Source organism: Streptomyces sp. NPDC059524, from assembly GCF_042749255.1.
In the GTDB taxonomy this organism is placed as follows: domain Bacteria; phylum Actinomycetota; class Actinomycetes; order Streptomycetales; family Streptomycetaceae; genus Streptomyces; species Streptomyces xanthii.
Window position 1 is genome coordinate 1 of sequence record NZ_JBHYTK010000010.1, and the last position, 56440, is coordinate 56440.

Genomic DNA, 56440 nt, shown 5'->3' on the forward strand with positions numbered 1-56440 from the left:
GAGCAGTGCTCGCCGGGGCTCACCCCTTTGTTCGTTGCGCGGGCGTCTCAGGCCTCTTTGTTAGGTGCGCGGGCGTCTCAGGCCTCGCGGCGGTGGCGTGCGCCGCCGCTCTTGCGTTCGGCGGACCGCGGCTCGGCGCCGGTGCCGGCGGCCTCCATCTCGGCCTTGCGCGCGGCCTCGGCCTCCTCGGCCGCCTCCATCTCCGCGAACACGTCGATGGGCGCGGGCGCCTTGGCGAGGAAGACCCAGGTGAGCCATACGGCGAGCAGGAACGGCGGGATCTTCAGGGCGACGAGCACCCAGCCGAACTGCGTGGTGTCCGCCCACCAGTAGAGCGGGAAGAGGATCGCGCACTTGGCGAGCAGGATCAGGCCCCAGGCCCAACTGGCCTTGGCGTAGGCCTTCTTGCGGCCGGGGTTACGCGTGCGCCACGACAGGTTCTCCTTGAACACCGGTCCGAGGATGAGCCCGATGAGCGGCACCCCGCAGATCGTGGTGATCATGTACGCGAGGGAGAGGCCCAGCGTGTAGAGCATGCCGGGGAGGTAGAAGTCCTTGGCGTTGCCCGTCATCATCGCGAAGGCGACACCGAAGGCGACGCCGAAGACGCCGCTGAAGGCGTGCTTGACGGTGTCCCGCATGACCAGTCGCACGACGACGAGCGCCAGGGACACCGCGACGGCCGCGATGGCCGACATGCGCAGGTCCTTGTTGATCGTGAAGATGGTCACGAAGAGGAGGCCGGGGGCGACGGTCTCCACCATGCCCCGCACGCCGCCGAAGGCCTCGAAGAGCGCGGCCTCGGTCACCGCCTTGGAGTCGGCGGTCTCGGCATCGGCATCGACTCCGAGTTCACGATCGGTCGGCTTGTCGAGCGACGTCACCGGCTACTCCCGTCCGAGCGGTCTGAGTTCGTACTTCGGGTTGAAGAGCACCCTACGGCCATGGCTCATCGAGACCCGCCCGGAAGCGATGAGCTTGCGGCCCGGCTCGATCCCGACGATCGAGCGGCGCCCCAGCCACACCACGTCCAGCGCGGCCGAGCCGTCGAACAACTCCGCCTCGAGAGCGGGGACTCCGGCGCGTGGCCGCAGGGTCACCGTGCGCAACGTACCAGTTACGGTGACCATCTGTCGGTCCTGGCAGTGGTCGATCCGCGTGCAGCCCGTGGTCTGCGAGTCCTCGCGCAGCTCCTCCGACTCCAGGTCCTCCTGGGAGGTGGACAGTCGGTCGAGCATGCGACGGAACCGGCCGGCCGGCTTCTCGGACGCCCTGTCGGAACGGGGAACAGCACTCATGAAAGGAAGCCTACCCGGGCCCGCGGACAGGCGGGAAAGGGCCGCTTCCCGGTGAGACCCACCTCTCCCCACGCCGGTGCGGCCTACTTCTCGAAGCGGTAGCCCATGCCCGGCTCGGTGATGAAGTGCCGCGGATGCGAGGGGTCCGTCTCCAGCTTGCGGCGCAGCTGCGCCATGTAGACGCGCAGATAGTTGGTCTCGGTGCCGTAGGAGGGGCCCCACACCTCCTGGAGGAGCTGCTTCTGGCTCACCAGGCGCCCGGTGTTGCGCACGAGCACCTCCAGCAGGTGCCATTCGGTGGGCGTGAGCCGGACGTCGCGTCCGTCGCGGTGGACCTTCTTGGCCGCCATGTCCACCGTGAAGTCCTCGGTCTCGACGATGCCCTCGTCCTCGCCGCCACCGGTGGGTTCGGCCCGTCGCACGGCCGCGCGGAGCCGGGCGAGGAGCTCGTCCATGCCGAAGGGCTTGGTGACGTAGTCGTCCGCGCCGGCGTCGAGGGCCTCCACCTTCTCGTCGGAGGAGTGCCGCGCGGACAGGACCAGGATCGGTACCCGGGTCCAGCCGCGCAGTCCCTTGATCACCTCGACGCCGTCCATGTCGGGCAGGCCCAGGTCGAGGACGACCACGTCGGGGTGGCGGGCGGCGGCGAGCTGGAGCGCCTGGGCTCCGTCGCCCGCCGCGTCCACCTCGTACTTGCGCGCCTTCAGGTTGATGACGAGGGCGCGGACGATCTGCGGCTCGTCGTCGACCACGAGCACCCGGGTCATGCGTGCCTGCCTCTCTGCGTCGCTGCTCCCGGTGCGGCGGCCGCCGCCCGGGGGGTGCGGGGCGCCGCCCGCAGGGTGAGGACCATGGTGAGGCCGCCGCCCGGAGTGTCCTCCGCGGTCAGTGTGCCGCCCATGGCCTCGGCGAACCCGCGCGCCACGGCGAGCCCGAGGCCCACACCGGCGCCGCGCGGAGCGTCACCGTAGCGCTGGAACGGGGCGAAGATGCGGTCCTTGGCCTCGTCCGGGACGCCGGGCCCGCGGTCGACGACGCGCAGCTCCACGCGGTCGCCGAGGGCACTGGCGGAGACGAGGACGGGTTCGTCGTGCGGGCTGTACTTGACGGCGTTCTCGACGACGTTGGCGACGGCGCGCTCCAGGAGGCCCTTGTCGACGGTCACCATGGGCAGCGTCTCGGGCACGTCCAGCTGCACGCTGGCCTCCGGGTCGGGTACGCCGACCAGGGCCATCGGGACCACCTCGTCGAGGTCGATCTCCCTGATCAACGGGTTGATCGTGCCGGTCTGGAGCCTTGACATGTCGAGGAGGTTGCCGACGAGGTGATCGAGGCGGTCCGCGCCCTCCTCGATGCCGGCGAGGAGTTCGGCCCGGTCCTCGGGCGACCAGTCGACGTCCTCGGAGCGCAGGGAGGAGACGGACGCCTTGATACCGGCGAGCGGGGTGCGCAGGTCGTGGCTGACGGCGGCGAGGAGGGCGGTGCGGATGCGGTTGCCCTCGGCGAGGGTGCGGGCGCGGTCGGCCTCGGACTGCAGGCGCTGGCGGTCGAGCACGACGGCGGCCTGAGCGGCGAACGCGGCGAGCACGCGGCGGTCCTCGGCGGGCAGCACCCGGCCGGAGAGGGCGAGCACCATGTCGTAGCCGCCGCCGACGGGCATGTCGACGTCGGCGTCCTCGGGCCGGTCGGGCGGGTGGGGTCCGACGCTGCCCGCGACGGTCCAGGGCTCGGTGTCGCCGGCGCGCTCCATGAGGGCGACGGACTCCATGGCGAAGGTCTCGCGGACCCGCTCCAGGAGCGCTTCGAGGCTGGTCTCGCCGCGCAGCACGCTGCCCGCGAGGAAGGACAGGATCTCGGACTCGGCGCGCAGCCGGGAGGCCTGGTGGGTGCGGCGGGCGGCCAGGTCGACGACGGAGGCGACGGACACGGCGACGCCCACGAAGATCGCGATGGCGACGATGTTCTTGGGGTCGGCGACGGTGAACAGGTGTTTGGGCGGGGTGAAGAAGTAGTTCAGGAGCAGGGAGCCGAACGCGGCCGAGGCCAGCGCCGGCAGCAGTCCGCCCACGAGGGCCGCCGCCACGGTCAGGGCCAGGAACAGCAGCATGTCGTTGGCGAGGCCGAGGTCGGCGTCGACGTGGGTGAGGGCGAGCGCGAGCAGCGCCGGGCCGCCGACGCCGATCAGCCAGCCCCACACGATCCGGGAGCGGCCGAGCCGGGCGCCGCGGGCGACGGGCAGTCCGCGGCCCTTGGCGACCTCCTCGTGCGTGACGATGTGGACGTCGAGGTCGGGCCCGGACTCGCGCGCGACGGTGGCGCCGACGCCGGGTCCGAACATGTACTGCCAGGTCTTGCGGCGCGAGGAGCCGAGGACGATCTGGGTGGCGTTGACGCCGCGCGCGAACTCCAGGAGCGCGGCGGGGATGTCGTCTCCGACGACGTGGTGGAAGGTGCCGCCGAGGTCCTCGACGAGGGTGCGCTGGACGGCGAGTTCCTTGGGCGAGGCCGCGGTCAGGCCGTCGCTGCGCGCGATGTAGACGGCGAGGACCTCGCCGCCGGCGCCCTTCTCGGCGAGCCGCGCGGCGCGCCGGATGAGGGTGCGGCCCTCGGGTCCGCCGGTGAGGCCGACGACGATGCGCTCGCGGGCCTGCCAGGTGGAGCGGATGTTGTGCTCGCCGCGGTACTCCTGGAGGTACTCGTCGGCGCGGTCGGCGACCCACAGGAGGGCCAGTTCGCGCAGCGCGGTGAGGTTGCCGGGGCGGAAGTAGTTGGACAGGGCCGCGTCGACCTTGTCGGGCTGGTAGATGTTCCCGTGCGCCATGCGGCGGCGCAGCGCCTGGGGCGACATGTCGACGAGTTCGATCTGGTCGGCGCGGCGGACGAACTCGTCGGGGACGGTCTCCTGCTGCCGTACGCCTGTGATGGATTCGACGACGTCGCCGAGTGATTCCAGGTGCTGGATGTTGACGGTCGAGATGACGTCGATGCCGGCGGCGAGCAGTTCCTCGACGTCCTGCCAGCGCTTGGCGTGGCGCGACCCGGGCACGTTCGTGTGCGCGAGCTCGTCGACGAGGGCGACGGCGGGGGCGCGGCGCAGCACGGCGTCGACGTCCATCTCGGGGAAGACGGCGCCGCGGTAGGTGATCTCCTGGCGCGGGATCCGTTCGAGGCCGTGCAGCATCACCTCGGTGCGGGGCCGGTCGTGGTGCTCGACGAAGGCGACGACGCAGTCGGTGCCGCGCTCGACCCGGCGGTGCGCCTCGGACAGCATGGCGTAGGTCTTGCCGACGCCCGGTGCGGAACCGAGGTAGATCCGGAGCTTGCCGCGTCCCATGGCCTCATCGTCTTCCTGTCACCGCCGCTCACGGTGTCGCAGAGTCGACCCTACGGCCAGGAATTCTCGCAAATGGGACGGAGGCCTGGTGAACGGGCCTCTTTGACAGAACTCTGATGCGGTGCGCGGGGTGCGTCAGGCGCGTCCGTGCTCGACGATCTCGCCGTCGCTGAGCTCCAGGACGCGGTCGGCGAGGTCGAGGAGCGTGGCGTCGTGCGTGGCGACGAGCGCGGTGACGTTCTCGCTGCGGACGACGGCGCGCAGGAGTTCCATGACGGCGAGCCCGGTCTGCGCGTCGAGCTGTCCGGTGGGCTCGTCGGCGATGAGCAGGGCGGGGGTGTTGGCGAGGGCGCGGGCGATGGCGACGCGCTGGCGCTGGCCGCCGGAGAGCTCGCCGGGCCGCTGTTTGGCGTGCCCGTCGAGGCCGACGAGGGAGAGCAGCAGGTCGACGCGCTCCTCGCGCTCGCGCGGGTCGGCGCCGCGCATCCGCAGGGGGATGCCGACGTTCTCGGCGGCGGTGAGGATCGGGATGAGTCCGAAGGACTGGAAGATGAAGCCGATGCGGTCGCGGCGCAACTCCAGGAGGCCGTTCTCGCCGAGGCCGGAGAGTTCGAGGCCGTCGACGACGATGCGTCCGCTGTCCGGCTGGTCGAGGCCGCCGACGAGGTTGAGCAGGGTCGTCTTGCCGGATCCGGAGCGTCCCTTGAGCGCGACGAGTTCGCCGCGGGGGATCTCGAAGGAGACGCCGCGCAGGGCGTGGACGGCGGCGGCGCCGGATCCGTAGGAGCGGTGCAGGTTCTCGACGACGACCATCGGGCCCTGTGGGTCCTTCTCCAGGACGGTGGTTCTCGCCTCGGCGCTCTCGCTCATCGGTACCGCTCCCCCGTACGTACGTTCCCGGCCGGGCGCCAGTATGGCCGCTGGGCGCCCGGCCGGGCAATGGTCGAGACCAGCTCGGACCGGTCATGGCCGGCGGGTTCCGACAGGTCCGGCGGGTCAGGCGGGGTTCTCCGCGTGGGTGAGGGTCTCCCAGGCGACGAACAGGTTGTTGGAGCCCGCGGGCCGCTGCTGTTCGGTGAGCTTCTGGGTGTTGGTCATGGCGGTGCCCAGGCGGGTGTGCAGGGCGTTGTAGCCGATCTCGGTGACGGGCCCGAGGCCGCGCTTCACGGTGCCGCCGCACAGCCAGCTCGGCGGCGTCTCACCGAGCTCGTAGCGGGACTGGAAGCCGAGCGCCTGGCGCAGCCGCTCGCCGATGTCCGTGCCGTACAGGTCCTGGCCCTGGATACGGCTGGTCTCGGCGATGTGGGAGATGGACGCGATGCCGTATCCGGTGTGGGTGAAGTCGCGGCAGGTCTCCTGCGTCAACCCGGTCACGAAGGTGGACTGGCCTTGCCAATACTTGACGATCTTCTCCTTGGTGTCGAGATGTTGACTCGGCACCGTCTTGGGCAGTGCACCGTCCGAGGCCAGGTACACATACGCGGGCGTGCGTGTACGGAAGGTGGCCATCGCCTTGTCGTACGAGGCCTTGTCCTCCAGGAAGACGGAGATGCCGACGGCGGCCTCCGTCATCGTGAGCTCCCAGTTGCCGTTGGAGTTGGAGCCGTTGATCACCTCGGGCAGGTAGACGTCGCGCAGCATGGTCCTGAAGCGGCCCTCGTTCGCCCAGCCGCCGGTGTACGTGTACTTGATGATCTCGGCGGCCTTGGGCCAGGAGGAGCCGGCCCAGCCGGTCTGCAGCGGGGCGTTGCTGTTGGTGTGGTCCTGGAGGGTGGCGGACCAGGCGTCCATGAGCGCGATCGACTTCTTCGCGTAGCGCTCGTCGCGGGTGAAGTACCAGGCGAGCGCGTCGGTGTACGCGGCGATGGCGTCCTCACGCTCGTCCGTGCAGCCGTAGTTGGGGTCGGAGTAGGAGCCGCACTCGACGATCGCCCGGGGCTTGGGCGTGCGGTTCAGGTCGGCGTACTTGCTGGCCTTCATCTGGTCGAAGGCGCTCTTCCAGGGCTGGGCACCGGCGTCGATCTTGGCCTTGGCGAAGTCCAGCTGCCCCTGGGAGACGGTGACGCCGGGGTGGGCGAACGCGGCGGGGGCGGCGTCGGCGCGGTCGGCGCCGGGCCAGGCGAGGGCTCCGGCGACCAGCGCGGTGACGGAGGCGACGGAGGTGAGGAGGGAGGCAAGCAGGGTGGTGCGCGGTCTTCCGTGACGAGCCTGCATGGTGGGGGCCATCCGTTCTCGTATGTGAACGTGGGGCGCCGATGTGAACCACGGCGCTGGCCGGTGACCCTAGGTACGGACCAGCATCCCGTCAAGTGCTCGGGAAGGGACGGCAGTTGAGGCCCCTGCCCCTCCAGCCTCCGACCTTCGGTCCATGGCCCCTGGGCGGACACGAAAACGGCCGGGGCCGCACACCCTCTCGGGATGTGCGGCCCCGGCCTCGTGCCTGTGCGGGTACCCGCGCGCCGATCGCGTCAGCGGACCTCGGTGATCTCCGGGCCACGGGCCAGCTGACCCATGCCGCCGGAGAAGCGCGAGCCCTCCTGGGTATCCTGCGCGGCCCCCTCGGCGACCATCTGCGCGTCGTCGGGGAGCTTGAGGACGATCGGGTCGCGCGGGGCCATCGGGCCGTCACCGCGCACGACGACGGTGTCCTTGAAGATCTGCTCCAGCAGGCCGGCAGCCTGCGGCTGCACCGCGCCCTGGCCGGAGATGACACCGCGCAGGAACCAGCGCGGGCCGTCCACGCCGACGAAGCGCACGACCTGGAAGCCGCCCGTGCCGTCGGGCAGCTGCACAGGCACCTGAGCCCGCAGCTCCCAGCCGAGCGGACCCTCGACCTCGTCGATCACACCACCCTGCTGAGTGATGCCACCGGCGATCTCCTCGCGGACCTCGCCCCAGATGCCCTCCTTCTTGGGGGCGGCGAAGGCCTGCAGCTGGACCGCGCTGTCCTGGAGGACCACGGTCGCGGCGACGATCGCGTCGCCCGCGACCTCCACCCGCAGCTCCATGCCCTCCACGCCGGGGACGAAGAGCCCGCCGAGATCGACGCGGCCCTCACCGGGCTCGCGGACCTCGGAGGAGTCCCAGGGACCGTCGGGACGCGGCTCGGGCTCGAGCCGCACACGCTCCTGCTCCCCGTCGACCCCGGTGTCGACGCCGTCGACCTGCTCGGCCTCGCCCGCCGCGTCCACTGCGTCTTCAGCGGAGCCGTTCTTCTTGCGACGTCCGAACACGTCACTGTCCTTCCCGGTCGGATACGACCGAAGCGTATCGATTCCCACCCTTTTGACCGCCTGTGCCCTCATGGGCGCCGGTGGAGCCGCCCACAGAGGCGTGTCCGCCGGTGGACCCGAATCCCCCCTCGGCCCGCACCGAGTCGGGAAGCTGCGCCACCTCGTGGAAGCGCACCCTCTCGACCTGCTGGACGACCAGTTGGGCAATCCGGTCGAAGCGCTCGAACCGCACGCTCTCGCGCGGGTCGAGATTCACCACGATCACCTTGATCTCTCCACGGTACCCGGCATCCACCGTCCCTGGGGCATTCACCAGGGCGACACCGCAGCGTGCGGCGAGACCGGACCGTGGGTGCACGAAGGCCGCGTACCCCTCGGGCAGGGCGATGGAAACACCCGTCGGCAGGACGGCCCGCTCGCCGGGGGCGAGCTCGCACGCCTCGGTGGTGCGCAGGTCCGCGCCGGCGTCTCCGGGGTGCGCGTACGCGGGCAGCGGTACGTCGGGGTCGACGCGCGTGATGAGCACGTCGAGGGGCTGGTGCGTCACGGGTTCACCTCGAAGGCACGGGCACGCCGGATCTGGTCCGGGTCGCTCATGGCCGCCTGGATCTCTTCCTCGCGGCCGTTCTCGATGAAGTGGTCGACCTTGACCTCGATGAAGAGGGCGTCGGCCCGGACCGCGACGGGCCCGTCGGGGCCGCCGATCCGGCCGGTCGCGGTCGAGTAGATCTTGCGGCCCGCGATGGCGGTGATCTCGGCGGACAGGTGCAGCACGGTGTCCACGGGCACCGGACGCACGTAGTCCGTCTCGAGACGGCCGGTCACGGCGATGGTCTGGATCAGCCAGTTCAGCGAGCCGAGCGTCTCGTCGAGCGCGGTCGCGAGCAGCCCGCCGTGGGCGAGCCCGGGCGCTCCCTGGTGCGCGGGGCGCACGGTGAACTCGGCGGTGACGTTGACGCCGTCACCGGCCCGCGCCGCCAGATGCAGCCCGTGCGGCTGCTCGCCGCCGCAGCCGAAACAGTGCCCGTAGTGCGCGCCGATGAGCGAGCCGGGGGCGGGGGCGTCGGGGTGCCGCACCGGCGCTATGGCGTCGGCGGGGGGCGTCAGAGCTGCTGAAGTACCACTCACAGGCGCAGACCTTACCCGCGCGTCCAGTGCGTTCACGCATCGTGCCAAGCTTGAGCGCATGGAGCTCTCGACGACGCCTTACGAAGAACGCCTCACCGCCCCGCGCGCGTGGTGGCTCGTCACGTTCCTGGCGGGCGTCGCGTGCGGCCTGACGCTGCTGCCCTTCGGCACGCTGCCGCTGCTCGGCGGCTTCGTCGGCGGCCTGCTCTTCGCGGCCGTGATCACCAGCTCGTACGGCTCCGTGCGGGTCCGCGTCGTGGGTGACGCGCTGATCGCGGGCGACGCGAAGATCCCGCTGGCGGCGCTGGGTGACGTGGAGGTCCTGGACGCGGAGGAGGCGCGCGCCTGGCGCACGTACAAGTCCGATCCGCGCGCCTTCATGCTGCTGCGCAGCTACGTGCCGACGGCGGTGCGTGCGGAGGTCACCGATCCGACCGATCCGACGCCGTACGTCTATGTGTCGACCCGGGAGCCCGAGGCGCTGGCGAAGGCGCTGCGCCGGGGCTGACGCGCGAGGGCCGCGGGCCGGGTGGCCGGACGGGCCGGGCGGGTGCCCGGACTCAGTCCTCGATCTCCAGGGCGTCCTTCGGGACGTCCAGGGCCGGCAGCTCGGGCAGGGCGTCCCAGGGCACCTGGAGGCGCCTGAGGTCCTTGCGCACGCGCTCGGCGAGCTTCTTGGTGTCCCGGCGGTTCATGACCGCGCCGACGGCCGCGCCGACCATGAACGGCGTCAGGCTCGGCAGGTTCCGCACCATGCGCTTCATGATCTGCTGGCGGAGCTCGCGCTTCATCTGGCCGCCGAGCGCCGCGTTGATCGTCATCGGTTTGGACACGTCGATGCCGCGCTCCTCCGTCCAGGAGGTCAGATAGGCGCTGGTGCGCTCTTTCAGACCGCCGGGCGGGCGCAGTCCGTAGACCTCGTGGAGCTCGGCGATGAGCTTGAGCTCGATCGCGGCGACTCCGGTGATCTCGGCAGCGAGCTCGGTCGGCATCGCGGGCGGTACGGGCAGCATGGCGGCGGCGCCGACTCCCGCGCCCACGGTGGACGAGGCGTTGGCCGCGCCCATGACGAGCTTGTCCGCGAGCTTCTCGGGGCCGAGGCCCGGGAACTGCCGGCGGAGCGTGGCCAGGTCCCGGACGGGGACCCGTGGCGCGTTGTCGATGATCCGGTCGGCGATGTAGCCGATACCGGCCTTGGCGGCGGCACCGCTTCTGACGATCCCCGTACGCGCGGCGCTGCCGCTCTTGGAGATGCCTGTCCGTGCGGCGCTGCCGCTTCTGCGTATGCCGTCCCTCACGGCCGCCGTACGGCTTCTGGCGGGCGGCTCCTCGGGCCGGGTCACGGCGCTGTGACCCGCTGAGCGCAGGTCCACCGTGCCGGTGGCCGTCGGGGCGCCCGCCGTCTGCCGGTCGTCCGCTGATTCGAGCGAGGCGTCTTCGAAGGGTGAAGAGCCTCGCTCGTCTTCGCGCACGGCCTCGGACGGGCCTTGTGCCGTCCCCGGGTCGTCCTTCTTCCGGGTCAGGCGCTTCCAGGGCGGGGTCGAGCCGGTCATGCCCGACCCTGCCTCAGTCGCAGTCGCGGCAGATCGGCTGACCGTTCTTCTCCCGCGCGAGCTGGCTGCGGTGGTGCACCAGGAAGCAGCTCATGCAGGTGAACTCGTCCTGCTGCTTGGGCAGGACGCGGACGGCCAGCTCCTCGTTCGAGAGGTCGGCGCCCGGAAGCTCCAGGCCCTCGGCCGCCTCGAACTCGTCCACGTCGACGTTCGACGCGGACTTGTCGTTCCGCCGGGACTTCAGTTCTTCGATGCTGTCCTCGTTGAGGTCGTCATCGGTCTTACGTGGGGTGTCGTAATCCGTTGCCATGTCGCTCTCCCCCTCTGGGTGTATGCGGTGTCTCAGCGCACGTAACGCATGAGAGGCCGGACTTGTGCCCGACCTGAGGCGGAGATTTTGCCTCACATCAAGGTCTGTTACTCAATCGACACCCAACCGGACTCCTCTTGAGTGATCGGCTTGGGTGGCGAACGGGACCGTACACGGTCCGATCAACGCACCGCACAGGCGCCATCCCGTGTACTTCCCGTGATCAGGGCGCCCGAAAACCCGGATTTTCCCGGCTTTCCGAAGGCCCGTGCGCTCACAGAGCGTGGATGGCCGGAAATTCGCCCATGTGATCGATCACACACGGACTCCCCGGGTGCAGGTCCCGAAAATTCCGCTAAAAGCGAACTCCTCCAGCGCGTCGGCGGAAGCATGTCAGATCCACAGGCGCGCCGCACATCGAACGCCTCTAGATCGGCAGGGTGACGCGCATCACGAGCCCACCCCCCTCGCGGGGTGTGGCGGTGATCCGGCCGCCGTGCGCCCGGGCCACGGACCGGGCGATGGACAGACCGAGGCCCACTCCCTTGTCGCTGCCGGTGCGCTCGGTGCGCAGCCGTCGGAACGGCTCGAAGAGGTTGTCGATCTCGTAGGCGGGGACCACGGGGCCCGTGTTGGCCACGACGAGGACCGCCTGGCCGTGCTGGGCCTCGGTGTCGACCTGGACCCAGCCGCCCTCGCGGACGTTGTACCGGATCGCGTTCTGCACCAGGTTCAGCGCGATGCGCTCCAGGAGTACGCCGTTGCCCTGGACGACCGCCTCCTTGCGCTCCCCGCGGATCTCCACACCCTTCTCGTCGGCCTCGGCCCGGGCCTGGTCGATCGCCTGCGAGGCGACCTCCGCCAGGTCCACGGGCTTGCGCTCGACGATCTGGTTGTCGCTGCGGGCGAGCAGGAGCAGGCCCTCCACGAGCTGCTCACTGCGCTCGTTGGTCGCGAGGAGTGTCTTGCCGAGCTGCTGGAGCTCCACGGGGGCGCCGGGATCGGAGAGGTGGACCTCCAGGAGGGTGCGGTTGATCGCCAGGGGCGTGCGCAGCTCGTGCGACGCGTTCCCCACGAAGCGCTGCTGGGCCGTGAAGGCCCGCTCCAGGCGGTCGAGCATCTCGTCGAAGGTGTCGGACAGCTCCTTGAGCTCGTCGTCCGGGCCGTCCAGCTCGATGCGGCGCGACAGGTCCGTGCCGGCCACGCGGCGCGCGGTGCGCGTGATGCGGCCCAGCGGGGACAGCACACGGCCCGCCATCGCGTACCCGAAGGCGAACGCGATGACCGCGAGGCCGAGCAGCGCCATGAGGGAGCGGCTCAGCAGGACGTCCAGCGCGTGGTTGCGCTGCTGGGCGACGCAGTCGTTCAGCGCGCTGTTCAGCTCGCTGGCCGGGAGCTTGGTGCCGTCCGGAATGTTGCAGACGCTGCTGGAGACCGTGCCTTCGACGATCTTGAAGGGGAGCTCGCTGCCCACGTTCAGGGCCTGGGCGGCGAGCAGGTAGATGATCGAGAGGAGCAGGATGCCCGCGATCAGGAACATGCCGCCGTAGAGCAGCGTGAGCCTTATGCGGATCGTGGGCCGGAGCCAGGGGAAGGGCGGTTCGTCCTTCGCCCCTGGCTTCCAGGTCGGTTTCGGGGGCGCCGAGGGGGGCGCGGGGGTGGCGGCCATGGAGAACTCAGATCCGGTAGCCCGAGCCGGGCACGGTGACGATGACGGCGGGCTCGCCGAGCTTGCGGCGCAGGGTCATGACGGTGACGCGCACGACGTTCGTGAACGGGTCCGTGTTCTCGTCCCAGGCCTTCTCGAGGAGCTGCTCCGCCGAGACGACGGCGCCCTCGCTGCGCAGCAGGACCTCCAGGACGGCGAACTCCTTGGGCGCGAGCTGGACCTCCTTGCCGTCGCGGAAGACCTCCCGGCGGTTCGGGTCGAGCTTGATGCCGGCGCGCTCCAGGACGGGCGGCAGGGGCACGCTCGTGCGGCGGCCGAGCGCCCGCACGCGGGCCGTCAGCTCGCTGAACGCGAAGGGCTTGGGGAGGTAGTCGTCGGCGCCCAGCTCCAGGCCCTCCACGCGGTCGCTGACGTCGCCGGAGGCGGTGAGCATCAGGATGCGGGTGGGCATGCCCAGCTCGACGATCTTGCGGGCGACGTCGTCGCCGTGCACGAGCGGGAGGTCGCGGTCGAGGACGACCACGTCGTAGTCGTTGACGCCGATGCGCTCCAGGGCGGCCGCACCGTCGTACACGACGTCGACGGCCATGGCCTCCCGGCGCAGTCCGGTGGCCACCGCATCGGCGAGCAGCTGCTCGTCCTCGACGACGAGTACGCGCACGTCGCTTGTCCTTCCTCTGGTCACCTGCGGGCAGCGCTCGGGCGCACACGGGCAGGTTCGGTCACGGGGTGTGAGTCACCATCCTGCCCCTTTCGGCCATAAACCGGCTGTAAGGCGGTGTGAGGCCCCGGGAATGCCGGTTTTTCTCGTGGGGTTGAGGTTTCCGCGGGAGGAAGCACGGGGAGGACGGGTTTACACCCGCGATCACGCTTTGTATGTGGCATGCCACGAGCCGCTTCCCGTAAGGCGTTTCGGGACGTGATCGCCCCTTCCACCGGGCACACCCCCGTGCCACCGACCCACGACCCAGGACGAGGGGGCGCAACCATGGACGCATTCACCGCAGGACTTCTGCAGCGCATAAGGGCGGCCGAGACCGACCTGACGCGGGCGCGCGAGACCGGCGACGACTTCCTTGCCGAGGTCGAGCAGGGCGAGCTGGACGACCTGCGTCGTCTCGCCGCCGAGCACGGCGTGGAGATCCACGCCTGAGCGTCAGCGCTTCGCAGTGAACGCAGTGAGCACGCGTGAGGGCCCCGGCGCCTGGTTCGATCCAGGCGGGCGCCGGGGCCCTCACGCGTGTCCTGGGCCGGTGGCTCAGTCGTGCCAGGCGCCGAGCGCTTCCAGCCAGGCCTGGAGCGGCTCGAACAGGCCGGGCGGCGCGGCGATCGCGAGCTCGGGCGACACGGGGACGCCGGGACGCCCGCCGGTGAGCGCGCCCGCCTCGCGCGCGATGAGCTCTCCTGCGGCGTAGTCCCAGGGGTTCAGTCCGCGCTCGTAGTACGCGTCGAGCCGGCCCGTGGCGACGTCGCACAGGTCGATGGCCGCGGAGCCGCCGCGCCGGATGTCGCGCACGCGCGGGATCAACTGGCGTACGACGTCGGCCTGGTGGACGCGGCGTGACTCCAGGTAGCCGAAGCCGGTGCCGACCAGGGCCTGCTCGAAGGGGGGCGCCACGCGCGCGTGGGCGGGGCGGTCGTTCACGTACGCGCCCTCGCCGAGGACCGCGCGGTAGGTCTCGCCGCGCAGGGGTGCGGCGACGACGCCGACGACGGTCTCGCCGTCCTTGCGGGCGGCGATGGAGACGGACCAATCGGGGCGCCCGTACAGGTAGTTGACTGTTCCGTCGATGGGGTCGATCACCCATTCGACGCCGGTGGTGCCCTGGGTGGCGGCGCCCTCCTCGCCGAGCACCCCGTCGTCGGGGCGGCGCTCGGCCAGGTAGTCCGTGATCAGCTTCTCGGACGCGATGTCCATCTCGGTGACGACGTCGACGGCGCTGGTCTTGGTGGCGGCGACGCCGAGGTCGGCGGGCCGGCCCTCGCGCAGGAAGACGCCCGCGCGGGCGGCGGCCTCCAGGGCGACGTCGAGCAGTTCTGCGGTGAGGCCCTCGGGGGCCCTGTCGTCGGTCACGTGGCCGTCCTTACGCGTACGGGCTGTCGGCGCCCGCGGCGGCGGGCTTGGGGGTGCGGGCCGGGCAGCAGCCCACGGGGCACAGGTCGTGGCTCGCGCCGAGCGCGCCGAGGGCGCAGGGGGTGACCTGTCGGTCGCTCTCCGAGGCGGCCCGCTCCAGGACCAGGTCGCGCACGGCGGCGGCGAAGCGGGGGTCGGCGCCCACGGTGGCGGAGCGGCGCACGGGCAGGCCGAGCTCGGCGGCCTTGGCGGTGGCCTCGGTGTCGAGGTCGTAGAGGACCTCCATGTGGTCCGAGACGAACCCGATGGGGGCCATGACGACGGCCGGGACCCCGGCCTCGTGCCGCTCCTCCAGGTGGTCGCAGATGTCGGGCTCGAGCCAGGGGATGCTCGGGGCGCCGGAGCGGGACTGGTAGACGAGCTGCCAGGGGTGGTCGACGCCCGTCTCCTCGCGCACGGCGTCGGCGATCAGCCGCGCGACGTCCAGGTGCTGCTTCACGTACGCGCCGCCGTCCCCGTGGTCCTCGACGGTGCCGGAGGTGTCGGCCGCGGCGGTGGGGATGGAGTGCGTGGTGAACGCGATGTGGGCGCCGTCGCGCACGTCGTCGGGCAGGTCGGCGAGCGACTTCAGGACGCCGTCCACCATGGGGCGCACGAAGCCCGGGTGGTTGAAGTAGTGGCGCAGCTTGTCGACGCGCGGCAGCTCCCGGCCCTCGGCCTCCAGGGTGGCGAGCGCGTCCGCCAGGTTCTCCCGGTACTGGCGGCAGCCCGAGTACGAGGCGTACGCGCTGGTGGCCAGGACGAGGATGCGGCGGTGGCCGGCGGTGGCCATGTCGCGCAGGACGTCGGTCAGGTAGGGCGACCAGTTCCTGTTCCCCCAGTACACCGGGAGGTCCAGGCCGTGGTCGGCGAAGTCCTTGCGCAGGGCGTCCAGCAGGGCCCTGTTCTGCTCGTTGATGGGGCTGACGCCACCGAACCGGAAGTAGTGCTGTCCGACCTCCTTGAGCCGCTCCTTGGGGATGCCGCGGCCCTTCGTCACGTTCTCCAGGAACGGGACGACGTCGTCAGGGCCTTCGGGGCCGCCGAAGGAGAGCAGCAGCAGGGCGTCGTAGGGGCGGGCGTCCGGGGTGGCAGCGTGCGCGTCTGGCATGGCTTCGATCCTGCCACCCGCCACCGACAGGCGGGGAACCGCCATGCCACCGCTCCGTGACACGCGTAAGCTGTATCAGCTGCACTTACGCCTTACCCCTTACGTCCGGCCCCGCCGAGCCGCGCTGCGGTGTGCCTGGACGACGCCTGACCGGAGTCGAGTTGCCCAGCCCGTACCGCGCCATTTTCGCCCTCCCCGGCACCAAGAGCTTCTCGGTGGCCGGGTTCCTGGGCCGGATGCCCCTGTCGATGATGGGCATCGGGATCGTCACGATGATCTCGCAGCTGACCGGGCGTTACGGGCTCGCGGGAGCCCTGTCGGCGACCGTCGCGCTGTCGGCGGCGGCCATCGGCCCTCAGATCTCACGGCTCGTGGACCGGCACGGGCAGCGCCGGGTGCTGCGCCCGGTCACACTGGTGTCCCTGGTGGCGGCCGCGGCGCTCCTGTTGTGCGCGAAGTACGCGGCGCCGGACTGGACGCTCTTCGTGAGCTGCGCGTTCATCGGCTGTGTGCCGAGCGTCGGGTCGATGATCCGGGCGCGGTGGGCGTCGCTGTACTCGGAGACGCCGCGGCAGTTGCACACCGCGTACTCGTTCGAGTCGGTCATCGACGAGGTGTGCTTCATCTTCGGGCCGATCATCTCGATCGGTCTGTCCACCGCCTGGTTCCCGGAGGCGGGCCCGCTCCTGGCGGCGTGTTTCCTCGCGGTCGGCGTCTTCTGGCTGACCGCCCAGCGGGCCACGGAGCCCACGCCGCACCCGCGCGAACAGCACAACGGCGGTTCGGCGCTCCGCGCGGGCGGCCTGCAGGTGCTGGTGGCCACCTTCGTGGCGACGGGCGCGATCTTCGGGGCGGTCGACGTGGTGACGGTGGCCTTCGCCGAGGAGCGCGGGCACAAGTCGATGGCCAGTGTCGTGCTCGCCCTGTACGCGGCCGGGTCCTGTCTCGCGGGCGCCCTCTTCGGGCTGCTGCACTTCAAGGGGGCTCCCGCCCGCAGGTGGCTGGTGGGAGTCGTCGCGATGGCCGTGAGTATGATCCCCCTCCAACTGGTCGGGGGCCTGCCGTTCCTGGCCGTGGCGCTCTTCGTTGCGGGCCTGTCCGTCGCACCGACGATGATCACGACGATGGCCCTCGTCGAACAGCACGTACCACGCGCGAAACTGACCGAGGGCATGACCTGGGTGAGCACCGGACTCGCGGTCGGTGTCGCGCTCGGTTCCTCCGCGGCCGGCTGGGTGATCGACGCCGCCGGCGCGAAGGCCGGGTACGGGGTGCCCGGAGTCTCGGGCGCCGTCGCGGTCGTCGTCGCGCTCCTCGGCTATCGCCGGCTGCAGCAGCCGGTTCCGCAGCGGGGAGGGACTTCCGATGAGCACGGCGCAGACGGGCAGCACGAAGAGCGGCGAAGCGTGGCGTAACTGGGCGGGGAACGTCGTCTCCCGCCCGGTGCGCGAGGTGACGCCCGCCTCGGTCGAGGAACTGACCGAGGCCGTGCGCCGGGCCGCCGAGGACGGCCTGAAGGTGAAGGCCGTCGGCACCGGTCACTCGTTCACCGCGGCAGCCGCTACCGACGGGGTGTTGATCCGCCCTCAACTGTTGACGGGCATCCGCGGCATCGACCGGGAGAACGGCACGGTCACCGTCGAGGCCGGCACTCCGCTCAAGAGGCTCAACATGGCCCTGGCGCGCGAGGGTCTGTCGCTCACGAACATGGGCGACATCATGGAGCAGACCGTCTCCGGGGCGACGAGCACCGGCACGCACGGCACGGGCCGCGACTCGGCCTCGATCTCGGCGCAGATCAAGGGCCTCGAGCTGGTCACGGCGAGCGGCGAACTGCTGACCTGCTCCGAGAAGGAGAATCCCGAGGTCTTCGCGGCCGCGCGGCTCGGCATCGGCGCGCTCGGCATCGTCACGGCCCTCACCTTCGCCGTGGAGCCGCTCTTCCTGCTCACCGCGCGCGAGGAGCCGATGGCGTTCGACCGCGTCCTCGCCGACTTCGACGAGCTCCACGCGGAGAACGAGCACTTCGAGTTCTACTGGTTCCCGCACACGGGCAACTGCAACACCAAGCGCAACAACCGCAGCGCGGGCCCGGAGGCCCCGGTGTCGAGGGTGAGCGGCTTCGTCGAGGACGAGCTGCTGTCCAACGGCCTGTTCCAGGTGGTCAATTCGATCGGCCGCGCGGTGCCCGCCACGATCCCGGCGATCGCCAAGATCTCCAGCAAGGCCCTGTCGGCCCGGACGTACACGGACATTCCCTACAAGGTCTTCACATCCCCGCGCCGGGTCCGCTTCGTGGAGATGGAGTACGCGGTTCCGCGCGCGGCCCTGGTGGACACGCTGCGCGAGCTGAAGTCCATGGTGGACCGCTCGAACCTGCGGATCAGCTTCCCCGTCGAGGTGCGCACGGCCCCGGCCGACGACATCACGCTGTCGACGGCGTCCGGCCGGGACAGCGCGTACATCGCGGTCCACATGTACAAGGGCACCCCGTACCAGCGGTACTTCACGGCCGCGGAGCAGATCTTCACGGCCCATGAGGGGCGCCCGCACTGGGGCAAAGTGCACACGCGCGACGCCGAGTACTTCGCGTCGGCGTACCCGCGCTTCGGCGAGTTCACGGCGCTGCGCGACCGGCTCGACCCGGACCGTCTGTTCGGCAACGCCTACCTGCGCCGGGTCCTGGGCGACTGACGACGCGGCCGGCCCGCCCCTACTGGGCGGCCGGCTGTCCCCCGGCGCCGGCGGCGCCCTCGGCGGCTCCGGTGGCCGAGCCCTCGTCGCCCGTACCGGATCCCGCGCTCTGCGACGGGGTGGGCGTGGGCGTCGGGCTCGTGGAGGCGCCCTCGTCGTCGGAGCCCGTCCCCGGGTCCGTACCGGAGTCGTCGCCCGAGCCGGTGCCCGTGCCGGCTCCGCTGTCCGGGTCGGTGCCGCTCCCCTTGCCGGTGCTGCCGCTCGGCGACGGGTCGGCCGGGCCGTCCTGGGCCGCGCCGCCGTCCTGCTGCCGCGTGCTGTCCTCGGTGCCGGTGCTGCTGCCGTCGGACGGTCGCGTGGACGTGCCGGGCGCGGGGGTGTCGTCGCCGGAGGACTTCCCATGGCCGGTGAAGGCGTCGCGGAACGTGGTGCTCCCGCTGTCTCCGTTGAAGCTGTGGCCGGACACGAGCTCGTACGTGGTGATGCCGCCCATGGTGACGCCGAACACGAGTGCGGCGGCGATCAACGGCCGCTTCCAGCTCTTGACGCGGGAGCGATGAACCGTGCCCTCGGTGAACTCGTCGCCCGTGCCCGCGAGCTCCGGCTCGGCGGGAGAGAGCGGGCCGGACGGGTCGTACGGGCCGGCGTCGGCGGTCCTGAGCAGGCGGGTCGCCTCGTCGACGGGGCTCGCGGCCAAAAGCTGGGTGCGCTCCGGGTCTGCCGTGCCGAGCAGCCGCGTCCGTTCCGGATCGCTCTCGGGGTCGTCGGGCAGGAGATCGGCGACGGCTCCGGTGTCGAGGATCCGGGTGCCGTCCTCGTCGGCCGGCCAGGCGTCGTCGTCGGCGCCGGAGGGGCGGCCCCAGGTCGTGGTGGTGGGCAGCACACCGGCGGCGGGCTGCGGGACGCCGGTCGCGACGGCCTTCTTGGAGGTCATGACCTGCGTGGCGTCCATGGAGGCGTCGGAGCGGAAGGTCCGGGGCACCGGACGCCCTTCCGCGGTGACGGGTACCTGACGGCCCTTCGGCTTCGTCTGGACCGCGGCGTCACGTATCTGCTCGCCGGTCCGCTTGAAGAAGTGCTGGAACACGGTGCCTCCGCAGGTCGCGAGGGCACTCACGACACCGGCGCCGAGGATCGTCCCGTAGACACCGAAGCTGGAGGCGAGTTTCGCGGCCACGACGGCGGCGACCGCACTGCCCGCCACCTGAGGCACGCTCAGATCCAGCCGCTTCTTCTCCTTGACCTCGTCCTGACCGTCTTTGGAGTTCTCCGGCTTCTCGCCCATCTGTGGATCTTGCCTGCCTTTCTCGACATAACGCCCAATACACAGGAAGCCCTCGAGGCTACGCGAACTTCTTGTGTCGCACGACAAGGGGACGTACGGACGAAGAGCGCAGTTCCGGTTCTGCAGATTTCGTGAAGCACGCCACGCGGATCCCCCACGAATCGCCCTTCCGGTACCGGGGGCCCGTACCCAACTCCCCTCCCCTGTGAGAAGTTCGGCGGCGTGCCGATCCACGTGAGTGGCCCGAATGGAGTACTGTTGCGAGCCCTGGGCCCGGTCTCCCGCCAGGGTGCCCGAGGCCTTCCAGGACCGTCAGGAGGGGGCTCGTTGCACAGGGTGACGACTTCGGTCACTTAGCGTTGCGAACAGGTAACCGTGCCATAACGGCGATCCTGGGCCCGTGCCCGACACGCCGGGCAACTCAGCAAGGTTGTGGCAGGCTGCACCCGGGCAGGCCACACTCGACTAGCGGAAGCAGCGACGCACGTGACGTCGGCAGGCACCACCCGGGAGGTCCCCATGCCCGAACTGCGTGTCGTGGCCGTCTCTAACGACGGCACACGGCTGGTGCTGAAGGCTGCGGACAGCACGGAGTACACGCTTCCGATCGACGAGCGCCTCCGGGCCGCGGTACGCGGCGACCGTCCGCGCCTCGGCCAGATCGAGATCGAGGTGGAGAGCCATCTCCGCCCCCGCGACATCCAGGCGCGTATACGAGCCGGTGCCTCCGCCGAGGAGGTCGCCCAGCTCGCGGGCATCCCCGTCGACCGTGTGCGCCGCTTCGAGGGCCCCGTGCTCGCGGAGCGTGCCTTCATGGCCGAGCGGGCCAGGAAGACTCCTGTGCGCCGTCCCGGCGAGAACACCGGCCCCCAACTCGGCGAGGCGGTGCAGGAGCGGCTCCTGCTGCGCGGCGCCGACAAGGAGACCGTCCAGTGGGACTCGTGGCGCCGCGACGACGGCACCTGGGAGGTCCTGCTCGTCTACCGGGTCGCGGGTGAGCCGCACTCGGCGAGCTGGACCTACGACCCGCCGCGCCGGCTCGTCCAGGCCGTGGACGACGAGGCGCGTTCGCTGATCGGCGAGTCCGACGACATCGGTGCGCCCGAACCCACGTTCCCGTTCGTGCCGCGGATCGCCCGGCTGCCCCGGGACCGACCGCTGGACCGCGCCCTGGACCGGCAGTTGGAGCGTCCGACGCCGCCGGAGCCCTCTTCCGAGGAGAACCTCCCGGCGATCGCGTCGTCGTCTTCGGAGCGGGACTCGCTGACCAGCCTCCTGGAGGCCGTGCCGAGTTACCGCGGCGACCTCGTGCTGCCGGAGCGTCCGTCGGCGGCCCCCGAGCCGCCTCCGCTGGAGGAGCCGGAGCCGCCCGCGGCCGCCGAGGCCGTGGAGGAGCCGCCCGCCGCGTCGGCCGGTGCGGGATCCGCGTACGCGGACGTCCTGATGCCGCGCAGCGTGGCGGGACACCGGGACCGGCTCACCGGGACCACGGACCGCCAGGCCGAGGCCGACGGGGTGCGTCCGGGACGCCGTGCCGCGGTGCCGAGTTGGGACGAGATCGTCTTCGGTACGCGCCGCAAGAAGCAGGACTGACAGAAGGCCAGGACTGCCTGAGGAAGCGGGAAGAACCAGTTCCCGTAGAGGCCGACGACAGCGTCGGGGTCCGCGCCGAGTGATCGGTGCGGGCCCCGACGGCGTCTCACCGCACGGGCGTCACTGGGGATCCGGGCCCGTCGCCACCGGACGGGACGCGTCCGAGGACCACTCCGACCAGGAACCCACGTAGAGCTGCGCGTCGATGCCCGCCACGGCCAGCGCGAGCACCTGGTGGGCGCCGGAGACTCCGGAGCCGCAGTACACGCCGACCTGGTCCGGATCGCCGGTCGCACCAAGGGACTTGAAGCGCTCCGCGAGCTCGGCCGCCGGGCGGAACCGGCCGTCCTCCGCGACGTTCTCCGTCGTCGGCGCCGACACCGCGCCCGGGATGTGGCCGCCGATCCGGTCGATGGGCTCCACGTCGCCGCGGTAGCGCTCGGCCGCCCGCGCGTCCAGAAGGAGACCCGAGCGGGCCAGCGCGGCCGCGTCGTCCGCGTCGAGGAGGCCCCTGGCACCCGGTGCAGGGGTGAAGGTGCCGGCCCGCGGGGCCGGTACGGACGTCTCCAGGGGGCCGTCCCAGGCCGCGAGGCCGCCGTCCAGGACCCGTACGGACGGGTGACCGGTCCAGCGCAGCATCCACCAGGCGCGCGCCGCCGCCCAGCCCTGGCCGCCGTCGTACACGACCACGTCCCGGTCCGCCGAGACGCCCGCGGTCCGCATCGTGGCGCCGAACGCCTCCGTGTCGGGCAGCGGGTGGCGCCCGCTCGCACCCGCGTGGCCTGCCAGTTCCGCGTCCAGGTCGATGAAGACGGCCCCCGGGATGTGACCGGCGCGGTACTCCGCGCGGCCGTCGAAGGCGGGCTCGCCGGCGGCCTTGGCGGTGCTCAGCTGCCAGCGGACGTCGAGCAGCACGGGCGGGGTCGCCCCCGCCAACTCGCTCGCGAGTTCGGATGCGGTGATGATGGCATTCATGGAGGCCATCCTTGCTCATGGGCTGGCCCGAGCGGCGACGTTCGGCTAGCGTGCTCGATCGACTACCGAGCGTTCACCCCCGGTCACGGCCGGGATGTGGCGCCGCGACGACTGCGCGACCCGAATGCGGGCACCCAAGGCGAGGGCCCGGTCGGTTACGGCGTGGTCCGGGAGCTCCGCGCGGCACGGAGTGCCGCCATCAGAGGAGAGAGTGACGATGACCGAGGCAGCGGCCCGGCACGCACCTGGCACCCCCTGCTGGGTGAGCCTGATGGTGCACGACATGGCGGCGACCCAGGAGTTCTACAGGGCGCTGTTCGGCTGGGAGTTCGGGCCGGGCCCCGAGCAGCTCGGCCCGTACGTGCGGGCGCTGCTCGAAGGCAAGGAGGTGGCCGGGATCGGTCAGCTGCCGCCGGACCGGCAGTTCCCCGTGGCGTGGACGCCGTATCTGGCCTCGGACGACGCGGACGCGACCGCCGAGTCGGTGCGGCACTGCGGCGGCACCGTAGGGGTGGGGCCGCTGGACGCCGGGGAGGCGGGGCGGATGGCGATCGGCTCCGATCCGGAAGGCGCGGTGTTCGGCATCTGGCAGGCCGCTGCGCACCTGGGCACGGGGCTGACCGGGGTGCCGGGCACGGTGGCGTGGAACGAGCTGGTGACGCGGGAGACGGCGAGCGTCGCGAAGTTCTACGAGGCGGTGTTCGGATACGCCGAAGAGGCCGTCGTCTCGGCCGACTTCGACTGTCTGACGCTGTGTCTGGACGATCGACCCGTGGCGTCCGTGCAGGGCGTCGGGCATGCGCTCCCCCGGGATCGCGGGCCGCACTGGATGACGTACTTCGAGGTCACGGACGTGGACGAGTCCGTCGAGCGGGTCGCGGATCTGGGCGGGCATGTGGTGCGTCCGCCCCGGGACGGCGCGCACGGGCGGGTGGCGACGGTGGCGGACCCGGAGGGCGCGACGTTCGCGCTGGTGACGTCGCAGGAGCGGGAGCGGGACAGGTAGGCGTTCCTGCGGCCGGTGGCGCCGGGCGGTCAGTCGGCGGCGACGGGCAGCACGTCCGGGGACAGGGCTCCGGCGCGCGTGGAGGCGGCGGTCATCCGGCGCCGGTGGTGGCGCCGGCAGAGCACCTCGTAGCCGATCTCGTCCTCGGCGTGGTTCACGTCGCCGACCACGACCTGGGCGCCCTCGACGACCATCTCGCCGTTGATCGTGCGCGCGTTGTGGGTGGCGCGGGCTCCGCACCAGCAGAGCGCCTCGACCTGCAACACCTCGACGCGGTCGGCCAGTTCGACCAAGCGCTGCGAGCCGGGGAACAGCTTGGAGCGGAAGTCGGTGGTGATCCCGAAGGCGTAGACGTCCAGGTCCAGGTCGTCGACGACGCGGGCGAGCTGGTCGATCTGGCCGGGCGCGAGGAACTGGGCCTCGTCGGCGATCACGTAGTCCACCCTGCCGCCCTGGGAGAGGTGCTCGACGACGTACGCGTACACGTCCAGGTCGTCGGCGACCTCGACGGCGTCGGTGACCAGGCCGAGGCGCGAGGAGAGCTTGCCCTCGCCGGCCCGGTCGTCGCGGGTGAAGATCATGCCCTGGAGGCCGCGCGCGGAGCGGTTGTGCTCGATCTGCAGAGCCAGGGTGCTCTTTCCGCAGTCCATCGTTCCGGAGAAGAACACCAGCTCGGGCATGGGGAAGTGAGCACCTTTCAGGGGGAGTTCAGGGAGGACTGACGGGTCGGTCGGGCGGGCGTGGCGCGTTCAGGAGCGTACTTCGAGAAGGGGCACGAGCTGCTCTGCCTCCGTCATGGAGCCGTGGTTGCCGACCATCTTCGACTCGTTCGGCTCGTTCTCGGACGCGATGATGACGACGTCGTCGCGGGCGGCCGCGATCACGTCGCCGAGGCGCTCGTAGACCCGTTGATCGATCTGTGGACCGAACCAGCCGGCGGCGATCGCCTCGTCGCGGCTCGCGATCCAGAACTGCTCGCCGAGGACCTCGCGCCACACGGCGAGGACGTCGCCCTGGGCGCCCGGGACCGCGTACACGTGGCGCGCGCGGCCCTCGCCGCCGAGCAGGGCGACTCCGGCGCGCAGCTCCCAGTCCTCGTCGAAGTCGATGCGGGACTGCTCGTCGAAGGGGATGTCGATCATGCCGTGGTCGGCGGTGACGTACAGGGCGCTGCGGGGCGGGAGCTGCTCGGCGAGGCGCTGGGCGAGGCGGTCGACGTACATGAGCTGGCCGCGCCAGGCGTCGGAGTCGACGCCGAAGCGGTGCCCCTTGCCGTCGACCTCGCTGTAGTAGGTGTAGACGAGCGAGCGGTCGCCCGCCGCGAGTTGCTCGGCGGCCAGGTCCATGCGGTCCTCGCCGGAGAGGCGGCCGTGGAAGGTGCCGCCGCTAAGCGCGATCTTGGTGAGCGGTGTCGACTCGAAGGCGGGTGCGGAGACCTGTGCGGTGTGCACTCCGGCGGCGTGGGCGCGCTGGAAGACGGTCGGGTACGGCTGCCAGGTCTGCGGCTTCGTCCACGGGTTCCAGCGGAGCTGGTTCATGAGCTCGCCGGTGTCCGGGTTGCGCACCGTGTAGCCGGGCAGGCCGTGGGCGCCGGGCGGCAGGCCGGTGCCGACCGAGGCGAGGGAGGTCGCGGTGGTGGCCGGGTAGCCCGCGGTGATCGGGCGGCCGGTGCCGCCGCGCGAGGACGCCATGAGCGAGCTGAGGAAGGGTGCCTCGTCGGGGTGCTCGCGCAGCTGGCGCCAGCCGAGGCCGTCGATGAGGAAGACGCAGGCGCGGTCGGCCGGGGCGAGCTCGGGGATCGCCGCGGTGCAGTCGGGGACGCCGAGGTGGGAGCCGAGGGTCGGCAGCAGGTCGGCGAGGGAGCCGGAGCCGTACGCCGGGACGGGAGCGGTGTGGACGGGCAGGGGCTCTACGTCGTCCCAGGCGGCCTGGGTCATCGGCGTCCCGCGTCCGCTGTCGCCTCGGACAGGGACTGGGCGAAGGTCAGGGCCTGGCGGACCGTCTCCGGGCCGTCGCCGGCCTCGCTGACGCGCAGGCTCAGGTCGTCCGCGGTGGAGCTGCCCGTGTAGCCGTGGTCCGCCTCGCAGTTCGGGTCGCCGCAGGCGGCGGGCTCGAGGTCGATGCGGGAGACGGCGCCCCAGCCGATGGTCAGGACGACCTCGCGCGGCAGGGTGCCGGGGACGTACTTCTCGGGGTTCGCCACGACGCGGCTGAGGACGACCGAGGAGATCCGGCCGATCTTGACGGACTCGGTGGAGGTCGTCGCGTAGGGCGTCGGGGAGGTGCTGTCGGCGGCCTGCTCGTCGGTGTGGCTGACGATGAAGCGGGTGTCGGTCAGGACCAGGACGGTGACATGACGGCGCACCTCGTTCGCGTCGAACGTGGTCTCCTGGTGCACGAGGTACGACGAGATCGCCTCGCCGCCCACCGCGGCCTCGACCGCCTCGGCCACGAGGGCCGGGTAGTAGCCGCTGCGCTCGATCGCCGCGCGCAGCCCTTGGGTCGTCGTACTGGTCTTGGCCATGCCGTCCATCCTAAGGCCCGTGCGGAGGCCTCCGGTGCGCCTGTGGACAACGCTCGCGGGGCCCCGGCCCGCCCGTGGCCGGGTCAGAAGGCGACGGGAAGGGTGCGGGGGCCGAGGTCGTCGCGGGCGGGTGGTGGCGCGAGGCGGACGGAGGCGCCGAGGACGGTGACGCCGTCCTGGGCGACCACGACCGGCTCGAGGGCGACCGCCACGACCTCGGGGTGGTCGTCGACGAGTCTCGAGACGCGCTGGAGGACCTCCTCCAGGGCGGGTGTGTCCACGGGGGCGGCGCCGCGCCAGCCGAACAGGATCGGTGAGGTCTTGATCGAGCGGACGATCGCCTGGGCGTCCTTGTCGGTGACGGGGATCAGTCGGTGCGCGGTGTCACCGAGCAGCTCGGAGGGGGCTCCGGCGAGGCCGAAGGAGAGCACGGCGCCGGCCGCGGGGTCGATGACCGCGCGGACGACGGTGTCGACGCCGCGCGGTGCCATCGCCTGGACCACGGGGCGCAGCTCGGCCGGCTTGCCGAGGCGGTCGGTGAGCTCTTCGTAGGCGCGACGCAGCTCGCGCTCGTCGGCGAGGTCGAGGCGGACGCCGCCGAGGTCGGCGCGGTGGCGCAGGTGCGGGGCGGTGGTCTTGAGCGCGACCGGGTAGCCGAGCGCGGCGGCGGCCTGTGCCGCCTGGTCCGCGTCGAGGGCGGGCAGGGTCTGGCGGACGGTGATCCCGTAGTGGGCGAGGAGGGTGCGGGTGTCCTCCGGGGTGAGCTCGGCCCCGCGCGGGTCGTCGTCGGCGGCGAGCGCGGCGGCGATCAGGGCGGCGGCCCCGGTCTCGTCGATGTCCTCGTACTCGGGGACCTTGCCGGGCTCGGCCGCGTCGCGCCGCCACTGGGCGTACTTGACCACTTCGGAGAGGGCGTGGACGGCGCGCTCGGCGGCCGGGTAGGCGGGGATGAGGCGCGGGGTGGCGCCGGCCGGGGTCTCGGCCGTGGCGGGGGCCGGGCGGGGGGCCTGGGTGTCGGGCGCGTTGGGTCCGGTGCTGACCGCGCGGGAGAGGGCTTCGGCAAGGCCGCCGAGCTCGACGTGGACGACGAGGACCGGCTTGGCGGGCACGGTGGCCGCGGCGGCGCTGAGGGCGGCCGCGAGCTCGGCGTCGCCGGTGATGTCCTCCCCCACGGCGGGCATCGCGGTGACGACGACGGCGTCGGTCTTGTCGTCGGCGAGGGCGGCTTCGAGCGCGGCGCGGAAGTCGGCGGCGGTGGCGGCGGTGGTCAGGTCGCGGGGCGGCTTGGGGCGCAGGCCTTCGGAGAGGCACACGTCGTAGGTGAGCAGGCCGAGCGATTCCGAGTTGCCCAGGATGGCGACGCGGGGGCCGGCGGGCAGCGGCTGGCGGGCCAGGAGGAGGCCGGTGTCGACGAGCTCGGTGATGGTGTCGACGCGGATCACACCGGCCTGGCGCAGGAGGGCGGAGACCGTGCCGTAGGGCAGGCGGGTGGCGCGGACGGTGTGCCCGGTGGGGGCGACTCCACTGTGCCGGGCGCCCTGGACGACCACGAGGGGCTTGGCGGTGGCGGTGCGGCGGGCGAGGCGGGTGAACTTGCGGGGGTTGCCGATCGATTCGAGGTACATGAGGGCGACGTCGGTGTCGGGGTCGTCGTACCAGTACTGCAGGACGTCGTTGCCGGAGACGTCCGCGCGGTTGCCCGCGGAGACGAAGGTGGAGACGCCGGTGACTCCGGTGACGCCGCCGCCGCGGCGGTGCAGGCGGGACAGGAGGGCGATGCCGATGGCGCCGGACTGGGCGAACAGTCCGATGCGGCCCGGGCGTGGCATCTCGGGGGCGAGCGAGGCGTTGAGCCGTACGTCGGGCGAGGTGTTGACGATCCCGAAGGCGTTCGGTCCGACGAGGCGCATCCCGTAGGTGCGGGCCTGGCGGACGAGGGCGCGCTGGCGCTCGCGTCCTTCGGGGCCGCTCTCGGCGTATCCGGCGGACAGGACGACGATCCCCTGGACGCCGCGCTCGCCGCATTCGGCGACGACCTCGGGCACCTGGGGGGCGGGGACGGCGACGACGGCCAGGTCGACGGGGACCGCCGGGTCGATGTCGCGCACGGAGCGGTGGGCGGGGACGCCCTCGGCCTCGGTGAGGCCTTCCGGGTAGGCCTTGTTGACTGCGTAGAGGGGGCCGGTGAATCCGGCCTCCTTCAGGTTGTGCAGAACGCTGCGGCCCACTCCGCCCGCGGTGCGTCCGACGCCGATCACGGCGACGGAGCCGGGGGCGAGGAGCCGGTGGACGGAGCGGGCCTCGGCGCGCTGCTCGCGGGCGCGCTGCACGGCGAGGGAGGCCTCGGTGGGCTCCAGGTCGAACTCGAGGCGTACGACGCCGTCCTCGAAGCTGCGCTTCTGAGTGTATCCGGCGTCCGTGAAGACCTTGATCATCTTGGTGTTGGCGGGGAGCACCTCGGCGGCGAACCGGCGGATGCCGCGCTCGCGCGCGACGGCCGCGATGTGCTCCAGAAGGGCGGAGGCCACGCCGCGTCCCTGGTGGGCGTCCTGCACGAGGAAGGCGACCTCGGCCTCGTCCGCGGGCGCGGAGGCGGGCCGGCCGTGGGTGTCGATCCGGTCGTAGCGCACCGTCGCGATGAACTCGCCGCCCACGGTGGCGGCGAGTCCCACCCGGTCCACGTAGTCGTGATGGGTGAAGCGGTGGACGTCCTTGGCGGACAGCCGGGGGTAGGGGGCGAAGAAGCGGTAGTACTTCGACTCGTCCGACACCTGCTCGTAGAAGCTGGTCAGCCGGTCCGCGTCGTCGGTGGTGATGGGCCTGATCCGCGCGGTGCCGCCGTCGCGCAGCACGACGTCGGCCTCCCAGTGGGCGGGGTAGGCGTGCCGGTCCGACGGGGTCTCCATGCGGCAAGAGTAGGGCGGACCGCCGACAAGTGGCGCCTGTCGTACGGGTCGCGTGCCCGGCGGCCCGGGGGCACGCTAAGGGGGTCCGATGGGCTGCGGCCCGGGGGATCCGGGTCCGCAGCCCGGTGTGCTTAGAATGGTCTAGACAACCTTGAGTCATCTGAAGGGCAGCATCACATGGCTGAGCGCCGCGTCAACGTCGGCTGGGCCGAGGGCCTTCACGCCCGCCCCGCTTCCATCTTCGTCCGCGCGGCCACGGCGGCCGGCGTCCCCGTGACCATCGCCAAGGCCGACGGCAACCCCGTCAACGCCGCCTCCATGCTCGCCGTACTGGGCCTGGGCGCCCAGGGTGGCGAGGAGATCGTCCTGGCCTCCGACGCCGAGGGTGCGGACGTCGCGCTCGACCGTCTGGCCAAGCTGGTCGCCGAGGGCCTCGACGAGCTTCCCGAGACCGTCTGAAATCGCTGAGCGCCGACTCCACGGCGTTCGGCGTCAGAACCGCGCGTTCCCTTCGGGGGCGCGCGGTTCCGCATTTCCCGGACGTATTCCTGCTTCCACACCTGGGACGGCGAGCGCAATTCATCACCGAAAGACCCGACGCGGAAATTCCCTGAATGAATTCAGGCAGGGAAAACTCCGGGCGGGCCATTCCATGAATGCCGTACGTCTTTGTATACGGCGGCCGTGTTAATGGTGGAGCCCGGTCGTGTTGACGGCATGTTGCGAAGTCCTCACACGCTCGCCCGCGCGGGGCACGCGCAGCCGGTGGACGGTCGCCTCGCGTGCGATGTGCGCGGCCGTCAGGGTGCGGGCGCGCTCGACGTCGCGACGGGCCACCGCGTCGACGACCGCGCCGTGCTCGGCCCAGGACTCGACGGGCCGCTCGGGGATCTCGACCGCGTACATCCACGCGATCTTGTGCCGGACCTGGGTGAGCAGGGTGATGAGGCCGGGGCTGGCGGAGGCCTGGGCGAGCGTCTCGTGGAACCAGGCGCCCAGGGGCCGCAGATCCTCGCCGCCCCCTTCCTTCGAGCGCTCCTGCCCCAGCCTGACCAGGCCCCGCAGCACCTTGAGGTGGGCGTCCGTGCGGCGCTGCGCGGCGCGGGCGGCGCCGAGCGGTTCGAGGAGCATGCGGATCTCCAGGAGATCGGCCGCCTCCTGCTCGGTGGGCTCGGCCACGCACGCGCCCGCGTGCCTGCGCGTGACGACGAAGCCCTCCGCCTCCAGGGTGCGCAGCGCCTCACGGACCGGCACGCGCGAGACTCCGTAGCGGCGCGCGAGCAGTTCCTCGGTGAGTCTGCTGCCGCGCTCGTACACGCCCGCGACGATGTCGTCGCGGATCGCCGTGCATACCGAGTGCGCGGGAATGCGCATGCCCCGACCTCCGCCTTGCTCTCCGCCCGATCCCCGCGCATGACGGAGAGCGGGCGCCCCTGAAAAGCGCGATCGGCACCGATTTCCGCGCGCTCGTCCAGTGACTCTATTCCACCGCGCTCGAATTTCCGACGGGAGCTTGGAATCGAGGGATATTTTTTGGACAGCGGGGACTGGGCGCGGGATCGGCGGGATGCGGGAACGCGAAAGCCCCGGCGGTCGGCCGGGGCTTTCCTGCGGTGCGTGCTGCGGGCGTCGGGTCGGACGCCTCAGATGCCCACGCCGTGCGAGCGGAGGTACGCGACGGGGTCGATGTCCGAGCCGTACTCGGGCGTCGTGCGGGCCTCGAAGTGGAGGTGCGGGCCGGTCACGTTGCCGGTGGCGCCGGAGAGGCCTATCTGCTGACCGGGCGTCACGCTCTGGCCGACGGAGACACCGATCGACGACAGGTGGCCGTACTGGGTGTACGTGCCGTCGTTCATCTTGATCACGATGTTGTTGCCGTAGGCGCCGCCCCAGCCGGCCTCCACGACGGTGCCCGAGCCGACCGCGTGGACGGTCGTGCCGCTGGCGGCGTGGAAGTCGATGCCGGTGTGACTGCCGGAGGACCACAGGCCGCTGGACGCCTTGTAGGCGGTCGAGACGTACGAGCCGGAGATGGGCGCCACGTAGGTGTTGAGGCGCTTGCGCTCGGCCGCGCGGGCGGCACGCTCCTTGGCCTCGCGCTCCTTGGCCGCCTTCTCGGCGGCCTCACGGCGGGCTTCCTCGGCGCGGCGCTTGGCCTCGGCCTCGGCCTTCTTCTGCGCGGCGGCCTCTTCGGCGGCCTTCTTCTGGGCGGTCGCCTGGGCGTCGATCTGGGCGGCCAGGGTGTCGCCGATCGCGATGGCCTGCGTCAGACCGTTCTGGTCGGCGGGCGCGGCGGTGTCGGCGGCGAGAGCGGGGGCGGCGAGGCCTCCGATGACACCGGTCGTGGTGAGCGCCGCGACGCCGGCGACCTGCGCCGTGGTGCGCGTGAGGCGGCTCGGACGACGATGCTTCCCGGTGGCACGGGTGAACGCCATGGAGTGGCTGATCCTTTCCTTCCCTCTCGCCTACCGGGTTAGCTGACGGGTTCGGAGCAGGAAGGTCTCCTACGGGCCCCCTCCCCGTACGGGAAGAGCGTCCGATTCACCCCAGGGACTGCGGTGGGTCCCCGGCTCCCCTGGCTCGCGCCGTGGGGGACTCGGCGATGACTGTCCGGGGCCGCGGGCGCGGCTCATACGTGGCGAACAGCCGGACCGACGCTAAGCGGGACATCTTTCAATCAACAAACGGATCCCGGCTTTTGTAGCGCATGCCACAGGGCACACAGGCAACCTCTACATCAATTCGGGCATTTGCGACGCACGGTGGCGCGTCGGGCGAACCGAACAGCGTTCACGGGAAACGTGAGTGACGCCACGAAGCCCCGGAGGCCTGTGTGGCTTCCGGGGCTTCGTCCCGTTTCGGGCGGTGCCGCCCTGGCGTGGCGTCGTCGGCCGGCGACGACGGTCATGTGGTGGCGTCAGCCGGCGACGACCGTCACCTCGCCGATGCCGAGGGCCTTGACGGGCTCCTCGATCTGCGCGGCGTCGCCCACGAGGATCGTCACCAGGCGGTCCGCCGGGAAGGCGCTCACGACGGCCGCGGTGGCCTCCACGGTGCCCGTGGCGGCCAGTTGGCGGTACAGCTGGGCCTGGAAGTCCTCGGGCAGCTGCTGCTCGTCCTGGTCGGCGAGCGTGCCCGCGACGGCGGACGCGGTCTCGAACTTCAGCGGGGCCACACCCACCAAGTTCTGCACCGCCGTGTCCCGTTCGGCGTCCGTCAGTCCCTCGGCGGCCAGCTTGCGCAGCACCTTCCACAGGTCGTCGAGCGCCGGTCCGGTGTTCGGCGTGTCGACGGAACCGCTGATGGCGAGCATCGCGGCCCCGGTGCCGTCCGCCGTGGAGCGCAGCACCTGGGCGAAGGAGCGCACTCCGTAGGTGTAGCCCTTCTCCTCGCGCAGCACCCGGTCCAGACGGGAGGTCAGCGTGCCGCCCAGGCAGTACGTGCCGAGGATCTGGGCGGCCCACACGCGGTCGTGCTTGTCGGGGCCGATGCGGCCGATGAGCAGCTGCGTCTGGACGGCTCCGGGGCGGTCGACGATGACGACGCGTCCGGTGTCGTCGGCGGTGACCGGCGGGACGGGGCGCGGCTGCGTCGTGTCACCGGTCCAGGCGCCGAGCGTGTCCTTCAGGAGGGTGTCGAGGTCGACGCCCGAGAGGTCGCCCACCACGACGGCGGTGGCGGTGGCCGGGCGGACGTGCTGCTCGTAGAAGGCGCGCACGGCCGCCGCGTCGATGCCGGCGACGGTCTCCTCGCTGCCCTGCCGCGGGCGCGACATGCGCGACGTGGCGGGGAACAGCTGCTTGGAGAGCTCCTTGGCGGCACGGCGGGCCGGGTTGGCGCTCTCGTGCGGGATCTCGTCCAGGCGGTTGCGCACCAGGCGCTCGACCTCGCTGTCGGCGAAGGCGGGGGCGCGCAGGGCGTCCGCCAGCAGGCCGAGGGCCTTCGGGAGGCGGGAGACGGGCACCTCCAGGGAGACGCGGACGCCGGGGTGGTCGGCGTGCGCGTCCAAGGTGGCGCCACAGCGCTCCAGTTCCGCCGCGAACTCCTCCGCCGAGTGCTTGTCCGTGCCCTCGGAGAAGGCGCGCGCCATGATCGTGGCGACGCCGTCGAGACCCTCGGGCTCGGCGTCCAGCGGTGCGTCCAGGTTGATCTCGACGGCGACGACCTGCTGGCCGGGGCGATGGCAGCGCAGCACCGTGAGGCCGTTGCCGAGCGCGCCGCGCTGCGGGGCCGGGAAGGCCCACGGCTTGGCGTCGCCCGCTTGCGGCCGGGGGTGGAAGTCCATGGTCGCGAGCTGCTCGGTCACCGGCCCGCCTCCTCGTCGCTCTGGTCGCTCTCGTCGGATTCGTCGGTGTCCTCGGCCGCCGTGGGCTCGTAGACGAGGACCGAGCGGTTGTCGGGGCGCAGGCGGGCCTTGGCGACCTCCTGGACCTCCTCGGCGCTCACCTCGAGGACGCGCTGCACGGCCGTGAGGGCGAGCTGCGGGTCGCCGAAGAGGACGGCGTAGCGGCACAGCTCGTCGGCGCGGCCCGCGACGGTGCCGAGCCGGTCCAGCCACTCGCGCTCCAACTGGGCCTGCGCCCGCTCCATTTCCTCGGCGGTGGGCCCCTCCTCGGCGAACCGGGCGAGCTCCTCGTCCACGGCGGCCTCGATGACGGGCACCTCCACGTCGCCGGACGTCTTCACGTCCAGCCAGCCGAGGGAGGGAGCGCCGGCCAGGCGCAGCAGGCCGAAGCCGGCGGCCACAGCGGTGCGGTCCCGGCGCACCAGGCGGTTGTAGAGGCGCGAGGACTCGCCGCCGCCGAGGACGGTGAGGGCGAGGTCGGCGGCGTCGCACGCGCGCGTGCCGTCCTCGGGGAGCCGGTAGGCCGCCATCAGGGCGCGGGCCGGCACGTCCTCCTCGACGACCTCGCGGACCTGCTCGCCGATGACCTCGGGCAGGGCGCCGTCGCGCGGGGCGGCCTTGCCGTCGTGGCCCGGGATGGAACCGAAGTACTTCTCCACCCAGGCGAGCGTCTGCTCCGGGTCGATGTCGCCGACCACGGAGAGCACCGCGTTGTTCGGCGCGTAGTAGGTGCGGAAGAAGTTCCGCGCGTCCTCCAGGGTGGCCGCGTCCAGGTCGGCCATGGAGCCGATGGGCGTGTGGTGGTACGGGTGGCCCTCGGGGTACATGAGGGCGGTCAGCTTCTCGAACGCGGTGCCGTAGGGCACGTTGTCGTAGCGCTGGCGGCGCTCGTTCTTCACGACGTCCCGCTGGTTCTCCATCGACTCGTCGTCGAGGGCCGTGAGCAGGGAGCCCATGCGGTCGGCCTCCAGCCAGAGCGCGAGCTCCAGCTGGTGCGCGGGCATGGTCTCGAAGTAGTTCGTCCGCTCGAAGCTCGTCGTGCCGTTGAGGGAGCCGCCGGCGCCCTGGACCAGCTCGAAGTGGCCGTTGCCCGGCACCTGCTTCGAGCCCTGGAACATCAGGTGCTCGAAAAGGTGAGCCAGGCCCGTACGGCCCTTGACCTCGTGGCGCGAGCCGACGTCGTACCAGAGGCAGACCGCCGCGACCGGGGTCAGGTGGTCCTCGGAGAGCACCACGCGCAGGCCGTTGGCCAGCCGGTGCTCGGTCGCTGTCAGGCCGCCGGAGCCGGCCTCGGCCGTGGCCGTGTGACCCATGGGCATGTACGTCCCTTCGATCGCGGAGAACTGCGTGAACGCGCAGAACTGCTACCAGTCCCGCCACTGTATGCAAGCGTGCTGACGCCTGGCGAAGTTCCCGCCGGGGCTACGCCGAGAGCGAGCGGGAAGCGCCGCGCGGAGCGGGCCGGAACCACGGTGCGGGTCGAGCCGGGCGCGCCGCACGGGTAGCGTGCGAGCACCCGGCGGCGGCCGCGGACCCGTCGGTATGGACGGGTCGCGATCGGTGTTGTCAGTGGGGCGGTCCACAATGGTCCGCGACAGTTCTCGTTCATGTACCCGTTCATGTTGGTGAAGGAGCCGCAGCAGCGATGGCCCGCCGCAGCACGAAGACCCCGCCGCCCGACGACTTCGAGGAGAAGATCCTCGACATCGACGTGGTCGACGAAATGCAGGGCTCCTACCTGGAGTACGCGTACTCGGTCATCTACTCGCGTGCCCTGCCCGATGCGCGGGACGGGTTGAAGCCCGTCCACCGGCGGATCGTCTACCAGATGAACGAGATGGGCCTGCGCCCCGAGCGCGGCTACGTGAAGTGCGCCCGTGTCGTCGGCGAGGTCATGGGTAAGTTGCACCCCCACGGCGACACGTCGATCTACGACGCCCTGGTGCGCCTGGCCCAGCCCTTCTCGATGCGGGTCCCCCTGGTCGACGGTCACGGGAACTTCGGCTCGCTCGGCAACGACGACCGTCCGGCGGCCATGCGGTACACGGAGTGCCGCATGGACCCGGCCGCGTCGCTGATGACCGAGTCGATCGAAGAGAACACGGTCGACTTCACGCCGAACTACGACGGCCAGGAGCAGGAGCCCGTCGTCCTCCCGGCGGCGTACCCGAACCTGCTGGTGAACGGCACGTCCGGCATTGCGGTCGGCATGGCGACGAACATGCCGCCGCACAACCTGGGCGAAGTGATCGCCGCCGCGCGCCACTTGATCAAGCACCCGGGCGCCGACCTCGACACGCTCATGAGGTTCGTCCCCGGCCCGGACCTGCCCACGGGCGGCAAGGTCGTCGGCCTGTCCGGCATCAGGGACGCGTACGAGTCGGGCCGCGGCACCTTCAAGATCCGCGCGACCGTGTCGGTGGAGGCGGTGACGGCCCGCCGCAAGGGGCTGATCGTCACCGAGCTGCCCTTCGCGGTGGGGCCCGAGAAGGTCATCGCGAAGATCAAGGAACTGGTCAGCTCGAAGAAGCTCCAGGGCATCGCCGACGTCAAGGACCTCACGGACCGCGAGCACGGCCTGCGCCTGGTCATCGAGATCAAGAACGGCTTCGTGCCCGAGGCCGTCCTGGAGCAGCTCTACAAGCTGACGCCGATGGAGGAGTCCTTCGGTATCAACAATGTGGCGCTGGTCGACGGCCAGCCGCTCACGCTCGGCCTCAAGGAGCTCCTCGAGGTCTACCTGGACCACCGCTTCGACGTGGTCCGCCGCCGCAGCGAGTTCCGCCGCAGCAAGAAGCAGGACCGTCTCCACCTGGTGGAGGGTCTCCTCGTCGCCCTTCTGGACATCGACGAGGTCATCCGCCTGATCCGCTCCAGCGAGAACAGCGCGCAGGCCAAGGAGCGCCTGATCGAGCGCTTCTCGCTGACCGAGATCCAGACGCAGTACATCCTCGACACGCCGCTGCGCCGGCTCACCAAGTTCGACCGCATCGAGCTCGAGGCGGAGCGCGACAAGCTCAACGGCGAGATCGACGAGCTGACCGGCATCCTGGATTCCGACACCGAGCTGCGCAAGCTGGTCTCGGCCGAACTGGCGGCGGTGGCGAAGAAGTTCGGCACCGACCGGCGCACGGTGCTCCTGGAGTCCGCGGGGACCGCGGTGGCCGCGGTGCCGCTGCAGGTCGCCGACGACCCGTGCCGCGTGCTGCTGTCCTCGACGGGCCTGCTGGCCCGCACGGCGTCGGACGAGCCCTTCGCGGCGGACGACGACGGCAAGCGCGTCAAGCACGACGTGATCGTCTCGGCGGTGCCCGCGACGGCGCGCGGTGAGATCGGCGCCGTGACGTCGACGGGCCGTCTGCTGCGACTGAACGTGATCGACCTGCCCCAGCTCCCGCCGACGGCCACCGCGCCGAACCTGTCGGGCGGCGCGGCGATCTCCGAGTTCCTGTCCTCCCTGGAGGCCGACGAGCAGGTCGTGTGTCTCACGACGCTCGACGAGTCCTCGCCGGGGCTCGCGATCGGCACGGAGCAGGGTGTCGTGAAGCGTGTGGTGCCGGACTACCCGTCCAACAGGGAAGAGCTGGAAGTCATCACGCTGAAGGACGGCGACCGCATCGTGGGCGCGGTCGAGCTGCACACGGGCGAGGAGGACCTGGTCTTCGTCACGGACGACGCCCAGTTGCTGCGCTTCCAGGCATCGATCGTCCGGCCTCAGGGCCGGCCCGCGGGCGGTATGGCGGGCATCAAGCTGGCGACCGGAGCGAAGGTCATCTCCTTCACGGCGGTCGACCCGGCGGCCGACGCCGTGGTGTTCACCGTGGCGGGCTCGCGCGGCACGCTGGACGACTCGGTGCAGACGACGGCCAAGCTCACACCGTTCGACCAGTTCCCGAGGAAGGGCCGCGCCACGGGCGGTGTGCGCTGTCAGCGCTTCCTGAAGGGCGAGGACTGTCTGAGCCTGGCCTGGGCGGGCCCGGTGCCCGCGCGTGCGGCGCAGAAGAATGGCATGCCCGCCGAACTGCCGGAGATGGACCCGCGCCGTGACGGCTCGGGGGTCTCGCTCCCGAAGACGGTCTCGGTCGTGGCGGGCCCGGTCTAGATCTCCGCTGTGTCGTAGTCCGCTGCGTCCGGGGCGGGGTCGCCCTTGTCCTGGACGTAGCGCAGAACGCCCCACATGCCGCGCTCGTCCGCGGGGTGCGGGGCGTCGCTCTGTTCGCTCCCGCTCCCGCGCTCGCTCCCACTCCCGCTCTCGCACGCTGCGAGCTCGTCGTGGAGGGCCTCGGCGTCGATCCCGGATCCGATGAGGACGAGCTGCGTCAGCCGCGGCTCCCCCGCGGGCCACGCCTCCGGGTAGAAGCGCAGGAAGCGCCCGACGGCGTGCACGGCGTACCTGTTGCGCGGGTCGCCCGTGCCGAAGTCGACATATCCCTTGATGCGGTAGAGCCCTTCGGCCCGGCCGTCGAGGAAGGCCATCAGCCGGCGCGGGTCCATCGGCACTTCGGAGGTGAAGGCGACGCTGTCGTAGGCGGCGTGCAGATGCCCTCCGTGGTCCGCGCCTGGGCGAAGACCATCGCGGTGCTGGTCGTCGCGGTGCTGATCCTCGCGGTGCAGGTCGTCGAAAGAGAGCTGTCCGATCCGCTCCGTCGACGGCCGGCTGTCGAAGAGCAGGTCCGGGTCGATCCGCGCATAGGAGGCGGTCACGACGGCGGCACGCTCGGCCGCGCCCCGGACGGCGTCCAGGACGCGCTGCCTCTCGCCGTCCTCCACACGGTCGGCCTTGTTCACGACGACGAGGTCCGCGAGCGCCAGATGACGCTCCACTTCGGGGTGCTTCTCCCGTGTGGCGTCGAACTCTGCGGCGTCGACGACCTCCACCAGACCGCCGTAGACGACCCGCGGATTCTCGCTGGCGAGGACCATCCGGACGAGCTCCTGCGGCTCCGCGATCCCGCTCGCCTCGATGACGATGACGTCGATGGCATGCAGGTCATTGACCGGACGAGTCAACTTGTCGAGATAGACGTCAAGTTCACCGGCATCCACGGCACAGCACAGACAACCGTTGCCGAGCGAGACGGTGGAGTCCCCCAGTTGCCCGGCGACGGCCATGGCGTCGATCTCGATCGACCCGAAGTCGTTGACGATCGCTCCGATGCGGGTGCCCCCGCTGTGGTGCAGCAGGTGATTGAGCAACGTGGTCTTCCCCGAGCCGAGGAAGCCCGCGAGGACGACGACGGGGATCTGCTGCGGGCTGGCCTTGCTCAACGCGACCTCTCTCACGGGGCGGCTCTCGTACGAAGGATGACTGCTGCCCCAGAATACGAGCGCGTAGAAAGCCCACGAAGTGAACGATTGCTAACGCCGCTCTTTGGGCACACGTTGGACATGGCGCCGGTTTTCGTTCCCTGAGCATCCCCGCGCGCCTCCTCTCCGCCTCCCAGCCGACCAGAGCCGCTCGGCGCTCCGGGAGACGGCAAGCGCGCCGCCCACCGCTCGCCGGTCCCCGCATCCGTCGACCCTTCACCGACGACCGGCGCACGGTCGCCTGAATCGGGGGTTGACATGGTCACAAAGAGTCACTGGGCAAGCCGGAACGTGACAGCCGCGGTCGTCGGCGCCCTGGCCGGGTGCGCCGCGACTCATCTGTGGCAGCGCTTCGGCCCAGGCCCGAAAACAGCCTCCGAAGAACGCCGACGCCAGGCCCGCGCCCACCAGCAGCGCATGCACTGGGAGCTCCTGAGCAAGGCGATCGACGACCCGGAGCTGGCGGTGGTGATCGACAACTACGGGGTCGAGGGACTCACCCCGCAGAAGCGGCGTCAGTACATGTACGCCAACCTCTGGTACATCAACGCGTTCCACAAGTACGAGGCGGGCCTGCTCGACCAGCGGGCCCTGTTCAGCGCACTCCGTGAGCTCTTCCAGAGCGAGCACATCAGGGAGTACTGGGAAGTGACCCGTCCCCATCGCGCCTCACTGGATCCCGCATCCAGCGAGGCGGAGGTGGGGCGTATGGCGGAAGCCCTGTTCCAGGAGATCGAGGCGGCCTCCGACACCGAGGAGTGGTGGGTGGTCGGAGAGGCGCCGTCCGAGTGACCGTCCGTCACATCGGAGAGCCGGGCTTACCCACGTACGGGTCAGCCCATACGCCGAACTGGTGAAGGAATCAAGGAACTTGCCGGAATCCACGACGCATCAGCGGTAGTCTCACGTCACATTGGGCCCCGGCGGATTTCCCCCGTGCGGGCGCCGCTTGCCCGCACGCCCGGAAAGCCCCTCACCCCGGCACGCCCAGAAAGAACCGGTTCACTTGAAGATCGTACGCCGCATCGGGGCCTCTCCACGTGAACGCGGAAGCACGTCCGGGGCCACGTGCCCGGACGTCTTCGAGCTGAGCGACGGGAACTTCGCCGTGATCGGCACAGAGGCGACCGAAGACCTCAGGGGTGAGCTGCCGGCGGACGCGGGGGTCGCCGCGTACGAGCGGATCGTGATCGTGAGCCGGGAGACCATCCTGCGCGCCAAGAAGGACATCCCCGACGTCTGACCGCGCCCGGCCCACCCCTCCCTGGGGCCGGATCAGTCGAGCGTCGGCACCGCCACCGGCGGCTCCGCGCCCACGTACCGGGCCGTCGGCCGGATGATCTTCGAGTCCTGGGCCTGTTCGAGGATGTTGGCGCTCCAGCCGACGACCCGCGCCGCCGCGAAGGTCGGCGTGAACATCGTGCGCGGCAGGCCGCACAGCTCCATGACCACGCCCGCGTAGAACTCCACATTGGTGTGCAGCTCCCGGCCCGGCTTCAGTTCGGCCAGGATCGCCTCGACGCGCTGCTCGACCTCCACGGCGAACTCCACCAGCGGGCCGCCGAACCCCTCCGCGATGCCGCGCAGCATGCGCGAGCGCGGGTCCTCCGTGCGGTAGACGGGGTGGCCGAAGCCCATGATCCGGTCGCCCGCGAGGACCCGCTCGCGGATCCAGGGGTCGATGCGGTCGGGAGTGCCGATGGCGTCCAGGGTGTCGAGCGCGCGGCTCGGTGCCCCGCCGTGCAGCGGTCCGGACAGCGCGCCGACGGCACCCACGAGACACGCCGCGACATCCGCTCCGGTCGACGCGATGACGCGCCCCGTGAAGGTTGACGCATTGAATCCGTGATCAATGGTTGAGATCAGGTATTGCTCCACGGCACGGGCGCGTGCGGGTTCCGGCTCCGAACCCGTCATCATGTAGAGGTAGTTGGCCGCGTACGCGAGGTCCTCACGCGGCTCGACGGGCTCGAGCCCCTCACCGAGCCGGTGCAGCGCCGTGAGCATGGTGGGCACGACCGCGGCGGCCGCCAGGGTGTCCTCGGTGCGCCGTTCGGCGTCGATGTCGTAGACAGGCCGGAATCCCCGTGCGGCCCCGAACAGCGACAGCGCGGTCCGCAGGCCCGCGAGCGGCCCCGAGAGCGCTCCGGCCCGGGCCACGGCGGGCAGCACGGCCCGCACCTCGTCCGGCAGCCGGCGCAGCTCCGCGGTGCGGCGGGCGAAAGACTCCGACTGCGCCTTGTCCGGCAGCTCCCCGTGGATCATCAGGTGCCAGACATCCTCGAAGCTGCGGGTCTGCGCTAGCTCGACCGCGGAGTACTGGCGGTAGTGGTAGAAGCCCTCACGTCCCCTGACGTCACCGAGCGCGGTGTCGGTGACGACGACGCCGGCGAGGCCGCGCGGTACGTCGATGACGGGGGTGGACGTGGTCCCGTTGATCGGCATGTTTCCTCCCTGAACTTGATTCGACTGTCCACTCTTGACTCGATCCCTGTCAATATTGATTGAATCAATATTCAGTCGATGGGTACGGTGACGCGCATGAGGGATCAAGAACCGGCAGCGGCCCAGGAGGCCCGCCGACTGACCACCCGCGAGACCGCCGAACGACTGGGCGTGAAGCCCGAGACGGTCTACGCCTACGTGAGCCGCGGCCAGCTCACGAGCCGTCGCGGACAGGGGCGCCGCGGCAGCACGTTCGACGCGTCGGAGGTGGACGCGCTCGCCCGTCGCAACAGGCGGGAAAGCGCGCCGAGTTCGACCGGATCGGACCTGTCGGTGCGCACCAGCCTCACCCTCATCGAGCAGGACAGGTACTTCTTCCGGGGGGTCGACGCGACCGAGCTCGTCGCGCATCACTCCTTCGAGGAGGTCGCGGAGTGGCTGTGGACCGGCGCACTCCGCCCCGGCGCGCGCTTCTCCGCACCCAAGGAGGCCCTGTCGGCGGCCCGCCGAGCGGCCGGCGCCCTGCCCGAGCACAGCAGCACGGTGGACCGGCTGAGGGTCGCGGCGGTCGCGGCCGCCACCGCCGACCCACTGCGCTACGACCTCTCCGAGGACTCCGTCCTCGGCGCCGCCCGCTCCCTCATCCCGACGCTGGCCGCCACGCTCCCCCTCCGGAACGCCACCTACGCCGACGGCGACCCCATCGCGCAGCGCCTGTGGGGGCGTCTTTCCCACCGGCATCCCGACGAGGTGTCACTTCGCGTCCTGGACACGGCACTCGGCCTGCTCGTCGACCACGATCTGGCCGCCTCCACGCTCGCCGTCCGCGTGGCCGCCTCGGCCCGCGCCCACGCCTACGCGGCCGTCTCGGCGGGCCTGGGCGTCCTGGAGGGGCCCCTGCACGGAGCCGCGAGCGGTCTGGCACACCGCCTCCTCCTCGATGTCCTGGACCGCGGCAGCGCGGGGCCGGTCGTGGCGGACGAACTCCGGGCGGGGCGGCCCGTCCCCGGCCTCGGGCACCGCCTCTACAAGGGCGAGGACCCGCGCGCCCAGGCCCTGTTCACCGCGCTCGAAGGGCTGCCCGCTGCCGAACCCGCCCTCGCCGCGGCACGCGACGTGGTGGCGACCACCGCCCGGCACACCGATCTGCACGCGAATGTGGATCTGGCCCTCGCGGTATTGACCACGTCGTTCGGCATGCCCGCGGAGGCCGGCGAGACGATCTTCGCCGTCGCACGCACCGCCGGCTGGATCGCGCACGCCCTGGAGGAGTACGGGGAGCGCCCTCTCCGTATGCGGCCGACAGGCCACTACGTAGGCGTGCGACCGCCTCAGCCGCTGCCATGACCTCCGGGCGGGGGCCGATCCGCAGGTCAGGTTAGGCTCCACTGCGTGAGTACGTGCGCGACCGCCTCGCGGGATCTTGACGAACCTCTCGCGGGGACCGCGGCCACCGCGCGGACCTGGCTGCTGATCGAGCAGCCCGGCCCGTGGGGCGCCAAGGCCCTGACCTCGAGCCACCTCGACCCCGCCGTGGGCCGAGCCCTGGAATCGGCGGCCGCGGGCACCGGCGTACGCGTCGCCCTGATCCGTCGCCCGGGCCGCCACGCGGACTGCCACGCCCCCACCCGCCACCAGGTCTTCCTCGCCCACACAGGTCCCGGAAACGCCTGGCTGCGCAGCGCCACGGTCGACTCCCCGGAGGAGCTGCTCGCACTCGACTTCCCCGCCCTGGGCGCGGGTGACCACGGCGGCTTCGGAGAACCGCACCTCGGCGCGCCTCTCGCCCTGGTCTGCACGAACGGCAAGCGTGACCGCTGCTGCGCCCTTCTGGGCCGGCCGCTCGCCTCCGAACTGGCCGCCACCGGCGAGGAAGGCGTCTGGGAGGTGACCCACCTCGGGGGCCACCGCTTCTCGCCCACGCTCCTGGTGCTGCCGCACGGCTACGCCTACGGCCGTGCCACACCGGCGGGCGTCAAGGAGATCCTGGAGGCCGTCCGCGCGGACCGGATCCTCGTCGACGGCTGCCGTGGCAGTTCCGCGTGGGACCGCCCGGGCCAGGCGGCCGAGCTCGCGGTGCGCCGCACGATCGCGGAGCACCGCGCGGGCGTCCTCGACGTCCTCGGCGCAGAGCGCAGCGCAGATGCAGATGCAGATGCAGACGCAGACGCAGACGCAGACCACGTACCGCTCTGGCAGGTGACCGTCGCGCACACGGACGGGCGCCAATGGCTCGTCACGGTGGTCCAGGGCGCATCGCTGCCGCCGCGCCCCGAGAGTTGCGGGGCCGCCCTCGGCTCACCTGCTCGCATGGACGTGACGGCCGTACGCGAGCTCCCCGCATCCCAGGACTGACATCACCCCTCTGCGTAGGGAGCCCGTCACAGGTCGGAGCGACAGCGCTCTGTCCACGAGATCCGCGCCACAAGCACTACGGACTCCGGCGGAACGGCCCGTACCGTTCGTAACCATGAGCACCGCCTCCCCCGCCCGCCGTCTGCGTTTCGGACTGCCCCGGCGCGTCTTCGCGCAGGTGCTCCTGATGCAGGTGGCGATCGCGGCCGGGGTCGCGGTGCTGGCCACCGGGCTGTTCCTGGCGCCGTTGAGCGACCAGCTCGACGACCAGGCGATGCGGCGCGCGCTCGCCATCGCGCAGACGACCGCCGCGCAGCCGCGCATCGCGGAGGACCTGCGGACGTCGCTGCCGACGGCGGACGGCCCCGTGCAGGCCGAGGCGGAGCGGATCCGCCGGGCGAGCGGCGCCGAGTACGTCGTGATCATGAACATGCGCGGGGTGCGCTGGTCGCACACCGACCGCTCCCGGATCGGCAAGGTCGTCTCGACGGACCCCAGCGACGCTCTGGCGGGCCGGGACGTCATGGAGATCGACGACGGTACCCTCGGCCGCTCCGCGCGCGGCAAAGTGCCCCTCAGGGACGCTGACGGGGCCATCGTGGGCGCGGTGTCCGTCGGCATCGAGTACGACAGCGTCCGCGCCCGACTGATCCACGCGATCCCCGGCCTGTTCGCCTACGCGGGCGGCGCACTCGCGGTGGGTGCGCTCGCCGCGTACCTGATCTCGCGCCGGGTCCAGCGGCAGACCCGTGACCTGGCGTTCTCCGACATCGCGGCCCTGCTCGCCGAGCGCGAGGCGATGCTGCACGGCATCCGGGAAGGCGTCGTCGCCCTCGACCGCAGCGGGCGGATCCGGCTGCTGAACGACGAGGCGCAGCGGCTTCTCGGCGTCGACGGCGCGGCGATCGGCCTGCCCCTGGAGGCGGCGCTCGGCCCCGGCCGTACGACGGACGTGCTCGCGGGACACGTCACCGGGACCGACCTGCTCACCGTGCGCGGCCCTCGCGTCCTGATCGCCAACCGCATGCCCACCGACGACGGCGGCGCCGTGGCCACCCTGCGCGACCGTACGGAGCTGGAGCAGCTGGGCCGGGAGCTGGACTCCACCCGTGGTCTGATCGACGCGTTGCGTGCCCAGGACCACGAGCACGCCAACCACATGCACACCCTGCTCGGGCTCCTGGAACTGGAGATGTACGAGGAGGCCGCCGAGTTCGTCGGTGAGGTGGCCGGCGCTCATCGGGTGACCGCGGAACAGATCACCGAGAAGATCAAGGACCCGCTGCTCGCCGCTCTCCTGGTGGGCAAGGCGACCGTCGCCGCCGAGCGGGGCGTGGCACTGGGCGTCTCCTCCGACACCGCGCTGCCCGACCGTCTCGTCGACCCGCGCGGGCTGGTCACGATCGTGGGGAACCTGGTGGACAACGCCTTGGACGCCACGGCCGGTTCCACGCGCCACGCGCGCGTGGAGGTCGTGCTGCGGGCCGAGGGCCGCACCGCCGTCCTCACGGTGCGGGACACCGGGCCGGGCGTCCCCGCGGACCGCCGGGAGTCGGTCTTCATGGAGGGCTGGTCCACCAAGGAGCCGCCCGCGCACGGCAAGCGGGGCATCGGACTCGCGCTGGTGCGCCGGCTCGCCGAGCGCCAGGGAGGCACCGCCACGGTGACGGACGCGGCGTCCGGAGGCGCCGAGTTCGTGGTCGTGCTGCCGGAGGCGTTCACTGATTCCCTGACGCTGCGGACCGAGCCGCAGGATGCCGGTGCGCACGAGACCGAGGAGGTCTGATGATCGACGTCCTGGTCGTGGACGACGACGCGCGGGTGGCGGACGTCAACGCCGCCTACGTGGCGAAGGTGCCCGGCTTCCAGGTGGTGGGCAAGGCGTACAGCGCCGCCGAGGCTCTCGCGGCCGTCGAGGAGCTGGACGTCGACCTCGTCCTGCTCGATCACTACCTGCCGGACGACACGGGACTCGCGGTCGCCCGCGCGCTGCGCGAGCGGGGCCATCACATCGACGTGATCATGGTGACCGCGGCACGCGACGTGGCGACGGTGCAGGCGGCGATGCGGCACGGCGCACTGCAGTACCTGGTGAAGCCGTTCTCGTTCGCCGGGCTGCGCGGCAAGCTGGAGGCGTACGCGGAGCTGCGGCGCACCCTGGACGGGGGCGGTGAGGCCGAGCAGGCAGAGGTCGACCGGATCTTCGGCGCCCTGTCCGCCACGCCCGCACCGGAGCTGCCGAAGGGCCACTCCCCCACGACGGCCGATCTGGTCCGCAAGGCCATGATGAGCGCCGACGGCCCGCTGTCGGCCCAGGAGCTCGCCGACCGGACCGGCATCAGCCGCCAGACCGCCCAGCGCTACCTGAAGCTGCTCGAGCGGACCGGTCGGGTGCGGCTGAGCCTCCGGTACGGCGACACGGGCCGGCCCGAGCACCGCTACGCGTGGGCGGCCAGCCACTGAGCCGTCCCCGTCGCGGTCCTACGGGCGACGGGGCGGCCCGTGACGGTGACGGCTGCCGTGTCCTCGGTCGCGGTCAGACGGCTCCCGCGCCGGTGAGCGCGCGCACCTCCGTCTCGGCGTGCTTGGCCTCGTCCGGGGGCTCGGTCGACGTCACGGTGCCCACCCAGCCCGCCAGGAAGCCCAGCGGGATGGAGACGAGGCCCGGGTTCTCCAGCGGGAAGAGGTGGAAGTCGACGCCGGGGATGAGGGAGGTCGGGCCACCGGAGACGACCGGGGAGAGCACGACGAGGACGAGTGCCGGGATCAGACCGCCGTACACGGACCACACGGCGCCGCGCGTGGTGAAGTTCCGCCAGAACAGCGAGTAGAGCAGCACGGGGAGATTGGCGGACGCGGCGACCGCGAAGGCCAGGCCCACCAGGAACGCGACGTTCAGGTCCCGCGCGAGCAGCCCCAGCGCGATGGCGAGCACGCCGATCCCGGCCGCCGCGACGCGCGCCACGGCGACCTCGCTGTACTGCTTGCCGGAGTGCTTGCCCGGACGGTTGCGGCGTCTCAGGGAGGCGTACAGGTCGTGCGCGACGGAGGCGGAGGAGGCGAGGGTGATCCCGGCGACGACGGCGAGGATGGTCGCGAAGGCGACGGCCGCGACGATCGCGAACAGGACCGTGCCTCCCGTGGACGCCGCGCCGCCGCCCAGGTCGAGGGCGAGCAGCGGAACCGCCGTGTTCCCCGCCGCGTTCGAGGCGCGTACGGCGTCCGAGCCGACGATGGCCGCGGCACCGAAGCCGAGCACGATCGTCATGAGGTAGAAGCTGCCGATGAGGCCGATCGACCAGACGACGGAACGGCGGGCCGCCCGCGCGGTCGGCACGGTGTAGAAGCGCGACAGGATGTGCGGGAGGCCGGCCGTGCCGAGCACGAGCGCGAGGCCCAGGCTGATGAAGTCGAAGCGGGAGGTCCAGCTCCCCCCGTAGCGCAGCCCGGGCGCCAGGAAGTCCGCCCCTTGCCCGCTGCGGTCGGAAGCGGCCCGCAGCAGCGCGTTGAAGTCGCCGTGGAAGCGGGCGAGGACGAGGACGGTGAGGGCGATCGCGCCGGCCATGAGGAGAACGGCCTTGACGATCTGGATCCACGTCGTGGCCCGCATCCCTCCCAACGACACGTAGATCACCATGAGCGCGCCGACGCCGACGACGGTCCAGGACTGGGCGGCGCCGCTCGTGCCGCCCAGCAGGAGCGCCATGAGGCTGCCCGCGCCCACCATCTGCGCCACCAGGTAGAGCACCGACACGACGACGGAGGACGTTCCGGCCGCGATCCGTACGGGGCGTTCGCGCATCCTGGCCGCCACGACGTCGGCGAGGGTGAACCGCCCGCAGTTGCGGACCAGTTCGGCCACCAGGAAGAGGACGACAAGCCAGGCGACGAGGAAGCCGACGGAGTAGAGCAGCCCGTCGTACCCGTAGAGGGCGATGAGTCCGGAGATGCCGAGGAAGGAGGCCGCGGACATGTAGTCGCCCGAGATGGCAAAACCGTTCTCCATCGGCGAGAACAGACGCCCGCCCGCGTAGAACTCCTCTGCCGAACCGTGGCGGTTGCGGCTCACCCAGGTGGTGATGCCGAGTGTGACCGCCACGAAAGCGCTGAAGAGAACCAGAGCCAGGGTTTGATGCGTTCCGGTCACCACTGCCCGCCTTCGCTGCGCGCCGTTCCGTTGACGCGCCCCGCGCCGTTCGTCTGGTTGTGCGAGGAATCCTTCGTGCGGGAGGCGGTGTCGATGCCCCGGGTCATCTCCTGCGTGTCCCAGCGCAGTTCGAGCGCGGCACGGTCGCGGCGCAGGCGCGCGTGGCGGGCGTACAGCCACGTCAGCAGGAACGTGCTGGCGAACTGTCCGAGCCCGGCGACCATCGCCACGTTCACAGAGCCGGCGACCGGCTGGGCCATCAGGTCGTGCGCGGTCGTGGCGGCGACGACGTAGGCGAGGTACCAGGCGAAGAAGACCGCGGCCGCCGGGAACGCGAACCTCCGGTAGCGCGCGCGTACTTCCTGGAACGCGGCGCTGCGCTGGACCTCCAGATAGATCCCCGCCGCGCTGCGCTCCCCTGGCACGGGCTGGGCGGGCACGGTCGGCGCCGGCGCGCCCGTACCGTCCAACTCGCCCCACCCCGAGGCCAGCGCGTCCTGCCACGGGTCACCGATGCCACCTCGATCACCGGCCCGGGGCTGCGCCGTCTCGCGCCCGTCGTGCTTCTCCACCGAACTCTCCTTGTCCGCGGCCACGTCGGCCGCGGACCCAAGGATGGACAGATCGGGAAGATCCCGGACTCTTCTCGCATGCCCTTCACCCCATTAGGTGACGGCTCAGGGGATTGAAGTGCCCGGTGGCCGCGCCAGACCGTGCTGATAGGCGTAACGCACCGCCTGCGCCCGGTCCTTGAGGCCGGCCTTCGCGAACAGGTTGTTGATGTGCGTCTTCACCGTCGCCGTCGAGACGTGCAGCGACTTGGCGATCTCCTGATTGCTCAGTCCGTCGGCGATCAGCACCAGGACCTCGGCCTCCCGCGCCGTGATCCCGTCCGGGGGCTCCTTGGGCCCCGGAGCGGCGTTCTCCGCCTGGGAGAGCCGCTCCAGGAGTCTCCGCTGGATCTTCGGCGCGAGCCCCGCGTCCCCCGACAGCACGTCCTCGACCGCCCGCACGATCTCGTCACCGCCGGCGTCCTTGGTCAGGTAGCCGCGGGCCCCGGCCTTCAGCGCGGGAAAGAGCGACTCGTCGTCGGCGTACGTGGTCAGGACGACGACCTGCGTGGCCGGATACTGCTCCCGGATGCGTCTGGTCGCCTCCGCCCCGTCGCAGCGCGGCATACGGAGGTCCATCAGGACGACGTCCGGCGCCAGCTCCGCGACGAGAGCGACCGCCTCCTCGCCGTCGCCCCCGGATCCGACGACCTCGATCCCGGGCAGCAGCCCCAGGAGCATCACGATTCCTTCGCGCACCACCGTCTGGTCGTCGACCACCACCACACGGGCCGGTGGCCTGCCCGTGCGCTCCCCCGCCGCACTCCCGCTCATACGGGAACCTTCAAACTGACCACGAAACCCTCCTCGCACGGCCCCGCCTCCAACGAGCCGCCCAACAGCTCGGCACGCTCCCTCATCCCCAACAGACCGTAACCGGCGCCACTGACAGTGAGCTCGCCCTGCGGCCCCGATGCACCCGAATCCCGTATTTCCAGGGCAACTTCCTCGGGCAGGTACTCCAGCCGCAGTGCGGCCTTCGCCCCTGGGGCGTGCTTGCGTACGTTCGTCAGCGCTTCCTGTGCGACTCTGCGCACCGCCTGCGAGGCCTCGGCGGAGAGAGGTCTGCGCTCGCCCTGCACCGTGAGCGTGGCACCGCCCGAGGAAGCGACCAGTTCCCGCAGGAAGTCCTCCAGCGGAGTCAGGTCTCCGCGGAGCGCCGAGAGGGCCTGGCGGGTCTCGTCGAGGCCGTCCCGGGCCATGCCCCGGGCGGCCACCACCCGCTCCAGGATCTGGTCCCGGTCGGCCCCGCGCTCGATGAGGAGCCGGGCCGCTTCCAGGTGCACGAGCTGCGCCGAGAGACTGTGCGCTAGCACGTCGTGGATCTCGCGGGCGATGCGGGATCTCTCGGCGAGCGCGGCGGACTCGGCCTCCGCCTTCCGCGCCGCTCGCTCCTGGACCAGGAGCCGCTGGGCGCTGCCCCGGGCCTCGGCGTCCAGCCGCAGCACGTATCCGGACAGGCACAGGCCCACGGCGACGGCGGTCGTGGAGATCCATGAGTCGTCGTTGGTGAGCGCGAACGCGGCGAGCGCGACACCCGTGACGGGCAGGGCGGCGATCAACGGCAGGCGCTCCAGCGCGGTGACGGCGCAACCGCACCAGAGGACCAAGGCCGGCCCCAGGAAGCCGATCGTCTGGGCCAGCCCGGCGAGTACGAACAGAACGGCGAGGATGCCGAGGGACGACCACAGCCGGTGTTCGAGCGTGGTCCGGAAGAAGCCCCACGCCGCACCGGACGCGATCACCAGACCCACGGGAGCCGCCGCAACGGCCCAGCCGGGGACGTCGCGCTGCGTGATCGCCGTCCACAGCAGGACGGTGATCACGACCACCCTGACCAGCCAGGACAGCATCCACCGTGCGCGGGTCTTCCCCTTGGGGGAGAGCGCCTCCCGCGAGGGCCACGCCATCACGTCTCGCTGACTCACCTGCGGTCCTCCCAGGCCGGCTGCGGGACAGCACCAACGTACGCCGACTCCAGGGTGCCGGCCCGCCACATCAGGACCCCGGACCGGGCCAGCAGTGAGACGGCGAAGCCGAGCATGAACGCGTCACTGCCGAGGTGGACGCCCATCGCGAGGCCGATGCCGGCGACGGCGACCCGGGCGGCGACCCCGCCGGCCCAGGCTCCGGCCGTGGCGACCGTGCCCTTCGTCCAGACGTCCCCGTGCTCGTCGGCCCACAGCCGTGTGGTGAACGCCCAGCCGATCCCTATACCGACGCTCAACAGCAGTTCGACGACGAGCAGGATCACGGAGCCCGTCATGTGGTGCGGGTCGGCGACCTTACCGTCACGGAGCGCGAAGAATCCGAGGGCCACGGGCAGCAGCCACCACTTGCGGTCCATCGACAGGCGCTCGGTCCTGAACTGGCGCACGACGACCAGGGCGACGACGGCGACGATCACCAGGACTTCGGTGGGACCGGACATGACGGCCTCCGTGAATCGGTCGGAGCGGAGTGGTTCAACGCCGTCGACACTACGGAAACCGGCAGGTCAGGAGATCGGAGCCGGGGTGGATCCCGGGTGGATCAAGCGGCTCCACCCGTGGGTGGAGCCACCGGGGAACGCGTCTGGCCGGTGGCGGCCGGCGGTGCGCCCGGAGGCGCGGCCGGCCGTCACCGGCCAGGTCGTCACTGCGCGTCGGTTGCTACGCGTCGATGCGCGAGCGGTCGAGCGTCGCGGCGGAGCTGCTGATGAACTCCTTGCGCGGTGCCACATCGTTGCCCATGAGCAGGTCGAACACCTGCTCAGCGGCGTCCAGCTCGCCGATGTTGATCCGGCGCAGGGTGCGGTAGCGGGGGTCCATCGTGGTCTCGGCCAGCTGGTCGGCGTCCATCTCGCCCAGACCCTTGTACCGCTGGATCGAGTCCTTGTACCGCACGTTCTTGCGCTGGAACTCGAGCAGCGTCTCGCGCAGCTCGCGGTCGGAGTACGTGTACACGTACTTGTCCTGGCCCTTCTTGGGCTGGACCAGCTCGATGCGGTGCAGCGGGGGCACCGCGGCGAAGACCCGGCCCGCCTCGACCATCGGCCGCATGTAGCGCTGGAACAGCGTCAGGAGGAGGCAGCGGATGTGCGCGCCGTCGACGTCGGCGTCGACGAGCAGGATGATCTTTCCGTAGCGCGCCGCGTCGATGTCGAAGGTGCGCCCGGAGCCAGCTCCTATCACCTGGATGATCGCACCGCACTCGACGTTCTTCAGCATGTCCGAGACGGACGACTTCTGGACGTTGAGGATCTTGCCGCGGATCGGCAGGAGCGCCTGGAACTCCGAGTTCCGCGCGAGCTTGGCGGTGCCGAGCGCGGAGTCGCCCTCGACGATGAAGAGCTCGCTGCGCTCCACGTCGTCGCTGCGGCAGTCGGCAAGCTTCGCGGGAAGCGACGAGGACTCCAGGGCCGTCTTGCGGCGCTGCGCGTCCTTGTGCTGGCGGGCCGCGATGCGGGTGCGGGCCGCCGCGACGGCCTTCTCCATGACGGCGCGTGCCTGCGCCTTGGCGTCACGCTTGGTGGACGTCAGGAACGCCTTGAGCTCCTTGGCGACCACGTTGGCGACGATCCGGTTGGCCGCGGAGGTACCGAGGACCTCCTTGGTCTGGCCCTCGAACTGCGGCTCGGCGAGGCGCACCGTGACGACGGCGGTGAGGCCTTCGAGGGCATCGTCCTTGACGACGTCGTCCTCGGCGACGCGCAGCAGCTTCTGGCTGCGCAGGACCTCGTTCATCGTCTTGGTGAGCGAGCGCTCGAAGCCCGTCACGTGGGTGCCGCCCTTGGGGGTGGCGATGATGTTCACGAACGACCTGAGGGTCGTGTCGTAACCCGTGCCCCAGCGCAGCGCGATGTCCACGCCGAGCTCACGGGTGACCTCGGTCGGTGTCATCTGGCCGTGGTCGTCCAGGACCGGGACGGTCTCCTTGAAGGTGCCCTGTCCGGTGAGGCGCAGGACGTCGCAGACCGGCTTGTCCTGCGCCAGGTACTCGCAGAACTCGCTGATGCCGCCGTCGAAGCGGAAGGACTCCTCGCCCTTGCTGCCTCCGTCCCCGAGGCCGAACTCGTCGCGGACGACGATGGTCAGGCCGGGCACGAGGAACGCGGTCTGGCGGGCGCGCTGGTGCAGCGTCTCCAGGGAGAGCTTGGCGTCCTTGAGGAAGATCTGGCGGTCCGCCCAGTAGCGGATGCGGGTGCCGAGGCGGGCCTTGGGGATCTTCTTGGTCTTGGTCAGGCGCGCCGAAGGGTCGAAGGCCGCGTCGGGGCCGGGCTTGGCGAAGGCTCCGGGGACGCCGCGCCGGAAGCTGATGGCGTGCGTGTGCCCGTTGCGGTCCACCTCGACGTCGAGACGCGCCGACAGCGCGTTCACCACCGAGGCGCCCACGCCGTGGAGGCCGCCGGAGGCCGCGTAGGAGCCACCGCCGAACTTTCCGCCCGCGTGGAGCTTCGTCATGACGACCTCGACTCCGGAGAGGCCGGTTTTGGGCTCGACATCCACGGGGATGCCTCGGCCGTTGTCCCGCACCTCGACGGAGCCGTCGTCGTGCAGGATCACCTCGATGTGGTCGCAGTAGCCACCCAGGGCCTCGTCGACGGAGTTGTCGATGATCTCCCAGAGGCAGTGCATGAGGCCGCGGCTGTCGGTCGAGCCGATGTACATGCCCGGTCGCTTGCGGACTGCTTCGAGCCCCTCGAGGACCAGCAGGTGCCGCGCGGTGTAGTTGGAACCGTCACGGTCTGCTCCGGTCAGCAGCGCTGTGGACGGCACGGACGTCTCGGCGGTCACGCGGTTCGCTCCTCGCTGAATTTCAGATGGGGCCCTTGTGGGTAAAGGGCCGGCGTCGGTCGCGCGTCAGAGCCTACCGAGGCCTGGTAGAGCCGTTGTACCGCCACCCTCACCTCGACCAAGACTAGTCCAAGCTCGCATGAGTGTTCGATCCCTCGATGGAGTGAAGCACACATCACGTTCCCTTCCAGGCATGAACCATTTAGGCTCCGGGCACGTCCTCATGAACAACCGGCATCCCAGCCGGGGAGGACCGACCTGACAGAACGCGCGAACCCGTAAGACACGTAAGAGACGCAATACGGCACATTCGCCGCCACCCGGCGACAGACAGCCGGCCTCGAAGAAATTTTTCGAGGAAAAGCCGCGAGCGGGAACGTTTTCGGCCTGGTTGGATGTTGACCCTGGTACGACAGCTCGTCGAGCTAGAGAAGAGGCGACGTGACTACTGTTCTGACCCCCGCGAGCCCGCTGACGGCCGCTGACCGCTGTGACCGTTGCGGCGCCCAGGCATACCTGCGCGTCGTGCTCCTCAGCGGTGGTGAACTGCTCTTCTGCGCCCACCACGGTCGCAAGTTCGAGCCGGAACTCAAGAAGATCGCCGCTGAGATACAGGACGAGACGGAGCGGCTCACCGCCGTTCCGGCAAGCGCCGAGACCGAGGAACGCTGACGCCTCGCACCCACGACGAGCCAGCTCCGGCGTCATCAGGCCGGTGAGCGGGCGGCCCTCCCTGCACCCCAGGGATGGCCGCCCGTCCTCGTATCCGTACGGTCCCACCGCCCTCTCAGGCCCGTGGGGCCGTCACCTTCACGCCCCCTCGGACACCGAGGGCAGTCTCGAGGTGCGCTGCTCGAGCACGCGCAGAGCGTCCGAGACGCGTGTGTAGACGCCCGGGCTCTCCGGGCGCCCGCAGCCGCTCCCCCAGGACACCAGGCCGATCAGCTTGCCCTGGGCCACCAGTGGCCCGCCGCTGTCCCCCTGGCAGGCGTCCTTGCCGCCTTCGGGGACACCCGCGCAGAGCATCGAGTCGGACTGATAGGTGCCCTCAGGACCACCCGGATAGGCCCTCTCGCACGCACTGTCGGCGAGCACCTGCACACGGGCCGCGTGCAGCGTGCGCGCGTAGTCACCCGCACCCGTGGTGTCACCCCAGCCGTAGACGGCCGCTCCCGTACCGGGGCGGTAGGCGGGGTCACCCTCGTCCGCCATGGGGATCACGTATCCCGCGGGCAGCGCCGTGGACAGTGTGATGACGGCCACATCCCCCGCGTTCGTTCGTTCGTCGTAGTCGGGATTCACCCACATGCTGCGCACGGGGATCTCCGCGCCCGCCGTCGATTCGAGATCGTCCCGGCCGACGATCACCTTGAGGTCGCGGACCGTCCCTCCGGGCCCACCGATCACGTCGGGCCCGAGACAGTGGGCCGCGGTGAGCACAGTGGACCGGTCGACGACGACGCCCCCGCAGAACTGCCCCGACCGGCTGCCTCCGAACCGGTCACGACTGGACAGGGCCACCGCCCACGGGCTGTCGCCCACGCTGACCTGCTGCCCGCCGACGACCCCGTCGTCGGCGGCCGCGCGCGACGGCGAGGCCAGGGGCGACACGGCCACCGCCGCCAGGACGGCCAGGGACGTGGTCAGCACTCTCGCACGGGCATGACGCATACGGTCTCCTCACTCCGGGTTGTTCACAGCACACCCAGAGTGATCCACTTCGGTGGCACGCGCACCGCGAGTCCTCGTGGTGTCGCGGACACGCCGAAGGCCCGGCACTCCCCACGGAGGGGGCGTACCGGGCCTTCTGAGGGTCCTTCAGGAGCCGTCGACTAGTCGAGGTAGTCGCGCAGGACCTGCGAGCGCGACGGGTGGCGCAGCTTCGACATGGTCTTCGACTCGATCTGGCGGATGCGCTCGCGCGTCACGCCGTACACCTTGCCGATCTCGTCGAGGGTCTTCGGCTGACCGTCGGTGAGACCGAAGCGCATGGAGACGACGCCCGCCTCGCGCTCCGACAGGGTGTCGAGGACGGAGTGCAGCTGCTCCTGGAGGAGCGTGAAGCTGACGGCGTCGGCCGGGACGACGGCCTCGGAGTCCTCGATGAGGTCACCGAACTCGCTGTCGCCGTCCTCGCCCAGCGGGGTGTGCAGCGAGATGGGCTCGCGGCCGTACTTCTGGACCTCGATGACCTTCTCGGGGGTCATGTCGAGTTCCTTGGCCAGCTCCTCCGGGGTGGGCTCGCGGCCCAGGTCCTGGAGCATCTGGCGCTGCACGCGCGCGAGCTTGTTGATGACCTCGACCATGTGCACCGGGATACGGATGGTGCGGGCCTGGTCGGCCATGGCGCGGGTGATCGCCTGACGGATCCACCAGGTGGCGTACGTGGAGAACTTGTAGCCCTTGGTGTAGTCGAACTTCTCGACCGCGCGGATCAGACCGAGGTTGCCCTCCTGGATCAGGTCCAGGAAGAGCATGCCGCGGCCGGTGTAGCGCTTGGCCAGGGAGACCACGAGGCGGAGGTTGGCCTCCAGCAGGTGGTTCTTGGCGCGGCGGCCGTCCTCGGCGATGATCTCGAGCTCGCGCTTGAGCTTGGGAGCCAGCTTGTCGGCGTTCGCCAGCTTGTCCTCGGCGAACAGGCCGGCCTCGATGCGCTTGGCGAGCTCGACCTCCTGCTCGGCGTTGAGCAGCGGGACCTTGCCGATCTGCTTCAGGTAGTCCTTGACCGGGTCGGCGGTGGCGCCGGCGGCCGCGACCTGCTGCGCGGGCGCGTCGTCCTCGTCCTCGTCGGACAGGACGAAGCCCTGGCCCTCGGCCTCGGGCTCGCCCTCGGCCTTGCCGGTGGCGGGGGTCTCCTCGGTCGCCTCGTCCTCGAGAAGGTCGTCGTCCTTCTTGGCGGCCGTCTTCTTGGCCGCGGTCTTCTTCGCGGTCGTCTTCTTGGCGGCGGCCTTCTTGGTCGTCGCCTTCTTGGCCGCGGCCTTCTTGACCGGCGCCTCGTCCGCCGACGCCTCGGCGGGGGCCTCCGCGGCGGGGGTGCCGGTGGCGACCTTCTTGGCGGTGACGGTCTTGGCCGCGACGGTCTTGGTGGTGGTGCGCTTGGCCGGACTCTTGGCTGCGACGCTCTTTCGGGGACGCTTGGGCTCAGCGGCACTGACCATCAGCGTCACACCCTCTTCCTCGAGGATCTGGTTGAGGCTGCGCAGAACGTTCTTCCACTGAGTGGCCGGAATCTGGTCGGCCTCGAACGCACGGCGTACGTCGTCGCCGGCGATCTGGCCATCAGCCTTTCCCCGCTCAATGAGCGCCATGACAGAGACGGACTCGGCGATCTCCGGCGGGAGCGTACGGGATGTGCTGGCCGACACGAACAACCTCTCGGAACGTTGGAAAACGGCTTCCGGCCCCGTCCTGTGTGGACCGGAGCCGACGACCGCCGGCTTGGGGATGGGCCGACGTCGCGGGCGGGGGCCGGGGAGATACACAGCGCCACGAACGGCTGCCGTATTCCCTCCTCGGCTGTCACCTCTTAGGTCATCGCGCTGTTCCGAGGAGCGTTACGCCCAATCTGCGTGGCCCGAGTCACACCCCGTAAGCGGTCAAAAAATGACGTATGCGGGCAGATGCGGGCGCGATCCAGCCCCTACGGGACCTGGCTGCCGGATCCGAGACGTAACGGACCCGCTGCGGGAACCCCGCAGCGATCACCGGCCAGCCTTCCAGAGA

50 protein-coding genes and 1 riboswitch are annotated in these 56440 nt (G+C 71.1%); of the genes, 15 read left to right on the top strand and 35 right to left on the bottom strand.

The genetic code is table 11. The features are described from left to right. Positions 1–77: 77 nt before the first annotated feature. The 9 genes from ACFW9D_RS04555 to ACFW9D_RS04595 all read right to left on the bottom strand — a co-directional run bounded on the left by ACFW9D_RS04555 (position 78) and on the right by ACFW9D_RS04595 (position 8993). Positions 78–884, bottom strand: a complete 807-nt coding sequence (locus ACFW9D_RS04555; RefSeq protein WP_188336391.1) for a DUF3159 domain-containing protein — start codon at positions 882–884, stop codon at positions 78–80. Between the two features lie 3 nt (positions 885–887). Continuing rightward, on the bottom strand, positions 888–1298 hold the full coding sequence (locus tag ACFW9D_RS04560) for an OB-fold nucleic acid binding domain-containing protein (protein ID WP_188336392.1): 411 nt from the start codon (positions 1296–1298) through the stop codon (positions 888–890). An 83-nt stretch (positions 1299–1381) separates the two neighbouring features. Beyond that, positions 1382–2065 (bottom strand): response regulator, encoded by a 684-nt coding sequence (locus tag ACFW9D_RS04565; RefSeq protein WP_188336393.1) that lies wholly within the window; start codon positions 2063–2065, stop codon positions 1382–1384. Continuing rightward, positions 2062–4632 carry an ATP-binding protein gene (locus ACFW9D_RS04570; protein ID WP_384617709.1) on the bottom strand — a complete coding sequence of 857 codons (2571 nt, stop codon included), beginning with the start codon at positions 4630–4632 and terminating at the stop codon, positions 2062–2064. The genes ACFW9D_RS04565 and ACFW9D_RS04570 overlap by 4 nt, the downstream gene beginning before the upstream one ends. Before the next feature lie 135 nt (positions 4633–4767). Further along, positions 4768–5502, bottom strand: a complete 735-nt coding sequence (locus tag ACFW9D_RS04575) for an ABC transporter ATP-binding protein (RefSeq protein ID WP_384617711.1) — start codon at positions 5500–5502, stop codon at positions 4768–4770. A 126-nt stretch (positions 5503–5628) separates the two neighbouring features. Then, the gene (locus tag ACFW9D_RS04580) at positions 5629–6846 is read right to left on the bottom strand and encodes an alginate lyase family protein (protein WP_384617713.1); all 1218 of its coding nucleotides are present in this window, start codon (positions 6844–6846) and stop codon (positions 5629–5631) included. Positions 6847–7100: 254 nt separating this feature from the next. Next, entirely contained in the window at positions 7101–7865 is a 765-nt protein-coding gene (locus ACFW9D_RS04585; protein ID WP_384617715.1) for a DUF3710 domain-containing protein, read from the bottom strand. 1 nt (position 7866) lies between these two features. Further along, positions 7867–8412 (bottom strand): dUTP diphosphatase, encoded by a 546-nt coding sequence (dut, locus tag ACFW9D_RS04590; protein ID WP_384617717.1) that lies wholly within the window; start codon positions 8410–8412, stop codon positions 7867–7869. Continuing rightward, complete coding sequence (locus ACFW9D_RS04595) at positions 8409–8993, bottom strand: PaaI family thioesterase (RefSeq protein ID WP_188336399.1); 585 nt, start codon at positions 8991–8993, stop codon at positions 8409–8411. Before ACFW9D_RS04595 ends, dut begins: the two co-directional genes overlap by 4 nt. A 58-nt stretch (positions 8994–9051) precedes the next feature. Here ACFW9D_RS04595 and ACFW9D_RS04600 point away from each other — a divergent pair, with 58 nt between their 5' ends. After that, positions 9052–9501 carry a DUF3093 domain-containing protein gene (locus ACFW9D_RS04600; RefSeq protein ID WP_384617718.1) on the top strand — a complete coding sequence of 150 codons (450 nt, stop codon included), beginning with the start codon at positions 9052–9054 and terminating at the stop codon, positions 9499–9501. Between the two features lie 52 nt (positions 9502–9553). On the opposite strand, the gene ACFW9D_RS04605 is transcribed toward ACFW9D_RS04600, so the two are convergent. From ACFW9D_RS04605 to ACFW9D_RS04620, 4 genes are all read right to left on the bottom strand, one after another. Then, entirely contained in the window at positions 9554–10546 is a 993-nt protein-coding gene (locus ACFW9D_RS04605; RefSeq protein WP_188336401.1) for a hypothetical protein, read from the bottom strand. A 13-nt stretch (positions 10547–10559) separates the two neighbouring features. After that, the gene (locus tag ACFW9D_RS04610) at positions 10560–10856 is read right to left on the bottom strand and encodes a DUF4193 domain-containing protein (RefSeq protein WP_018535993.1); all 297 of its coding nucleotides are present in this window, start codon (positions 10854–10856) and stop codon (positions 10560–10562) included. A 427-nt stretch (positions 10857–11283) separates the two neighbouring features. Then, a complete protein-coding gene (locus ACFW9D_RS04615) occupies positions 11284–12525 on the bottom strand; it encodes a sensor histidine kinase (RefSeq protein ID WP_384617720.1) in 1242 nt (413 codons plus the stop codon). A gap of 7 nt (positions 12526–12532) precedes the next feature. Beyond that, positions 12533–13186, bottom strand: coding sequence for a response regulator transcription factor (locus ACFW9D_RS04620; protein ID WP_188336403.1), 654 nt, complete (start codon positions 13184–13186; stop codon positions 12533–12535). Positions 13187–13513: 327 nt separating this feature from the next. On the opposite strand from ACFW9D_RS04620, the gene ACFW9D_RS04625 reads away from it, so the two are divergent. Beyond that, positions 13514–13678 (top strand): hypothetical protein, encoded by a 165-nt coding sequence (locus tag ACFW9D_RS04625; RefSeq protein ID WP_188336404.1) that lies wholly within the window; start codon positions 13514–13516, stop codon positions 13676–13678. A 105-nt stretch (positions 13679–13783) separates the two neighbouring features. Here the strand turns inward: ACFW9D_RS04625 and ACFW9D_RS04630 are convergent, their stop codons facing one another. Beyond that, a complete protein-coding gene (locus ACFW9D_RS04630; protein ID WP_384617723.1) occupies positions 13784–14599 on the bottom strand; it encodes an inositol monophosphatase family protein in 816 nt (271 codons plus the stop codon). 10 nt (positions 14600–14609) lie between these two features. Further along, positions 14610–15749 (bottom strand): ferrochelatase, encoded by a 1140-nt coding sequence (locus tag ACFW9D_RS04635; protein ID WP_384617726.1) that lies wholly within the window; start codon positions 15747–15749, stop codon positions 14610–14612. Positions 15750–15910: 161 nt separating this feature from the next. Here ACFW9D_RS04635 and ACFW9D_RS04640 point away from each other — a divergent pair, with 161 nt between their 5' ends. Both ACFW9D_RS04640 and ACFW9D_RS04645 read left to right on the top strand, forming a co-directional pair. Further along, on the top strand, positions 15911–17164 hold the full coding sequence (locus ACFW9D_RS04640) for an MFS transporter (protein WP_188336407.1): 1254 nt from the start codon (positions 15911–15913) through the stop codon (positions 17162–17164). Beyond that, positions 17115–18443, top strand: coding sequence for a D-arabinono-1,4-lactone oxidase (locus ACFW9D_RS04645; protein WP_384617727.1), 1329 nt, complete (start codon positions 17115–17117; stop codon positions 18441–18443). The genes ACFW9D_RS04640 and ACFW9D_RS04645 overlap by 50 nt, the downstream gene beginning before the upstream one ends. Before the next feature lie 19 nt (positions 18444–18462). Here the strand turns inward: ACFW9D_RS04645 and ACFW9D_RS04650 are convergent, their stop codons facing one another. After that, positions 18463–19728 (bottom strand): hypothetical protein, encoded by a 1266-nt coding sequence (locus tag ACFW9D_RS04650; protein ID WP_384617730.1) that lies wholly within the window; start codon positions 19726–19728, stop codon positions 18463–18465. 519 nt (positions 19729–20247) lie between these two features. On the opposite strand from ACFW9D_RS04650, the gene sepH reads away from it, so the two are divergent. After that, positions 20248–21321 (top strand): septation protein SepH, encoded by a 1074-nt coding sequence (gene sepH / locus ACFW9D_RS04655; RefSeq protein WP_188336410.1) that lies wholly within the window; start codon positions 20248–20250, stop codon positions 21319–21321. Positions 21322–21441: 120 nt separating this feature from the next. Here the strand turns inward: sepH and ACFW9D_RS04660 are convergent, their stop codons facing one another. Continuing rightward, positions 21442–22296 (bottom strand): sulfurtransferase, encoded by an 855-nt coding sequence (locus tag ACFW9D_RS04660; protein WP_384617732.1) that lies wholly within the window; start codon positions 22294–22296, stop codon positions 21442–21444. 217 nt (positions 22297–22513) lie between these two features. On the opposite strand from ACFW9D_RS04660, the gene ACFW9D_RS04665 reads away from it, so the two are divergent. Beyond that, entirely contained in the window at positions 22514–23302 is a 789-nt protein-coding gene (locus tag ACFW9D_RS04665; RefSeq protein ID WP_384617735.1) for a VOC family protein, read from the top strand. A gap of 29 nt (positions 23303–23331) precedes the next feature. Here the strand turns inward: ACFW9D_RS04665 and ACFW9D_RS04670 are convergent, their stop codons facing one another. From ACFW9D_RS04670 to ACFW9D_RS04685, 4 genes are all read right to left on the bottom strand, one after another. Further along, positions 23332–23982 carry a thymidine kinase gene (locus ACFW9D_RS04670; RefSeq protein ID WP_188336413.1) on the bottom strand — a complete coding sequence of 217 codons (651 nt, stop codon included), beginning with the start codon at positions 23980–23982 and terminating at the stop codon, positions 23332–23334. 69 nt (positions 23983–24051) lie between these two features. Then, the gene (locus tag ACFW9D_RS04675) at positions 24052–25239 is read right to left on the bottom strand and encodes an alkaline phosphatase family protein (RefSeq protein WP_188336414.1); all 1188 of its coding nucleotides are present in this window, start codon (positions 25237–25239) and stop codon (positions 24052–24054) included. Continuing rightward, a complete protein-coding gene (locus tag ACFW9D_RS04680) occupies positions 25236–25826 on the bottom strand; it encodes a DUF5998 family protein (protein ID WP_188336415.1) in 591 nt (196 codons plus the stop codon). The genes ACFW9D_RS04675 and ACFW9D_RS04680 overlap by 4 nt, the downstream gene beginning before the upstream one ends. Before the next feature lie 83 nt (positions 25827–25909). Continuing rightward, positions 25910–28732, bottom strand: coding sequence for a GNAT family N-acetyltransferase (locus tag ACFW9D_RS04685; RefSeq protein WP_384617737.1), 2823 nt, complete (start codon positions 28730–28732; stop codon positions 25910–25912). 177 nt (positions 28733–28909) lie between these two features. Here ACFW9D_RS04685 and ACFW9D_RS04690 point away from each other — a divergent pair, with 177 nt between their 5' ends. Continuing rightward, complete coding sequence (locus tag ACFW9D_RS04690; RefSeq protein WP_188336417.1) at positions 28910–29191, top strand: HPr family phosphocarrier protein; 282 nt, start codon at positions 28910–28912, stop codon at positions 29189–29191. 228 nt (positions 29192–29419) lie between these two features. Here ACFW9D_RS04690 and ACFW9D_RS04695 read toward each other — a convergent pair whose 3' ends face one another. The 4 genes from ACFW9D_RS04695 to ACFW9D_RS04710 all read right to left on the bottom strand — a co-directional run bounded on the left by ACFW9D_RS04695 (position 29420) and on the right by ACFW9D_RS04710 (position 34390). Further along, positions 29420–30106, bottom strand: coding sequence for a GntR family transcriptional regulator (locus tag ACFW9D_RS04695; RefSeq protein ID WP_384617741.1), 687 nt, complete (start codon positions 30104–30106; stop codon positions 29420–29422). Positions 30107–30375: 269 nt separating this feature from the next. Further along, a complete protein-coding gene (locus ACFW9D_RS04700; protein WP_188336419.1) occupies positions 30376–31167 on the bottom strand; it encodes a M23 family metallopeptidase in 792 nt (263 codons plus the stop codon). A 12-nt stretch (positions 31168–31179) separates the two neighbouring features. Then, a riboswitch (cyclic di-AMP (ydaO/yuaA leader) is annotated at positions 31180–31344 on the bottom strand. A gap of 305 nt (positions 31345–31649) precedes the next feature. Further along, complete coding sequence (locus tag ACFW9D_RS04705; RefSeq protein WP_384617813.1) at positions 31650–33017, bottom strand: M16 family metallopeptidase; 1368 nt, start codon at positions 33015–33017, stop codon at positions 31650–31652. A gap of 17 nt (positions 33018–33034) precedes the next feature. Further along, complete coding sequence (locus ACFW9D_RS04710) at positions 33035–34390, bottom strand: pitrilysin family protein (protein ID WP_188341259.1); 1356 nt, start codon at positions 34388–34390, stop codon at positions 33035–33037. Between the two features lie 332 nt (positions 34391–34722). On the opposite strand from ACFW9D_RS04710, the gene ACFW9D_RS04715 reads away from it, so the two are divergent. Next, on the top strand, positions 34723–37179 hold the full coding sequence (locus ACFW9D_RS04715) for a DNA topoisomerase (ATP-hydrolyzing) subunit A (RefSeq protein ID WP_384617744.1): 2457 nt from the start codon (positions 34723–34725) through the stop codon (positions 37177–37179). On the opposite strand, the gene ACFW9D_RS04720 is transcribed toward ACFW9D_RS04715, so the two are convergent. Beyond that, entirely contained in the window at positions 37176–38345 is a 1170-nt protein-coding gene (locus ACFW9D_RS04720) for a CobW family GTP-binding protein (protein ID WP_384617745.1), read from the bottom strand. The genes ACFW9D_RS04715 and ACFW9D_RS04720 overlap by 4 nt on opposite strands. Before the next feature lie 297 nt (positions 38346–38642). Between ACFW9D_RS04720 and ACFW9D_RS04725 the strand changes: the two genes are divergently transcribed. Together ACFW9D_RS04725 and ACFW9D_RS04730 are read left to right on the top strand one after the other, a co-directional pair. After that, positions 38643–39176 (top strand): DUF6082 family protein, encoded by a 534-nt coding sequence (locus ACFW9D_RS04725; protein WP_384617748.1) that lies wholly within the window; start codon positions 38643–38645, stop codon positions 39174–39176. 214 nt (positions 39177–39390) lie between these two features. After that, a complete protein-coding gene (locus tag ACFW9D_RS04730) occupies positions 39391–39627 on the top strand; it encodes a hypothetical protein (RefSeq protein WP_188336423.1) in 237 nt (78 codons plus the stop codon). Positions 39628–39659: 32 nt separating this feature from the next. Here the strand turns inward: ACFW9D_RS04730 and ACFW9D_RS04735 are convergent, their stop codons facing one another. Continuing rightward, entirely contained in the window at positions 39660–40829 is a 1170-nt protein-coding gene (locus tag ACFW9D_RS04735) for a citrate synthase (RefSeq protein ID WP_384617750.1), read from the bottom strand. A 96-nt stretch (positions 40830–40925) separates the two neighbouring features. Between ACFW9D_RS04735 and ACFW9D_RS04740 the strand changes: the two genes are divergently transcribed. From ACFW9D_RS04740 to ACFW9D_RS04755, 4 genes are all read left to right on the top strand, one after another. Continuing rightward, the gene (locus tag ACFW9D_RS04740) at positions 40926–42176 is read left to right on the top strand and encodes a citrate synthase (RefSeq protein WP_384617751.1); all 1251 of its coding nucleotides are present in this window, start codon (positions 40926–40928) and stop codon (positions 42174–42176) included. 45 nt (positions 42177–42221) lie between these two features. Continuing rightward, positions 42222–43184, top strand: coding sequence for a sucrase ferredoxin (locus ACFW9D_RS04745; RefSeq protein WP_384617753.1), 963 nt, complete (start codon positions 42222–42224; stop codon positions 43182–43184). Positions 43185–43299: 115 nt separating this feature from the next. Continuing rightward, positions 43300–44970 carry an ATP-binding protein gene (locus ACFW9D_RS04750; protein WP_384617756.1) on the top strand — a complete coding sequence of 557 codons (1671 nt, stop codon included), beginning with the start codon at positions 43300–43302 and terminating at the stop codon, positions 44968–44970. After that, positions 44970–45647: a response regulator gene (locus ACFW9D_RS04755; protein ID WP_188336428.1), complete on the top strand. Its 678-nt coding sequence runs from the start codon at positions 44970–44972 to the stop codon at positions 45645–45647. Before ACFW9D_RS04750 ends, ACFW9D_RS04755 begins: the two co-directional genes overlap by 1 nt. A gap of 73 nt (positions 45648–45720) precedes the next feature. On the opposite strand, the gene ACFW9D_RS04760 is transcribed toward ACFW9D_RS04755, so the two are convergent. The 6 genes from ACFW9D_RS04760 to ACFW9D_RS04785 form a co-directional block, all read right to left on the bottom strand. Continuing rightward, on the bottom strand, positions 45721–47331 hold the full coding sequence (locus ACFW9D_RS04760) for a cation acetate symporter (protein WP_188336429.1): 1611 nt from the start codon (positions 47329–47331) through the stop codon (positions 45721–45723). Further along, complete coding sequence (locus ACFW9D_RS04765; protein ID WP_384617816.1) at positions 47328–47948, bottom strand: DUF485 domain-containing protein; 621 nt, start codon at positions 47946–47948, stop codon at positions 47328–47330. The genes ACFW9D_RS04760 and ACFW9D_RS04765 overlap by 4 nt, the downstream gene beginning before the upstream one ends. Before the next feature lie 60 nt (positions 47949–48008). Continuing rightward, positions 48009–48716 (bottom strand): response regulator, encoded by a 708-nt coding sequence (locus ACFW9D_RS04770; RefSeq protein ID WP_384617758.1) that lies wholly within the window; start codon positions 48714–48716, stop codon positions 48009–48011. Beyond that, complete coding sequence (locus ACFW9D_RS04775) at positions 48713–49852, bottom strand: sensor histidine kinase (protein ID WP_384617819.1); 1140 nt, start codon at positions 49850–49852, stop codon at positions 48713–48715. Before ACFW9D_RS04775 ends, ACFW9D_RS04770 begins: the two co-directional genes overlap by 4 nt. Positions 49853–49866: 14 nt before the next feature. Further along, complete coding sequence (locus tag ACFW9D_RS04780) at positions 49867–50373, bottom strand: DUF1453 domain-containing protein (protein ID WP_384617761.1); 507 nt, start codon at positions 50371–50373, stop codon at positions 49867–49869. A 220-nt stretch (positions 50374–50593) separates the two neighbouring features. Beyond that, positions 50594–52717 (bottom strand): type IIA DNA topoisomerase subunit B, encoded by a 2124-nt coding sequence (locus tag ACFW9D_RS04785; protein WP_384617763.1) that lies wholly within the window; start codon positions 52715–52717, stop codon positions 50594–50596. A 441-nt stretch (positions 52718–53158) separates the two neighbouring features. Here ACFW9D_RS04785 and ACFW9D_RS04790 point away from each other — a divergent pair, with 441 nt between their 5' ends. Then, on the top strand, positions 53159–53389 hold the full coding sequence (locus ACFW9D_RS04790; RefSeq protein WP_161306080.1) for a hypothetical protein: 231 nt from the start codon (positions 53159–53161) through the stop codon (positions 53387–53389). A gap of 138 nt (positions 53390–53527) precedes the next feature. On the opposite strand, the gene ACFW9D_RS04795 is transcribed toward ACFW9D_RS04790, so the two are convergent. Beyond that, entirely contained in the window at positions 53528–54388 is an 861-nt protein-coding gene (locus ACFW9D_RS04795; protein ID WP_384617766.1) for a S1 family peptidase, read from the bottom strand. Positions 54389–54549: 161 nt separating this feature from the next. Beyond that, on the bottom strand, positions 54550–56088 hold the full coding sequence (locus ACFW9D_RS04800) for an RNA polymerase sigma factor (RefSeq protein WP_384617769.1): 1539 nt from the start codon (positions 56086–56088) through the stop codon (positions 54550–54552). Between the last annotated feature and the right edge of the window lie 352 nt (positions 56089–56440).

Coding starts and splice junctions, on each gene's coding strand:
- ACFW9D_RS04560 (WP_188336392.1), bottom strand. CDS start 1,298: ATGAGTGCTGTTCCCCGTTCCGACAGGGCGTCCGAGAAGCCGGCCGGC.
- ACFW9D_RS04565 (WP_188336393.1), bottom strand. CDS start 2,065: ATGACCCGGGTGCTCGTGGTCGACGACGAGCCGCAGATCGTCCGCGCC.
- ACFW9D_RS04570 (WP_384617709.1), bottom strand. CDS start 4,632: ATGGGACGCGGCAAGCTCCGGATCTACCTCGGTTCCGCACCGGGCGTC.
- ACFW9D_RS04575 (WP_384617711.1), bottom strand. CDS start 5,502: ATGAGCGAGAGCGCCGAGGCGAGAACCACCGTCCTGGAGAAGGACCCA.
- ACFW9D_RS04580 (WP_384617713.1), bottom strand. CDS start 6,846: ATGCAGGCTCGTCACGGAAGACCGCGCACCACCCTGCTTGCCTCCCTC.
- ACFW9D_RS04600 (WP_384617718.1), top strand. CDS start 9,052: ATGGAGCTCTCGACGACGCCTTACGAAGAACGCCTCACCGCCCCGCGC.
- ACFW9D_RS04605 (WP_188336401.1), bottom strand. CDS start 10,546: ATGACCGGCTCGACCCCGCCCTGGAAGCGCCTGACCCGGAAGAAGGAC.
- ACFW9D_RS04610 (WP_018535993.1), bottom strand. CDS start 10,856: ATGGCAACGGATTACGACACCCCACGTAAGACCGATGACGACCTCAAC.
- ACFW9D_RS04615 (WP_384617720.1), bottom strand. CDS start 12,525: ATGGCCGCCACCCCCGCGCCCCCCTCGGCGCCCCCGAAACCGACCTGG.
- ACFW9D_RS04625 (WP_188336404.1), top strand. CDS start 13,514: ATGGACGCATTCACCGCAGGACTTCTGCAGCGCATAAGGGCGGCCGAG.
- ACFW9D_RS04635 (WP_384617726.1), bottom strand. CDS start 15,749: ATGCCAGACGCGCACGCTGCCACCCCGGACGCCCGCCCCTACGACGCC.
- ACFW9D_RS04645 (WP_384617727.1), top strand. CDS start 17,115: ATGAGCACGGCGCAGACGGGCAGCACGAAGAGCGGCGAAGCGTGGCGT.
- ACFW9D_RS04650 (WP_384617730.1), bottom strand. CDS start 19,728: ATGGGCGAGAAGCCGGAGAACTCCAAAGACGGTCAGGACGAGGTCAAG.
- sepH (WP_188336410.1), top strand. CDS start 20,248: ATGCCCGAACTGCGTGTCGTGGCCGTCTCTAACGACGGCACACGGCTG.
- ACFW9D_RS04660 (WP_384617732.1), bottom strand. CDS start 22,296: ATGAATGCCATCATCACCGCATCCGAACTCGCGAGCGAGTTGGCGGGG.
- ACFW9D_RS04665 (WP_384617735.1), top strand. CDS start 22,514: ATGACCGAGGCAGCGGCCCGGCACGCACCTGGCACCCCCTGCTGGGTG.
- ACFW9D_RS04670 (WP_188336413.1), bottom strand. CDS start 23,982: ATGCCCGAGCTGGTGTTCTTCTCCGGAACGATGGACTGCGGAAAGAGC.
- ACFW9D_RS04675 (WP_188336414.1), bottom strand. CDS start 25,239: ATGACCCAGGCCGCCTGGGACGACGTAGAGCCCCTGCCCGTCCACACC.
- ACFW9D_RS04680 (WP_188336415.1), bottom strand. CDS start 25,826: ATGGCCAAGACCAGTACGACGACCCAAGGGCTGCGCGCGGCGATCGAG.
- ACFW9D_RS04685 (WP_384617737.1), bottom strand. CDS start 28,732: ATGGAGACCCCGTCGGACCGGCACGCCTACCCCGCCCACTGGGAGGCC.
- ACFW9D_RS04690 (WP_188336417.1), top strand. CDS start 28,910: ATGGCTGAGCGCCGCGTCAACGTCGGCTGGGCCGAGGGCCTTCACGCC.
- ACFW9D_RS04695 (WP_384617741.1), bottom strand. CDS start 30,106: ATGCGCATTCCCGCGCACTCGGTATGCACGGCGATCCGCGACGACATC.
- ACFW9D_RS04700 (WP_188336419.1), bottom strand. CDS start 31,167: ATGGCGTTCACCCGTGCCACCGGGAAGCATCGTCGTCCGAGCCGCCTC.
- ACFW9D_RS04705 (WP_384617813.1), bottom strand. CDS start 33,017: ATGGACTTCCACCCCCGGCCGCAAGCGGGCGACGCCAAGCCGTGGGCC.
- ACFW9D_RS04710 (WP_188341259.1), bottom strand. CDS start 34,390: ATGGGTCACACGGCCACGGCCGAGGCCGGCTCCGGCGGCCTGACAGCG.
- ACFW9D_RS04715 (WP_384617744.1), top strand. CDS start 34,723: ATGGCCCGCCGCAGCACGAAGACCCCGCCGCCCGACGACTTCGAGGAG.
- ACFW9D_RS04725 (WP_384617748.1), top strand. CDS start 38,643: ATGGTCACAAAGAGTCACTGGGCAAGCCGGAACGTGACAGCCGCGGTC.
- ACFW9D_RS04735 (WP_384617750.1), bottom strand. CDS start 40,829: ATGCCGATCAACGGGACCACGTCCACCCCCGTCATCGACGTACCGCGC.
- ACFW9D_RS04740 (WP_384617751.1), top strand. CDS start 40,926: ATGAGGGATCAAGAACCGGCAGCGGCCCAGGAGGCCCGCCGACTGACC.
- ACFW9D_RS04750 (WP_384617756.1), top strand. CDS start 43,300: ATGAGCACCGCCTCCCCCGCCCGCCGTCTGCGTTTCGGACTGCCCCGG.
- ACFW9D_RS04755 (WP_188336428.1), top strand. CDS start 44,970: ATGATCGACGTCCTGGTCGTGGACGACGACGCGCGGGTGGCGGACGTC.
- ACFW9D_RS04770 (WP_384617758.1), bottom strand. CDS start 48,716: ATGAGCGGGAGTGCGGCGGGGGAGCGCACGGGCAGGCCACCGGCCCGT.
- ACFW9D_RS04775 (WP_384617819.1), bottom strand. CDS start 49,852: ATGGCGTGGCCCTCGCGGGAGGCGCTCTCCCCCAAGGGGAAGACCCGC.
- ACFW9D_RS04780 (WP_384617761.1), bottom strand. CDS start 50,373: ATGTCCGGTCCCACCGAAGTCCTGGTGATCGTCGCCGTCGTCGCCCTG.
- ACFW9D_RS04795 (WP_384617766.1), bottom strand. CDS start 54,388: ATGCGTCATGCCCGTGCGAGAGTGCTGACCACGTCCCTGGCCGTCCTG.